Source organism: Moheibacter sediminis (genome assembly GCF_900176425.1).
Classification (GTDB): domain Bacteria; phylum Bacteroidota; class Bacteroidia; order Flavobacteriales; family Weeksellaceae; genus Moheibacter; species Moheibacter sediminis.
In genome coordinates, this window is sequence record NZ_FWXS01000004.1 from 230,686 (window position 1) to 288,356 (window position 57,671).

Annotated in this window: 50 protein-coding genes (2 of these 50 only partly in view); 33 read left to right on the top strand and 17 right to left on the bottom strand. The window is 34.9% G+C overall.

Annotated features, from left to right (window positions below; translation table 11 throughout):
* The 4 genes from B8977_RS07830 to acs form a co-directional block, all read left to right on the top strand.
* Nucleotides 1-1,646, top strand: the 3' portion of a protein-coding gene (locus B8977_RS07830) for an ATP-binding protein (RefSeq protein WP_084017138.1). The gene continues 1,051 nt to the left of window position 1, outside the view; only the last 1,646 of its 2,697 coding nucleotides appear in the window; its start codon lies off the left edge, out of view; it ends in the stop codon at nucleotides 1,644-1,646.
* Nucleotide 1,647: 1 nt separating this feature from the next.
* Complete coding sequence (locus tag B8977_RS07835; RefSeq protein ID WP_084017139.1) at nucleotides 1,648-2,010, top strand: response regulator transcription factor; 363 nt, start codon at nucleotides 1,648-1,650, stop codon at nucleotides 2,008-2,010.
* A gap of 15 nt (nucleotides 2,011-2,025) precedes the next feature.
* On the top strand, nucleotides 2,026-3,915 hold the full coding sequence (locus B8977_RS07840) for an acetate--CoA ligase (RefSeq protein WP_084017140.1): 1,890 nt from the start codon (nucleotides 2,026-2,028) through the stop codon (nucleotides 3,913-3,915).
* Nucleotides 3,916-4,043: 128 nt separating this feature from the next.
* Nucleotides 4,044-5,954, top strand: coding sequence for an acetate--CoA ligase (gene acs / locus B8977_RS07845; protein WP_084017141.1), 1,911 nt, complete (start codon nucleotides 4,044-4,046; stop codon nucleotides 5,952-5,954).
* Between the two features lie 128 nt (nucleotides 5,955-6,082).
* On the opposite strand, the gene B8977_RS07850 is transcribed toward acs, so the two are convergent.
* Nucleotides 6,083-6,952 (bottom strand): DMT family transporter, encoded by an 870-nt coding sequence (locus tag B8977_RS07850; RefSeq protein WP_084017142.1) that lies wholly within the window; start codon nucleotides 6,950-6,952, stop codon nucleotides 6,083-6,085.
* A gap of 98 nt (nucleotides 6,953-7,050) precedes the next feature.
* Here B8977_RS07850 and B8977_RS07855 point away from each other — a divergent pair, with 98 nt between their 5' ends.
* Nucleotides 7,051-7,890 carry a TerC family protein gene (locus tag B8977_RS07855; RefSeq protein ID WP_084017143.1) on the top strand — a complete coding sequence of 280 codons (840 nt, stop codon included), beginning with the start codon at nucleotides 7,051-7,053 and terminating at the stop codon, nucleotides 7,888-7,890.
* Nucleotides 7,891-7,963: 73 nt separating this feature from the next.
* Here B8977_RS07855 and B8977_RS07860 read toward each other — a convergent pair whose 3' ends face one another.
* The 4 genes from B8977_RS07860 to B8977_RS07880 all read right to left on the bottom strand — a co-directional run bounded on the left by B8977_RS07860 (nucleotide 7,964) and on the right by B8977_RS07880 (nucleotide 14,247).
* Nucleotides 7,964-9,298, bottom strand: a complete 1,335-nt coding sequence (locus tag B8977_RS07860; RefSeq protein ID WP_084017144.1) for a cellulase family glycosylhydrolase — start codon at nucleotides 9,296-9,298, stop codon at nucleotides 7,964-7,966.
* A 30-nt stretch (nucleotides 9,299-9,328) separates the two neighbouring features.
* Nucleotides 9,329-10,069: a LytR/AlgR family response regulator transcription factor gene (locus B8977_RS07865; protein ID WP_084017145.1), complete on the bottom strand. Its 741-nt coding sequence runs from the start codon at nucleotides 10,067-10,069 to the stop codon at nucleotides 9,329-9,331.
* Nucleotides 10,062-13,022: a sensor histidine kinase gene (locus B8977_RS07870; protein ID WP_084017146.1), complete on the bottom strand. Its 2,961-nt coding sequence runs from the start codon at nucleotides 13,020-13,022 to the stop codon at nucleotides 10,062-10,064. Before B8977_RS07870 ends, B8977_RS07865 begins: the two co-directional genes overlap by 8 nt.
* A gap of 154 nt (nucleotides 13,023-13,176) precedes the next feature.
* Nucleotides 13,177-14,247, bottom strand: a complete 1,071-nt coding sequence (locus B8977_RS07880; protein ID WP_084017148.1) for a branched-chain amino acid aminotransferase — start codon at nucleotides 14,245-14,247, stop codon at nucleotides 13,177-13,179.
* A 95-nt stretch (nucleotides 14,248-14,342) separates the two neighbouring features.
* On the opposite strand from B8977_RS07880, the gene mnmD reads away from it, so the two are divergent.
* A complete protein-coding gene (gene mnmD, locus B8977_RS07885; protein ID WP_084017149.1) occupies nucleotides 14,343-15,038 on the top strand; it encodes a tRNA (5-methylaminomethyl-2-thiouridine)(34)-methyltransferase MnmC2 in 696 nt (231 codons plus the stop codon).
* Nucleotides 15,039-15,070: 32 nt separating this feature from the next.
* Entirely contained in the window at nucleotides 15,071-15,481 is a 411-nt protein-coding gene (locus tag B8977_RS07890; protein WP_084017150.1) for an NUDIX domain-containing protein, read from the top strand.
* Between the two features lie 65 nt (nucleotides 15,482-15,546).
* Here the strand turns inward: B8977_RS07890 and B8977_RS07895 are convergent, their stop codons facing one another.
* A complete protein-coding gene (locus B8977_RS07895; RefSeq protein WP_084017151.1) occupies nucleotides 15,547-15,903 on the bottom strand; it encodes a hypothetical protein in 357 nt (118 codons plus the stop codon).
* Nucleotides 15,904-15,994: 91 nt separating this feature from the next.
* Here B8977_RS07895 and B8977_RS07900 point away from each other — a divergent pair, with 91 nt between their 5' ends.
* Nucleotides 15,995-18,682 (top strand): PD-(D/E)XK nuclease family protein, encoded by a 2,688-nt coding sequence (locus tag B8977_RS07900; protein WP_159447471.1) that lies wholly within the window; start codon nucleotides 15,995-15,997, stop codon nucleotides 18,680-18,682.
* 74 nt (nucleotides 18,683-18,756) lie between these two features.
* Entirely contained in the window at nucleotides 18,757-19,137 is a 381-nt protein-coding gene (locus B8977_RS07905) for a SpoIIAA family protein (protein ID WP_084017153.1), read from the top strand.
* Here B8977_RS07905 and B8977_RS07910 read toward each other — a convergent pair.
* Nucleotides 19,134-19,460 (bottom strand): MGMT family protein, encoded by a 327-nt coding sequence (locus tag B8977_RS07910; protein WP_084017154.1) that lies wholly within the window; start codon nucleotides 19,458-19,460, stop codon nucleotides 19,134-19,136. The genes B8977_RS07905 and B8977_RS07910 overlap by 4 nt on opposite strands.
* Before the next feature lie 47 nt (nucleotides 19,461-19,507).
* Here B8977_RS07910 and B8977_RS07915 point away from each other — a divergent pair, with 47 nt between their 5' ends.
* Nucleotides 19,508-20,035: a hypothetical protein gene (locus tag B8977_RS07915; protein ID WP_084017155.1), complete on the top strand. Its 528-nt coding sequence runs from the start codon at nucleotides 19,508-19,510 to the stop codon at nucleotides 20,033-20,035.
* A 5-nt stretch (nucleotides 20,036-20,040) separates the two neighbouring features.
* Here B8977_RS07915 and B8977_RS07920 read toward each other — a convergent pair whose 3' ends face one another.
* From B8977_RS07920 to B8977_RS07945, 6 genes are all read right to left on the bottom strand, one after another.
* Entirely contained in the window at nucleotides 20,041-21,468 is a 1,428-nt protein-coding gene (locus B8977_RS07920) for a hypothetical protein (RefSeq protein ID WP_084017156.1), read from the bottom strand.
* Nucleotides 21,465-22,025, bottom strand: a complete 561-nt coding sequence (locus B8977_RS07925; protein ID WP_084017157.1) for an RNA polymerase sigma factor — start codon at nucleotides 22,023-22,025, stop codon at nucleotides 21,465-21,467. The genes B8977_RS07920 and B8977_RS07925 overlap by 4 nt, the downstream gene beginning before the upstream one ends.
* A gap of 11 nt (nucleotides 22,026-22,036) precedes the next feature.
* On the bottom strand, nucleotides 22,037-22,453 hold the full coding sequence (locus tag B8977_RS07930) for a hypothetical protein (RefSeq protein WP_143736386.1): 417 nt from the start codon (nucleotides 22,451-22,453) through the stop codon (nucleotides 22,037-22,039).
* Nucleotides 22,454-22,565: 112 nt separating this feature from the next.
* On the bottom strand, nucleotides 22,566-23,240 hold the full coding sequence (trmD, locus tag B8977_RS07935; protein ID WP_084017159.1) for a tRNA (guanosine(37)-N1)-methyltransferase TrmD: 675 nt from the start codon (nucleotides 23,238-23,240) through the stop codon (nucleotides 22,566-22,568).
* A gap of 86 nt (nucleotides 23,241-23,326) precedes the next feature.
* Complete coding sequence (locus tag B8977_RS07940) at nucleotides 23,327-23,701, bottom strand: DUF779 domain-containing protein (RefSeq protein WP_084017160.1); 375 nt, start codon at nucleotides 23,699-23,701, stop codon at nucleotides 23,327-23,329.
* Nucleotides 23,702-23,779: 78 nt separating this feature from the next.
* The gene (locus B8977_RS07945; protein WP_084017161.1) at nucleotides 23,780-25,291 is read right to left on the bottom strand and encodes an aldehyde dehydrogenase family protein; all 1,512 of its coding nucleotides are present in this window, start codon (nucleotides 25,289-25,291) and stop codon (nucleotides 23,780-23,782) included.
* Nucleotides 25,292-25,421: 130 nt separating this feature from the next.
* Here B8977_RS07945 and B8977_RS07950 point away from each other — a divergent pair, with 130 nt between their 5' ends.
* From B8977_RS07950 to B8977_RS07965, 4 genes are all read left to right on the top strand, one after another.
* A complete protein-coding gene (locus B8977_RS07950) occupies nucleotides 25,422-26,324 on the top strand; it encodes an AraC family transcriptional regulator (RefSeq protein WP_084017162.1) in 903 nt (300 codons plus the stop codon).
* Between the two features lie 46 nt (nucleotides 26,325-26,370).
* Entirely contained in the window at nucleotides 26,371-27,360 is a 990-nt protein-coding gene (hemB, locus tag B8977_RS07955; RefSeq protein WP_084017163.1) for a porphobilinogen synthase, read from the top strand.
* Nucleotides 27,361-27,390: 30 nt separating this feature from the next.
* Complete coding sequence (locus B8977_RS07960) at nucleotides 27,391-27,936, top strand: RNA polymerase sigma factor (protein ID WP_084017164.1); 546 nt, start codon at nucleotides 27,391-27,393, stop codon at nucleotides 27,934-27,936.
* A gap of 158 nt (nucleotides 27,937-28,094) precedes the next feature.
* Complete coding sequence (locus B8977_RS07965) at nucleotides 28,095-28,628, top strand: C40 family peptidase (RefSeq protein ID WP_084017165.1); 534 nt, start codon at nucleotides 28,095-28,097, stop codon at nucleotides 28,626-28,628.
* A gap of 106 nt (nucleotides 28,629-28,734) precedes the next feature.
* Here B8977_RS07965 and menD read toward each other — a convergent pair whose 3' ends face one another.
* Entirely contained in the window at nucleotides 28,735-30,411 is a 1,677-nt protein-coding gene (gene menD, locus B8977_RS07970; protein WP_084017166.1) for a 2-succinyl-5-enolpyruvyl-6-hydroxy-3-cyclohexene-1-carboxylic-acid synthase, read from the bottom strand.
* 103 nt (nucleotides 30,412-30,514) lie between these two features.
* Between menD and B8977_RS07975 the strand changes: the two genes are divergently transcribed.
* Nucleotides 30,515-31,192: an NAD-dependent epimerase/dehydratase family protein gene (locus tag B8977_RS07975; protein WP_084017167.1), complete on the top strand. Its 678-nt coding sequence runs from the start codon at nucleotides 30,515-30,517 to the stop codon at nucleotides 31,190-31,192.
* On the opposite strand, the gene B8977_RS07980 is transcribed toward B8977_RS07975, so the two are convergent.
* Both B8977_RS07980 and B8977_RS07985 read right to left on the bottom strand, forming a co-directional pair.
* Nucleotides 31,189-32,196, bottom strand: a complete 1,008-nt coding sequence (locus tag B8977_RS07980) for a glycosyltransferase (protein WP_084017168.1) — start codon at nucleotides 32,194-32,196, stop codon at nucleotides 31,189-31,191. The genes B8977_RS07975 and B8977_RS07980 overlap by 4 nt on opposite strands.
* A 10-nt stretch (nucleotides 32,197-32,206) precedes the next feature.
* Entirely contained in the window at nucleotides 32,207-33,262 is a 1,056-nt protein-coding gene (locus tag B8977_RS07985; RefSeq protein WP_084017169.1) for an NAD-dependent epimerase, read from the bottom strand.
* A gap of 111 nt (nucleotides 33,263-33,373) precedes the next feature.
* Here B8977_RS07985 and B8977_RS07990 point away from each other — a divergent pair, with 111 nt between their 5' ends.
* From B8977_RS07990 to B8977_RS08075, 18 genes are all read left to right on the top strand, one after another.
* Nucleotides 33,374-34,213 carry a glycosyltransferase family 2 protein gene (locus B8977_RS07990; RefSeq protein ID WP_084017170.1) on the top strand — a complete coding sequence of 280 codons (840 nt, stop codon included), beginning with the start codon at nucleotides 33,374-33,376 and terminating at the stop codon, nucleotides 34,211-34,213.
* Between the two features lie 8 nt (nucleotides 34,214-34,221).
* Nucleotides 34,222-35,244 carry a glycosyltransferase gene (locus tag B8977_RS07995; RefSeq protein ID WP_084017171.1) on the top strand — a complete coding sequence of 341 codons (1,023 nt, stop codon included), beginning with the start codon at nucleotides 34,222-34,224 and terminating at the stop codon, nucleotides 35,242-35,244.
* Entirely contained in the window at nucleotides 35,241-36,338 is a 1,098-nt protein-coding gene (locus B8977_RS08000; protein ID WP_084017172.1) for an acyltransferase family protein, read from the top strand. The genes B8977_RS07995 and B8977_RS08000 overlap by 4 nt, the downstream gene beginning before the upstream one ends.
* A gap of 37 nt (nucleotides 36,339-36,375) precedes the next feature.
* Nucleotides 36,376-37,470, top strand: coding sequence for a glycosyltransferase (locus tag B8977_RS08005; RefSeq protein ID WP_084017209.1), 1,095 nt, complete (start codon nucleotides 36,376-36,378; stop codon nucleotides 37,468-37,470).
* A 12-nt stretch (nucleotides 37,471-37,482) separates the two neighbouring features.
* Entirely contained in the window at nucleotides 37,483-38,400 is a 918-nt protein-coding gene (locus B8977_RS08010) for a glycosyltransferase family 2 protein (protein ID WP_084017173.1), read from the top strand.
* Nucleotides 38,397-39,320, top strand: a complete 924-nt coding sequence (locus B8977_RS08015; protein WP_084017174.1) for a glycosyltransferase — start codon at nucleotides 38,397-38,399, stop codon at nucleotides 39,318-39,320. Before B8977_RS08010 ends, B8977_RS08015 begins: the two co-directional genes overlap by 4 nt.
* A gap of 23 nt (nucleotides 39,321-39,343) precedes the next feature.
* Nucleotides 39,344-40,306 carry a class I SAM-dependent methyltransferase gene (locus tag B8977_RS08020; protein WP_084017175.1) on the top strand — a complete coding sequence of 321 codons (963 nt, stop codon included), beginning with the start codon at nucleotides 39,344-39,346 and terminating at the stop codon, nucleotides 40,304-40,306.
* A complete protein-coding gene (locus B8977_RS08025) occupies nucleotides 40,306-41,451 on the top strand; it encodes a glycosyltransferase (protein ID WP_084017176.1) in 1,146 nt (381 codons plus the stop codon). The genes B8977_RS08020 and B8977_RS08025 overlap by 1 nt, the downstream gene beginning before the upstream one ends.
* 21 nt (nucleotides 41,452-41,472) lie before the next feature.
* On the top strand, nucleotides 41,473-42,546 hold the full coding sequence (locus tag B8977_RS08030) for a glycosyltransferase (protein WP_084017177.1): 1,074 nt from the start codon (nucleotides 41,473-41,475) through the stop codon (nucleotides 42,544-42,546).
* A complete protein-coding gene (locus B8977_RS08035) occupies nucleotides 42,543-43,523 on the top strand; it encodes a glycosyltransferase family 2 protein (protein WP_084017178.1) in 981 nt (326 codons plus the stop codon). Before B8977_RS08030 ends, B8977_RS08035 begins: the two co-directional genes overlap by 4 nt.
* Before the next feature lie 63 nt (nucleotides 43,524-43,586).
* The gene (locus B8977_RS08040) at nucleotides 43,587-44,654 is read left to right on the top strand and encodes an EpsG family protein (RefSeq protein WP_159447472.1); all 1,068 of its coding nucleotides are present in this window, start codon (nucleotides 43,587-43,589) and stop codon (nucleotides 44,652-44,654) included.
* 21 nt (nucleotides 44,655-44,675) lie between these two features.
* Nucleotides 44,676-45,890: a glycosyltransferase gene (locus tag B8977_RS08045; RefSeq protein WP_084017180.1), complete on the top strand. Its 1,215-nt coding sequence runs from the start codon at nucleotides 44,676-44,678 to the stop codon at nucleotides 45,888-45,890.
* Nucleotides 45,891-45,943: 53 nt separating this feature from the next.
* Entirely contained in the window at nucleotides 45,944-46,939 is a 996-nt protein-coding gene (locus B8977_RS08050) for an NAD-dependent epimerase/dehydratase family protein (protein ID WP_084017181.1), read from the top strand.
* Between the two features lie 220 nt (nucleotides 46,940-47,159).
* The gene (locus B8977_RS08055; protein ID WP_084017182.1) at nucleotides 47,160-51,545 is read left to right on the top strand and encodes a T9SS type A sorting domain-containing protein; all 4,386 of its coding nucleotides are present in this window, start codon (nucleotides 47,160-47,162) and stop codon (nucleotides 51,543-51,545) included.
* A 129-nt stretch (nucleotides 51,546-51,674) separates the two neighbouring features.
* Nucleotides 51,675-52,802, top strand: coding sequence for a glycosyltransferase family 4 protein (locus tag B8977_RS08060; RefSeq protein ID WP_084017183.1), 1,128 nt, complete (start codon nucleotides 51,675-51,677; stop codon nucleotides 52,800-52,802).
* Nucleotides 52,803-52,842: 40 nt separating this feature from the next.
* Nucleotides 52,843-53,622: a polysaccharide biosynthesis/export family protein gene (locus B8977_RS08065; RefSeq protein WP_245828491.1), complete on the top strand. Its 780-nt coding sequence runs from the start codon at nucleotides 52,843-52,845 to the stop codon at nucleotides 53,620-53,622.
* 22 nt (nucleotides 53,623-53,644) lie between these two features.
* Nucleotides 53,645-56,158 (top strand): exopolysaccharide transport family protein, encoded by a 2,514-nt coding sequence (locus B8977_RS08070; protein WP_084017184.1) that lies wholly within the window; start codon nucleotides 53,645-53,647, stop codon nucleotides 56,156-56,158.
* Nucleotides 56,158-56,736 (top strand): sugar transferase, encoded by a 579-nt coding sequence (locus B8977_RS08075; protein ID WP_084017185.1) that lies wholly within the window; start codon nucleotides 56,158-56,160, stop codon nucleotides 56,734-56,736. The genes B8977_RS08070 and B8977_RS08075 overlap by 1 nt, the downstream gene beginning before the upstream one ends.
* A 220-nt stretch (nucleotides 56,737-56,956) precedes the next feature.
* On the opposite strand, the gene B8977_RS08080 is transcribed toward B8977_RS08075, so the two are convergent.
* Nucleotides 56,957-57,671: the 3' portion of an acyl-CoA carboxylase subunit beta gene (locus B8977_RS08080; RefSeq protein ID WP_084017186.1), read on the bottom strand. It continues 914 nt past the right edge of the window; only the last 715 of its 1,629 coding nucleotides appear in the window; its start codon lies beyond the right edge, outside the window — the gene reads right to left on this strand; the stop codon is at nucleotides 56,957-56,959.

The window sequence follows — 57,671 nt, forward strand, 5'->3', positions numbered from 1 at the left end:
CTACGATGTTAAGTAATAATGTTTTGATACCTTATGGATTCATTGATACACTTCAGACAGGAGAATTAAAAGAAAATGAAAAACGAATTGTCAACATCCGGCGAATTGGAATTTTTTCCTTAATTATTCTTGCTTACTTGATTTACAGATTTTTAGTTTTGGAATATAATTTAGTATCGATCGGAATGATTGCATTTGTAATCATCGCGCAGCTTGCACCTGCATTTTTCGGTTCATTGCTTTGGAGAAGAGGTTCCAAAAAAGGAGCAATTACCGGAATCATTGTTGGATTTCTCATTTGTAGCTATACATTGTTGATTCCGAGTGCGATGGGTGCCTACAACGAAGATATTGATTTCATCGAAAATGGATTATTTGGGATTGAGTTGTTGAAACCTTTTCAATTATTGGGGGTTGATTATTTAGAACCGATTCCGCACGCTTTGTTTTGGAGTCTTTTTGGAAATTTATTTGCGTACATGGCGGTTTCAGTTAGTTTCAAAGGAAATTACCGCGAACGGAATTATGCTGAAATGTACGTCGATATCGAAAAATACAGCAAAAACCATGAGAACGCATTCGTGTGGAAAGGAACGGCTTACACGAGTGATATTGAGAAAATTTTGAAACGTTTTCTGGGTGAAAAAAGAACCAATCGCGCTTTGAATATTTTTCAGTTGAAATACAATGTGGACAAAAATCAGGAATTGGCAGATTCAAGATTGATTAAATTTTCTGAAAATTTATTGACCGGACATTTAGGAACGGCTTCTGCTAAGATTCTGATCTCAAGTGTAGTAAAAGAAGAAAAAATTACTTTGACTGAAGTTTTGGAAATTCTGGAAGAATCGAAAGAAAACATTATTATCAATAAAAAACTGACGGAAACTTCCAATCAATTACACAAAATTTCGGATCAGTTAAAAAATGCCAACGAAGAATTACTCAAAAAAGACCAACAAAAAGACGAATTTTTAGATACGGTTACGCATGAATTAAGAACGCCGATTACGGCGATTCGTGCAGCGAGTGAAATTCTTTTTGATGACGAAGAAATCCCTGATGAAATGCGCAGGCAATTTCTGCAAAACATCATTTCTGAATCGGACAGATTGAACCGCTTGATTGACAAAATTTTGGATTTAGAGAAATTTGAAACAGGAAAACAAAAAATTCATTTGTCTCAAAATTACATTTCCAAAACGATTCAGAAAGCTTTAAATCCTTTGCTTCAATTGATTAAAAATAAAAATATTCAGGTTGAATTCAATCCGAAATCTGATTTAAGTTTAATTAATTATGATGAAGAAAGAATTATTCAAGTGGTTAATAATCTAATTTCCAATTCGATAAAATTTACAGATGAAAACAACGGAATCATCAGAATTGAAACAAACCAAACCGATGAACAAATTCTGGTTTCCGTTTACAACAACGGCAAAAATATTTCTCCTGAAGATTTGAATGCGATTTTTGATAAATTTTTTCAATCTTACAATCAAACCATCCAAAAACCAATCGGAACAGGACTTGGTTTGGCTATCAGCAAACAGATTATAGAAGCACATAAAGGAAAAATTTGGGCAGACAATGCACCCGAAAAAGGAGTGATTTTTTATTTTACGATACCGACAAATTTAGAATGATATGAAGAAGATTTTAATCGTCGATGACGAACCAAACATAGTAATGGCACTGGAATATACGTTCAAAAAAAATGAATTTGAAGTCTTCATCGCGCGCGACGGAAAGGAAGCTTTAAACATTTTGAAAAAGGAAATTCCCGATGCGATTATTTTAGACATCATGATGCCTGAAGTCGATGGTTTTGCGACTTTAGATCAAATCAAAGCAGATGAACGTTTGCAAAATTGTAAAGTTGTTTTTCTTTCTGCCAAAAATAAAGAATCGGATATCGAAAAGGGTTTGGAAAAAGGAGCGCATGCTTATATCACCAAACCATTTTCAGTCAAAAAAATAGTTGAAAAAATCAATGAATTAATTTCCTGAAAATGTATTTGAAAAATGAATTACAAAGAATTTTATAAAAAAAGCATTGAAAATCCTGAGCAGTTTTGGGCGGAACAAGCCAACGAAATTGATTGGTACAAAAAGCCGGAAATTATTTTATCAAAAGATGAATTTGATTATCCGCTTTGGTTCAAAGATGGCGAATTAAATGCTTGTTATTTAGCTTTAGACAAACATGTGGAGGAAGGCTTTGGAGAGCAAATCGCATTGATTTATGATTCGCCCGTGACGCAAACCATCCGTAAAATTTCTTTCAATGAAGCCAAAACCGAAACAGCAAAACTTGCGGGTGGCCTTCAATCTTTGGGCGTTGAAAAGGGCGACAATGTGATTATTTATATGCCGATGATTCCACAAGCTTTTTTTGCGATGCTTGCTTGCGCACGGATTGGAGCGACACATTCGGTTGTGTATGGTGGATTTGCTCCTAATGAATTAGCCATCAGGATGGACGATTGCAAACCGAAGGTTATTATCACGGCTTCTTCCGGAATTGAAGTGGATAAATTGATTGCCTATAAACCATTGGTCGATGAGGCGATTGAATTGGCAAATCATAAACCTCAAAATGTAGTGGTTTTCAATCGGAAATTAGGTGCGAAAATTCCATTCAAAAAATATGATATTGATTACGATGCTTTGGTTTATGGATCTGAAGAAATTGATTGCGTTCCGGTAAAATCTACGCATCCGTTATATGTGCTTTATACTTCCGGCACCACTGGAAAACCCAAAGGAATCGTTCGCGATACTGGAGGTTATGCGGTTGCACTTAAATTTTCAATGAAATACGTTTACGATGTAAAGCCTGACGAAGTTTACTGGGCAGCATCAGATATTGGATGGGCGGTTGGGCACAGTTACAGCGTTTATGGTCCATTGATCAATCGAAATACAAGCATAATTTTCGAAGGAAAACCAATTAAAACTCCTGATGCAAGTACATTCTGGAGAATCATTTCCGAACACAAAGTGCAGACAATGTTTACGGCTCCGACGGCGATTCGCGCGATAAAAAAAGAAGATCCGAATGGAGAATTTATCAAAAAATATGAGTTGAGCTGTTTGAGAACGCAATTTTTGGCAGGAGAACGATGTGATATTGCGACTTTGGATTGGTACAAAAGCCACATTGATGTTCCTGTGATTGACCATTGGTGGCAGACAGAATCGGGTTGGCCGATGATTTCAATAATGATTGGCGTGGAAAAATTGCCTTACAAACCTGGTTCGTCCGGGAAAGCAGTTTCCGGTTATGATATTAGAATTTTGGACGAAAATGGTGAAGAATTAAACCCAAATGAAGAAGGTTATGTGGCGATTAAACTGCCTTTGCCGCCTGGTGCTTTGCTTACCGTTTTAAATAATCCGGAGCGTTTCAAAGCCGGATATTTAGAGAGATTTCCAGGCTGTTATTTCTCAGGAGACGGTGGCTATAAGGATGAGGAGGGCTATATTTTTATCACAGGAAGAGTAGATGATGTCATCAATGTTGCCGGCCATCGTCTTTCGACAGCAGATATGGAAGAGGTTGTGGCGGCGCATCAATCTGTTGCAGAATGTACTATTGTGGGAATCAATGATGAATTAAAAGGTCAAATTCCATTTGCTATGGTGGTTTTGAAATCGGGCGAAGAAATGGAACATTTCCAGTTGGAATATGAAGTGATTCAATTGGTTCGTGAAAAAATGGGAGCAGTTATTTCGCTTAAAAATGTGATGGTTGTTCAGCGTTTGCCTAAAACCCGTTCGGGAAAGATTTTGAGAAAATTATTGAGAAGCATCATTGACAAAGAACAATTTCAGATTCCGTCTACCATTGATGATGTATTGATTATTGATGAAATTAAATCAGCTCATGCCGAATACAGACATTTAAAATAATTAATCAAAATATTATTTCAAATTCATTCCAAACATATTTAAAACTAAACTTGAAAAATATATCAATTTAGCAAATATACTTTTTTTAAAAGATTGAAAATCTTTACTTTTAATTAAAATTAAATACAATGAATTATTACAAAATATCCAACTTAGAATCCTATTTCAAAGCATATAAAAAATCGGTAAAGGAACCTGAGAATTTTTGGGGAGAGATTGCAGATGAAAATTTTACGTGGTACCAAAAATGGGACAAAGTTTTGGATTACGACATGATCAATGCCGACATCAAGTGGTTTGTAAATGGAAAAGTAAACATAGTCAAAAACTGCATAGACAGACATTTAAACAAAAGAGGAAATAAAACAGCTATCATTTTTGAACCCAATAACCCTGACGAAGCGGCTCAGCATATTACTTATCTGGAACTGCATGAGCGCGTTTGCAGAATGGCAAATGTCCTCAAAGATAAAGGTATCAAAAAAGGAGACAGGGTTTGTATTTATTTACCGATGATTCCTGAATTGGCGGTTTCATTATTGGCTTGTGCGCGAATTGGAGCGATTCATTCGGTCGTGTTCGCAGGATTTTCTGCATCAGCAGTTGCTTCGCGAATTACCGATTCTGAATGTAAAATGGTGATCACTTCCGATGGCGCTTACAGAGGAAATAAATCTATCGATCTCAAAGGAATAGTGGATGAAGCTTTGGAAAAATGCCCTTCGGTAGAATCGGTTTTGGTAGTGAAAAGAACCAACACCGATGTTAGAATGAAAGAGGGAAGAGATCAATGGATCCAGCCTTTACTTGATGCTGCTGCAAAAGATAACGTAGCAGAAATCATGGATGCGGAAGATCCTTTGTTCATTTTATATACTTCAGGATCAACCGGAAAACCAAAAGGAATGGTACATACAACTGCTGGTTATATGGTTTACACGGCATTTACTTTTAAAAATATTTTCAATTACAAAGAGCACGATATTTATTGGTGTACCGCTGATATTGGTTGGATTACAGGACATTCCTACATCGTTTACGGGCCTTTGTTGAACGGTGCAACGACGGTAATTTTTGAAGGCGTTCCTTCTTATCCGGATTTCAGCCGTTTTTGGGATGTGATTGATAAACATAAAATCAATCAGTTTTATACCGCACCAACGGCAATCCGCGCATTGGCAAAAGAAAATTTAAGCTATGTAGAAAACCATGATTTGTCTTCCATAAAAGTTTTGGGTTCAGTGGGTGAACCTATTAACGAAGAAGCTTGGCATTGGTACAATAACCATGTTGGCAGGAAAACTTCGCCGATTACCGATACTTGGTGGCAGACCGAAACGGGTGGAATTATGATTGCGCCGCTGCCGTTTATTACCCCGACAAAACCGACTTATGCAACGCTTCCTTTGCCGGGAATTCAACCAGTTTTGATGGATGACCGCCGAAATGAAATCGAAGACAATCAAGTCGTAGGAAGTCTCTGTATCAAATACCCTTGGCCGGGAATTGCGCGAACCATTTGGGGTGACCATCAGCGGTTTATAGATACTTATTTTTCTGCTTTTCCGGGGAAATATTTCACTGGAGACGGTGCCTTGCGAGACGAAGTGGGCTATTACAGAATCACGGGTAGGGTAGATGATGTGGTAATTGTTTCTGGGCACAATCTGGGAACGGCTCCGATCGAAGACGCCATTAACGAACACCCAGCGGTTGCGGAATCGGCAATTGTAGGCTTTCCGCACGATGTCAAAGGAAATGCTTTGTATGGTTTCATTACGTTGAAAGAAGTGGGGGAATACCGTGATCGTGCGAATCTTACAAAGGAAATCAACGAACATATTTCAAGCCATATCGGACCGATTGCAAAGCTTGATAAAATCCAATTCGTGAGCGGATTGCCTAAAACACGTTCAGGAAAAATCATGCGCCGAATTTTGAGGAAAATTGCCGAAGGCGATTTCTCAAACTTCGGAGATACTTCTACACTTTTAAATCCTGAAATTGTAGATGAAATTAAAAATGAAAGAATAGATTAATTAATAATTTTTTTTGATTTAATTATTAAAACCCGGTAGAAATACAGGGTTTTTGTTTTGCATTTTCTAAATCTTTTAGAAGTATGCTGATTGGTAATTCCTTAAGTAATAAATAAAATTGGTAATCGCTAAGCTGCTTTAGACTTCTTTTTAAGCACCATATTTACAACAATGGCAAGCACCATGATGGATGTAGCTACATAGAATAGTGGGGTCATTTCCTCCGATTCTCCAAAAATCAACCATGCCAAGATGATTCCATATACAGGTTCCAAGTTTACATTTAAGAGTAAAGTAAAAGGACTTATGAATTTCATCAAACTTACTGATTCTATCATCGGATAGGCCGTAAATAAACTACCCAAAAGCAAAAGCAATCCTAAATCTTTCCATGAAACATTTATAATTGACTCCATACCGCCTACAAATGGGAGAAACATACAAACGACCATGAGCCCGCCGATCATTTCATAAAACATAATTTTCTGTGATGGGAATTTTGTATGGATTTTTCCATTTAAAACAGAAAAAAGTGCTGACAGGAAACTACAAATTATCCCTAAAACAATTCCAAGCCAGTATTCAGGTTTTGCATTGTAAATCAATAAAATACAACAGGAGACGACGATGGCTAAAATAATTTCAGATACGTTGATTTTTCGTTTGAAAAAGATGGGTTCCAGAAAGGCAGAAAACAAAGCACCGGTAGAAAGTGTGCTCAATGCCACCGCCACATTTGAAACTTTTATGGCTCCGAAAAAAGCCATCCAATGGAGTCCGATGACGACTCCGATGCCCAAGAGCATAAGCAAATCATTTAGGTTGATTTTTAAACTTATTTTTCTGATTTTAAGGATGATGAACAAAACAATAGATGCCACCAATACACGAAACCAAACTAATGGAATCGCATCGATGGTAATAAGTTTTCCTAAAACACCTGTGAATCCCCAAAGGAGAACGATGAACTGAAGACGGATTTGCGGTGAGAAAATCAAGGCTGAAAATTTAAGTTCAAAATTACTCCGATATTCTTGAATTAAATCTTATTTGACCAAGATTCTTTTTTTGTAATTTCGGTCAAAATTTAAAACAAATGGATTTCAGTATTTTTATGGAACCTGCCGCGTGGATGGCATTGCTCACGCTGACCTTTTTGGAAATCGTATTGGGAATTGACAACATTGTCTTTATCTCGATTCTTTCGGGAAAGCTTCCTCCAAAAGACCAACCCAAAGCACGGAATGTAGGTTTGATCCTCGCTATGTTTATGCGCATCGGATTGCTTTTTGCGGTAACCTGGCTGATGACTTTGACCAAACCCATAGATTGGCTTACGTTTGACCTTCCTTTTTTGAAAGGGGCATTGACGGGACAAAGCATCATCATACTTTTAGGAGGATTATTTCTTTTGTACAAAAGCGTAACTGAAATTCACCATAAACTCGACCACAATGAACAAAATACCACTGTAAGAGCCGTAAAAGCAAATCTTACAGCAGTGATTGTGCAGATATTGTTAATCGATATCGTATTCTCGCTTGATAGTGTTTTGACGGCAGTGGGGATGGTGACTCCGACAGATTTCGGAACGCATGAAGCGGCAATGGCAATCATGGTAACAGCGGTAGTGATAGCTGTTTTGGTGATGCTTTTATTTGCGGGACCTGTGAGCAGATTTGTAAATTCGCATCCGACGATTCAGATGCTGGCACTTTCGTTTTTGATTTTAATTGGGGTCATGTTATTGGCAGAAGGTGCACATTTGTCAAATCTGGAAATGTTCGGATCAGAAGTAGGAGCAATACCGAAGGGCTATATTTATTTTGCGATATTCTTTTCATTGACGGTAGAATTTCTCAATATGAAACTCAAAAAAACATCAAAACCTGTCAAACTCCACAATCCTACGATGGATGAAACAGAAGAAAAATAAATTTTAATACAAAATCAAAAGCCGGGCGAAATCAATTACCCGGCTTTTTTTGGTAGGTATAGTTAAACGAGCATTATCTTTTCATCAGTTTCGAAGAGTTTGTATTTCCTTTTTTATCTTTGACTTGAATCATGTAAATACCATTTGCCAGAAAAGAAATATTCATTTCCTGAAAGTCATTTTTGATGGTTTGAACTAATTTCCCTTTTATATCAAAGATTTTTATTTCTTCAATTTCATTAAAATTTTCAATTGAAATTTCTGTATGGGTAGGATTTGGATAAATTTTAAATTTAGAGTTCTCATTTGTAATTACATCTTCCGTACTTAACGGAGCTGCTGCACATTCGACTCCTGAAATCAAACCATAAACTGTGTTGTAAACCAAATCTTCACCATAAGTCGTCAAAGTATTGAACACCCCGTTGGTAGTCATCACACGCGCATTGCAATCTTGTGTATATGCCCAAGCTAACCAGCCTATGTTTCGTTCGCAAGACTTCGTCAATATAGTTGAATAGTCCAAAGCATGCGAACAAGAACCGCTCACGTCTTGGCGACTGGCCACTTCACCCAATAAAAACGGAACATTTTTAGCGGCGATTTCATCGAGTTTGGTTTCAATTGCAGCCGTGTTGGGTGCGTAAGCGTACCAATAAGTATGTGCTGAAAAGATAAGATTGTGTTCGGGGTCAGTATCTTGGATGCTTTCTGAAATGCTCAAAAGTTCAGTGGAGGACATTCCACAATCAGGTGCATCAATCATAATGGGAACTTCTACACCCAATTGTCTGATTTCATGAATCAAAGTAGAATAATTCGTTTCAAAAATGTTCATTGCCTGCGTAGAATTGTTCGTCCAATACGCATATCCGAATTCGTTGGCAAGATTGATAATGAGGTATTCTTTGTTTTCTTCAATTAAATTTAAAACTGCTTCGCTTTTCCACCAATTCTTTACTACAGTATTGAAATAATCCCAATTGTTGGAACAAGTAATTCTATATGCGATTACATTTCCATTGTTGTCATACAAATTGGGGTCATGTAATTCTAAAATGGGAATCATTCCTTTTTCATGAGAATACCTGAGGATTTCGCTCAGCGTACCGTCGTTCACATATCCGTCAACTGTGCCCGGCGTTATGTTATCCATCCAATGCACACCATTTGTGTACCAAGGAATGCGGATAGCATTTGCACCAGTTTTGGCGGCTTCATCGATTTTAAATTTGTAATCTGCAGGGTCATCCAATGTGTCCCAGCCTTCATCTATGATGGGATAATTGATTCCTCTGAGCGTAATTTTTTGTCCGTCGGAAGTATAAAGATCTTTTCCTTCCACATACATCGTTTGTGCGAAATTGAGCAGCGGAAGAAGCATAAAAAGTAGAAGTGATTTTTTCATTTTGTTTAAATTTTAAGTTTAATATTTAGATTAAATTTTCTTGAATAAATTCAGAAATTCCTGTTTTTTGTTTCTGCTTAATACGATTGATTTGTCGTTTTGCATAATCAGTTCTCCGCCTTCTCCACGGATGTATTGTTTGATGAAATTTAAATTGACAAGGTTGGATTTGTGGGAACGGAAAAATAATGGATTGTCCTGTAAAACTTCCTCGAAATTAGATAGAGATTTACTGACAAGATGCTGGTAGCCGTCATTCATAAATACGTGCGTATAAGAACCATCTGCCTCAAAATACATGATATCTTTGATTTTTATAAACACCAATCCCTTGTGCGTGGAAAGTGCAAGTGTCTCGGACATTTGGCTGATGTTGAATTGACTCAATTGTGCAATTTGTTCGCTCGAAGTAAAAATATCATTCGTTAAATATTTGTCAAGCGCATTGCGCAATTCATCGGAATCAATAGGTTTTAAAAGATAATCCAATGCATTTATTTTCAAAGCTTTGATAGCATATTGGTCATAAGCGGTGGTAAAAATAACTTTGAAGTGTAAATCTTCAAATTGCTGCAACAATTCAAATCCATTGAGAATAGGCATTTCGATATCGAGCAAAAGCAGGTCCGGTTTTTTCTCATCTATGATTGCCTTTGCTTTGGAACTGTCCTGAATCGTGTCGAGAATTTCTACATCTTCAAATTTCTGAAGCAAATGTTTCAATGTGATGATGGCGTGTTTTTCGTCATCGACTATTATAACTTTAATCATTTTCTTTGAGTTTTAGTGTTATGATAATTTGTGTGCCGGCAGAAGTTTCGTCTGCGTCGTATAAATCGTTGATTTCAACTGAATTATTTGGATCTAAAGTTTTCAAACGTTCAGTTGTGATTTCAATTCCATAGGATTTGTGCTGAGTTTGTTCCTTTTTTAATTTTCTGCTGGCTTCGCGCCCTATGCCGTTGTCCTGAACGATAATTTGCAAAGTTTCGTCATCGATTTCATTGACGATAACTTCCAGTAAACCTTTATCAGTTCTATTTCTCAAGCCGTGCCAGATCGCATTTTCTGTAAAGGGCTGAATGATCAGCGGCGGAATTTGCAGGTATTCGCTGTCAATGTTGGGATCGATTTTGAATTTATAATCAAATGAATGTTCCAATCGCGCAGATTCCAGTTCCAGATAGAGTTTCAGCGTCTGCATTTCTTTTTTGAGGGAAATCATTTCATGTTTGGAATTGTCCAAAATGTTGCGCATCAATTTAGAAAAAGTGGTGAGGTAAGCACTTGCTGTTTCAGATTCATTTTGAATGATGTAACTGTTTATTGAATTCAAAGTATTGAACAAAAAGTGAGGGTTCATCTGCGAACGAAGTGTCTGCATTTCAGCTTCTTTGATCCTTCTCAGGTATTTTTGTTCTTTCTCTTTTCTTTTCCATAAATATCTGTTGATCAAAAATATAATTGCAAATAAAGTCGTCAGTAAAAGCGCATAAAACAAATTGGATTTTGTAAATGGCGGATGCGCTAAAATGCTAATATTTAAATTTTTAGATTGAATGTTGCCTAAGTTGTCCCAAGCTTCAATCGTGATATCATAACTTCCCGGCTGGATGTGGTTGAGTGAGAGTTCAGGATTATTTCCCAGCTCATGCCAGTTTTTTTCATCTGAAAATTTATACCTGAAATTTACTTTTTCCGAATCTAAAAATGACAAATCACTGAAATTCAATATCAATTCTCTTTCATCTTTTTGCAATTCGATGTGGTGTGAATTGATACTTCTTGATTCGCCATTAACTTTGATTTGTACTAATTTGAGACGTTGGGTAAGTTGTGTTTTTAATAAATTTTCGGTCTCGATGATGACCATTCCGCCTTCAATTCCCAACGCGATTTTTCCGTCATTCAATTCATAAAATGAATGAAGCGTAAAATTGGAAGGCAAGCCGTCGATTTGTGTAATTCTGACCACTTTGTCGATGTCTTTTCGGTAAATGTGCAATCCTTCACTGGTTGCGAAATACACATTTCCTTTGCTGTCTTCAGCGATTCCGCGCAAGTGGGTGTCAGCAATTTCATAGCTGTGGATATCTACTTTCTGGATGATTTTTCCATTTCCATCGGTTCGGTTCCAACCGCCATAAGCTGTAAAAAGGAGTGAATTTTCATTTCCCAAACCTGTTTTGGTAAAGTAATCTCCGACAAATTTTCCTTTGTCCGGATTGATTTCTTTTTTAGAAACATCTATAAATTCATTGTTTGCCGGGTCGTAATAGCAAATACCATAACTTTTTGGCATCCAGCCGGCAAGCCAGATTCTGTTGGATTTATCAATCACAACGTCCTGCCATTGATTGTCAGCCCAAAATTCAGGTTTGTTGTTGATGGGCTCGTCTATTTTTTCTAAACTTGGCCAACGGTAACGCTGAATTTCATGGGAAAGAAAAACAATCCACAATTCATTTTGTGGTGTAATAATCGTTTTTACAATTTGACTTTGAATAGAAAGATCTTTCAGAGGTAAATTGATAAATACATTGTTTTTCAGTATTTTAATTTCTTTTGTTCCTGAAAGAAACAATTGATTTGCTGAAAAATTTAAACTTGAATACTCAAAATTTGCTGAAGGATTGAATGGCTGCAATCCGTTTTTGTTCAAAGTTCCCAACATTCCTTTGGCATCGATCATCCAGATTGTATTTTGATTGTCTTGTGCAATTGAAACAACCGGAGCATTTCTTTCATTAAAAGTATAAATTGAAATAGCTGGATTTACAGGCAAAAGTTTTATCAATCCTTTGGAAGTTGAAAGCCAAATGATATGCGTTTTCGGGTCATACGTCAGATGGTTAATCGTTTGATCTATTGACGAATAAATGAGATGATAAGTATTGTTTTTAGAAAGATAAACAGAATGAATTCCATGCAATGCCAAGCCCTCAGAAGTTTCTTCAAATCCGGTAATCATTTGATTATCAGGTAGTGACTTTAAATTAATTAATTCATTCGTTATGGGATTGATTTGAAATATTTTACCTTGAGAAGTGGAAAGCAGGACTTTTCCGTTGCTTAATTTTTTGATAGATTGAAACGAAGTATTTTTGAAATTAGAATACGGATAAGGTTTCAGTTCTTTTGCATTTTCTTTCCAAACCCAAAGTCCGTTTTTTGCGGCAATCCAAATTTCTCCATTTGCCGTTTCTATAATTCCTGTTTCCGGATCCAAATGTTTGTTTCCGGGAATTAATGAAAAAGAAATTACTTTCTTAGTTATTGGATCGTAGTATTTTACATTTTCAAAATCAGTTCCCCAAATCCTTTTTTTGGAATCTATAAAAAGATTATTGAACTGGTCATTGTTGGGATTACTGTCGGTGTAAATATTTTTAACCAGAATTTCAGGTATATCATTTATTTGGTGGATTTTACAAAGACCGTCTGTATTGAAATAAAAGAAAAAATTATCATTTTCAATAAAGCTTCCGATGATAGTTTGGACTGTCGCGTGGTTTTGAAATCGATAACCGTCATAAAGAGAAATTCCTCTTTGCGTCGATAAATAAAGTTCTCCGCTTTTTGAAATTGCTGTAGAAAGGATGTTGTCAGAATTTAATCCATTTTTGATGGAATAATTATAATCCATGTATTTTTTCTGCCCAGAAACCGAAATCAGAACAATCAAAAATGCCAGACAATAAATTACTTTTTGCAGAGAATACATTTAAAATTACTTACATACAAAACTACACAAGTAAGGTAAGTAATTTTATTCTATTTTATGAAATGCGGAATTTGATTCTTGAAATGCAATTTTATGCAAAAAAAAGACCGGAGCATTTCTCTGGTCTTTCTATTAAGTATAATTTTTTCTGAAATTAAGCTTCAACAAGATTTTCTTCAACTTTTAATCTCCAGCCGAATGGATCTTCGCTGATACCCATTTGTAAATCAACCAATTTCTTTTTAAGAATTTTACCATAGCTTTCAGTTTCCGGCAAATCTTCCAATTCCAAACGCTCGCTGGCATAACCAACTGCAACATAATTGTTTACCACAACTGCAGTTCCGACGCCAAAAACTTCTTTTAATTGTCCGTTTTTGTGAGCCGTATGCATTTCTTCAACAGTTACTTTTCTAACTTCTACATCGATTCCTTCAGCTTTTGCCAATTCGATCATGCTTCTTCTTGTAACGCCGTCCAAAATTCTTTCAGAAGTTGGCGCCGTGATTAATTTGTCGTTGATTCTCACAAAAACGTTCATCGTTCCTGCTTCTTCAATGAAAGTATGCGTTGCATCGTCCGTCCAGATTACCTGGTCATATCCTTCTTCACGTGCCAAATGTGTCGGATAAAAAGAACCTGCGTAGTTTCCTGCAGCTTTTGCAAATCCAACTCCACCGTTTGCTGCACGGCTGTAACGGTCTGCTACCTTTACAGAAAGCGGTTTGTTGTAATAATTAGGTGCAACGGCAGTCAAGATTGCAAATAAATATTCATTTGAAGAGCGTGCTGTAATTGCTTCTTCCGTAGCGAACATGACAGGTCTTAAATACAAAGACATTCCATAAGTAGATGGAACCCATTGTCTGTCCAAGTCAATCAATGCTTTCAAACCATCCATGAAAATTTCTTCAGGGATTTGAGGCATATCAAGACGTTCTGCTGATTTATTAAGTCTTTCTAAATTTTTATCAGGTCTGAAAAGATAAACGTCACCCGTTTCTCCTTTGTAAGCTTTCATTCCTTCGAAGATTCCTTGTCCGTAATGACCAACTGAGATAGCAGGTGTAAAGTCTAATTTTCCGTAAGGTTTTATGATAGGTTCGCTCCATTTTCCATCTTTGTACCACGATAAAAGCATGTGGTCTGCAAAAGCAGTTCCAAATGTTGTGATGTCAAAAACATCAGGAGTAAATCTTGATTCTTTGATTTTTTCAATAACCATAACTTTTGTTTATTTATGTGTTTGCGTTCGGCAAAGATACTCATAATAATTCAAGTCGGGCAATCAGCGAGTTTTAAATTGTCGTATTTTTGAACATGTTTTACCGGAAAATTATCCCCACGGACGATGGCTCATCCACGATTTTTATTCCCGAATGGAATGAATCTTATCATTCGCGACACGGTGCGATTCAAGAGGCTTATCATGTTTTTATAAAAAATGGATTGGATTTAATTCAGCATGAAAATGAGGTGTCCATTTTGGAGATCGGATTTGGAACCGGACTCAATTCTTTGATTACTTTGTGCGAATCGATTCGTAGAAATTTGAAAATAAATTATTCAGGAATTGAGAAATATCCGGTTTTGAAAGATGAATTTTCCATTTTGAATTATCCGAAATCTTTGAAAGAATTTAATGCTGAATTGAATTTTTCTGAAAATGAATTAATTCAGTTTTACAATGAATTGATGAAAGCTGATTGGGAAAAGGAAATTTCAATTTCACCAGAATTTAATTTAACCAAAATTCAGGCAGATTTTTTGGATTATGAATTTACGGAAAACCAGTTTGATTTGATTTATTTTGATGCATTCGGAGCAAGAGTTCAACCTGAATTGTGGACTGAAATTTTATTTGAAAAATTATTCAAATCATTAAAATCAGGCGGAGTTCTAACCACGTATTCAGCTAAAGGAAGCGTGAGAAGAGCTTTGATTGCAGTGGGATTCCAAGTCGAAAAAACGCCCGGCCCTCCAGGAAAACGCGAAATGTTAGTTGCAAGAAAATAAAAGCGAATTACGAACCTCGAACCTCGAAAAATATGAAACCATTCAATGTCAGAGTTTATGGATTGCTCATCCACGAAAATAAAATCCTCATCATCCGCGAACCTTTTGCGGGAACAATCATAGATAAATTTCCCGGTGGCGGACTCGAGTACGGAGAAGGTTTGATTGATTGTCTGAAGCGTGAATTCATGGAAGAACTAAACCTTGAAGTGGAGATAGAAAGTCATTTTTACACACAAGATTTCTTTTTGGCTTCGCGATTCGATGACGCTGAACAAATTATTATGATTTATTATAAAATCAAAGCAAATGACATGTCAAAATTGGTTGTAATTGACCAGGATATTCAGGAACTGATTTGGAAAGATTTGAGTGAATTATCGCCCGAAGATTTGACTTTACCAACCGATAAATTGGTTGTGGAAATGTTGTTGAATAAATAAACGTACGTCATTCAGCGTAAAGAAGAACCCTTAGATTTCCCCTTTTTCGAAATGACATTTATGAATTAGAAAAGCTCTCTATCCTCAAAATACTGAATGATAGCTTGTTTCATGAGCAAAGATTGTTCATTGGCTTTCAATTCAGGAAGCGGTTCAAGGAATTCAAACTGAGGCCAGCCGTCTTTGTCCAGACCATCAAAACGATAATATCCAAAAGGTTCCAAAATACGGCAAACGGCAATGTGCAAAAGATTCAATTTATCGTCTTTTTTGAAACGTTTTTTTCCTTTGCCTAATTCCTGTACGCCAATCAGGAAAAGCATTGTATCGATATCAGGCGTTTCGCCATCGGTAAAATTTTCTGCAAAAAACTGCTCTATCAGCTGCCATTTTTCTTTTGAAGTCAAAAGTGAATTGCTCATGCGGCAAAGTTACGACAAGAGTTTAAAGTTTAAAGTTCAATGTTCAAAGTTTTTTGAGAGCGCAAAATCTATTTTTTCTATTTTTACACACATGGCAAAATTCATAGAAAATGTAGTTTCGGAATTGATTGAATCCCGTGCAGATTTACTGCAAACGACGATTGTTTTACCCGGAAACCGTCCGATGCTTTTCTTTCGGCAGGCATTTCAAAATCAAGTGAAAAATTCAATTCTTCCTAAATTTTTGAGCATCGATGATTTTGTCAAAGAAATTTCAGGATTGCAAGATGTTTCCCAGATCCAGCTTTGGTTTTCGGCTTATAATTCCTACAAAAAAATAGTTGAAATGCCCGATGAATTTGAAAATTTCATCAAATGGATTCCGACTTTGCTGAAGGATTTTGACGACATCAATTCTTCTTTGGTCAGTCCAAGAGAAATTTTTGATTATTTGATTTCTGCCGAAAGAATTAAAAAATGGGGACAAGAAAACCTTGAAATCGGAAGCAATCAATTGATGTCGAAACATTTGAATTTCTGGAAAATGTCCGGAGAATTATTTCATCAATTGAACGAAGATTTATTAAACCAAAACAAAGCTTACCGCGGTTTGATTTACCGAAAAGCCGTTGAGAAATTGCCTGAATTTTTAGAAAAAACTAATGAAAATTTTGTGTTTGTAGGTTTGAATGCTTTGTCAAATGCTGAAAGGAAAATCATTTTTGAATTGAATAAAATTGGAAAAGCGAAGCTTTTTTGGGATTCGGATAAATACTACATGGATGATGAAAACCAGGAAGCAGGACATTTTCTCAGAAAATATAAAGAAGTTTTGTCCGATTGGAATTGGGAAGCGAATGAATTTTCAAAACCCAAGAAAATTCAAACAATAGAAATCGGAAAAAGAGTTGGACAAGCTAAATATTTACACAAAATTTTAAGTGAAATTCCTGCGGATAAAGTTTCGGAAACGGCGGTTGTTTTAGCAGATGAAACCTTGCTTCCGGCAGTTTTGAGCGCAATTCCACAGAATATTTCCAAAGTAAATATCACGATGGGTTTTCCTTTGGATAAATCTTCGATGGCTTATTTTTTTCGTTCTGTTTTTGAATTGCAAATGAACCGTGAAAAACTCGGAAATGGTAAAGTTTTTTATTATAAAAATGTTTTGGATATCATCAGTAACACGATTTTCCAAGAGAAAAATTTTGATGCAGGAAAATTGAATCGTAAAATCAGAAAAGAAAACCGGATTTTCAATACTTCTCAATTTATTCAGGAAGAATTAAAAGGAAGTATTTATTCTGAATTATTTGAAATTCATTCAGATACAAATTCATTTGTAACTCATTTGATGAAATGGATTGAAGGATTGATGCAAAATAAAGAAATCGAAATCAATGATTTAGATAAGGAATATGTATATCGTTTCAGCTTACTGATGAACCAATTGGCAGATGAATTGAAAGATTTTAATGCGATTCAAAATTTCAAAACTTTATATGTTTTGTACAACCGGCTTTTGACAAATGAAACGATTTCTTTTGTAGGTGAACCTTTGGAAGGACTGCAACTGGTTGGATTGTTGGAAACACGTTTGCTTGATTTTGAAAATGTAATCATGACCTCGGTAAATGACGGTGTAATTCCGCCGGGCAGAACTGAAAATTCATTTATTCCTTATGACATTCGGCGCGAAATGGGCATGAATACTTTCACTGAAAATGATGCTGTTTTTGCTTATCATTTTTACCGCTTGTTGCAAAGAGCTGAAAACATAAGTTTGCTTTACAATACTGAGGCAGACGGATTGGATTCTGGCGAGCGAAGCCGTTTTCTTGCACAAATGCAATATGAATCTAGCCACAAAATAGAAAATAAAATTGCCGTTCCGGAATTTACCGCGCAACTCCATCAACCTTTGGAAATAATGAAAACATCTGCAGTTATGGAAGCGTTGGAAAGATGGCTGGAAAAGGGAATCTCAGCATCTTCCTTAAGTAACTATCTCAGAAATCCCATTGATTTTTATCAACAGCAAGTTTTGGGCGTGCGTGATTTTGAAGATGCCGAAGAAACTGTCGGAGCACGGGTTCTGGGGAATATTGTGCATAATTCTTTGGAGGAATTATACAAACCGCTTTTGGGTAAAATTTTGGTTGAAAAAGACTTTGATTCGATTTTTGAAAATTCCGAAAAAGCATTGATTGAAGCGTTTCAAAATGAATATGGAAAAGGAGATTTCTTGCGTGGAAAAAACCATTTGGTTTATAAAATTGCGCATTCTTTCATTCAAAATGTAATTAAATCTGATCAAAATTTAGCGAAGCACAATGAATTTATCGTGCATGAATTGGAGACTCAACTGGAATCAGAATTGATTTTATCGAACGGTAAAAAAGTGAAGTTAAAAGGTTTTATTGACAGAATTGATGAACTCAACGGCATCAAACGAATCATTGATTTCAAAACGGGAAACGTGACTGAATCTACGCTCAACGTGGTCGAAAAGAAATTGGAAAATATCTTTTCTGATGCCAAGTTCGCGAAGTCCTTGCAGTTGATTTTTTATGCACATTTGTATTTCGGAAACCGCCAAGATTTGAACGTTCAGTTTGGAATTTATCCATTAAAAAATCCTAAAAAAGGTTTGATTCCTTTGAAATTTGATGGCGAAACTACATTTGATTCTGAAATTTTAAGGTTTACAAATAATCCTTTGAGCAATTTGATAGAAGAAATTTTGAATCCTGAAATTTCTTTTTTGGAGAAGCTTTAACAATAAATCATTTTTTTTGGTATTGTTTTGGTAATCAATATTAAACATAATTTGTTTAACCAAAAATTGAAATCATGATTACGATAATACAAGATGCTCCGGACAATGTGGCGGCTTTTCGGGCAACAGGGCAAGTGACCAAAGAGGATTTTGAAAACGTGGTTATGCCGCATGTAAAAGCCAAAGTAGAAGTTTATGATGAATTGAATTATTTATTTCATCTCGATACAAAGTTGGAGGAATTTACTATCGGCGCTTGGATGCAGGACGCCTGGCTGGGAATAAAAAATTTATCTAAATGGAACCGTTGTGCCATTATTTCAGACGAAGAAAGCGTTCATAAATTCACAGAAAACTTCAGCAAAGTGATGCCGGGAGAATTCAAAGCTTTCACTACGGCTCAATTGGGAATTGCTGCAAAATGGTGTGAAACAGGCGAGGAATTTGTTGTTTAGATTTCAGGCTTCCAAAAAACTTCTTTGAAATTTTGAATTTGGTCATCTTCGACTGTAATTCCTTCATTTTCCAATAACTGCTGCATCAATTCAGGTGGGGAAAAATGATGTCTTCCAGTGAGTAATCCGTTTCTGTTGACTACGCGGTGTGCAGGAACATCAGATTGGGAAGCTGCGGCGTTCATTGCCCAGCCTACCATGCGTGCAGAGATTTTCATGCCTATGAATTCGGCAATGGCGCCATACGAAGTGGCTCTTCCTTCGGGTATCTTGCGAACGACTTCGAATACTTTTTCAAAAAATGATTCATTTTTAGGACTCATCTAATCGATTTGTTTGTAAATTTAATCAATCCAAATCAGATTTCTTTATGAAAAACGAAATTGAAATCAATGCCATTCGCAGCCGCCCGCGTTTCAAAGTTGTTGCCAATATGACGGCTGATGAATTTTCGGACAAGTTGAAAGCTCATTTCAAAAATCATAATAAAACTTTGGGTGGATATGTCAATCGGGAGGTTGGAGTAATACGTTTAAGACAAGACCGGGAAAAATATTGGGCTCCACAACTTCAAATAAGGGTAGAACAAAATGATGAAAAACCAGGGACAATTTTGGTTCGTGGATTGTTTGGACCGCGGCCATCAATCTGGACTTTGTTTATGTTTTCTTATGGTCTGGGTGGTGCGATTATTTTAACAACGGGTTTATATGGCTGGATTGAATTGGCTTTAGAAATTGGAAACTTCTGGGTTTGGACAAATCTAATAGGGCTTCTATTGATGGTTGGACCTTATATTTCTGCAAAAATAGGTCAGCGAATCGCCAAAAGTCACATGAGTGTGCTTCGCATTTTTATTGAAACTGTTTTGGTGGAGGAAAAGATTATCAGTGAGTGAAATAATTATTTCAAAGAAACACTGATTCCTGCATTGACACCTACTGTATAAGGATTGTATTTTTCAATATTATTCACCGGATTTACTAAATATCTGAAATTAGGTTCAACATTTAATTTTATATTTTCAGTAAGATTCATATCAAATTTCAAACCTGCATTGGCACTGAAAGTTACATTGTTAAGATTGTTGGCTTCTCCTAATTCCTGTGTGTAATCGTCAGTATGTACATAGATTTTATTTTTGGAAAGTACCCATGTACTTCCTCCGCCTGTTGCACTGATACCAATAGAATTAGTTTGAAATAGACTCAATTCGGCTTCCAGAGGAATTTCTACATAGCTTGTTTGTTGCTGCATATTTCCGTAACCGGATTTTTGCTGTGTCAATTCAGTTCCCAATAGGGATGCAGCCATTGGATTATTGTCAATCCTTACATTTCCTCCGTAGTTGATATTATTGATTTTATCTACTGATAACAAAGAATTTGCTCCAGCTACTTGTACTTCAAGCGGAACATTTTTTGTTATTTGTTCTAGTCCGACCATGGAAACACCGGTTCTTATCTTTAGCGTAGGGCTAACTGAATAAGCAGCTTTTACTCCATAGGCAAGCGTCACATTATTTTCTGTGTTGTATTGACTCATTTCATCTGCCAGCATAGAGTTCCCTACGAAAGTATTGAAAGCCAAAGGAGATGCAAATGCAGAAATATGGAATCTGTCGTAGTCTATTTTTTTCTTTTTCTTCTTTTCTTCTTTTGGTTTGTCTTCCAAAACTAAAAGAAGCTCAGGGTTTTTATTCTTACTAAGATTTGCATCATTGATGTTAGGTAAAGTCAAAGATGTGATTGGATTTAAGTTTACATCTAAATTGTTCCAGGAATTATTCAAGGCTGATAAATTCTCAGCGATTAATTCACCGAATGTTTGTTGTGTATTTTGAACAAAAGAGTTGAAGTTTAAATCATGCGTTTCATTATTTGAATTATTATTGTGATTATTTTGAATGTAATTTTGGGAATAAACTTTATTTCTGTCAAAAATTGCTGGATGAATTTGTGATGAATTGTCGTTTGAATTCAAAACATTTCTTTCTGATTGAATATAATTTGGAACATTATTCTCAAAATTTTCTTGGTTTGAATTATTGATAGTTTGAGACTCAGAGGCTGTGGAATTATTCGAAGGATTAACCGCAATTCCTTGATTTAATTCTATATCTGAGGTATTATAAGTTCCCAGCCAATAGCCGAAACCGACCATAAGCAAAAGCACTGCAGCGATACCGGAAAGCCTCACCCAAAAAGGAATGATTCTTTTCTTTTCCTTTTCTTTCGGGATTCGGGTTTGTATAAATTCCCAAGCGTCCTGCGGCGGTTGCTGTGGAGAATTTAAATTTTGTTTGATGTATTTGTCAAGTTTATCTTTCATTTTGACAAGATTCTTATATTGTTATTTTTTTTTATTAATTCTTTTAATTTTTCACGTGCACGCGACAAATTAGATTTAGATGTCCCTACAGAAATGTCGAGCATTTCTGCAATTTCCTGGTGCGAACATTCCTCAATTACATACAAGTTAAAAACCTGACGGTAACGGTCAGGTAATTGTTGCACGAACGAAAGGATTTCTTCATATGAATGGTCTTCGTAAGAGTATTCTTCATTATCTGATTCTTCGTCAGGTTCATGAATCAACTCTTCATTTACAACATACAAATGCGTTTTGTTTCTATGTTTTTCAATACATGTATTTACCATGATTCTGCGCATCCATCCTTCAAAAGAACCTTCAAAACGATATTGATTGATTTTATTGAAAACGGTGATGAATCCTTCCTGAAAAGTATCCTGCGCATCTTCATAATTATTAGAATAACGAAGGCATACAGAGAACAGCTGTGCAGAGAATAGTTTATAGATCTCCCCCTGAGCAGATTTTTTATTTGCCTGGCATTCTTTGATTAATATGTGAATGTTATCATCCAAACAAATGTAATTTATTGAGGAACTACAATTTCCCTGATAATGAATGTATCCTGACCGTCTGCATCTTTCCCATTCCAGAATCTGAATGTATAAGTTCCGCTGGAAGCAGGGTTAAATTTTAGAACAAATGACTTAGACTCTGTAATTTCTGTACAGCCACCATCTTGTATTTCTGATGTGATTACGGAAACGGTTCGTTCATTTCCCAAAATTGTATAATCATAATCAAAAAATTGTTGACAACCGTTTGTAGTAGTAAAAAAAGTTTTGATTTCAGTTACTTGTCTTGCCGGGTAAATGCTATCAATTTGTATGCTGTCAATTGGTCGGTACTGATAAGTGACATTCATCACAGGTTCATCATCTAAACAGGACACCATACAAATCCCAATTAAGAATAAACCCACCAGCCATTTTAAATTTTTCATTTTCATATCTATTCTAAATTAATGTAAAGTTATATCAATTTTTATATAGACGAAAAAAAATAAAAAGGTTGCGTAGCTAATTACAGATTGAAAATCAATTTGGTAAATATTTTTAATCTAACAAATCAGGGCGTCTTTGCTGTGTTCGTTCAAGTGCATTGTTTTGACGCCATTTTTCTATTTTTGGGAAGTCACCGGATAGTAAAATGTCGGGAACTTTTAAGCCTTTGTATTCTGCGGGTCTTGTGTAAACTTCAGGTGCCAATAAATTGTCTTGAAAAGAGTCTGAAAGAGCAGAAGTCTCATCGTTCAAAACACCTGGAAGCAAACGTATAATACTGTCTGCTAAAACCGCAGCCGCTAATTCTCCCCCGCTCAAGACATAATCTCCGATAGAAATTTCTCTTGTGACAAACATATCACGTACGCGCTGGTCAACACCTTTGTAATGCCCGCAAAGCATCATTATGTTACCTTTAAGAGAGAGTTCGTTGGCAATGTTTTGGTTTAAAGTGATTCCGTCAGGTGTGAGATAGATTATTTCGTCGTAATCTCTTTGTGATTGCAGATTTGAAATACATTTGTCGATGGGTTCTATCATCATGACCATCCCTGCGCCGCCGCCATATTGGTAATCATCAATCTGGTTGTATTTACCTTTGGAGAAATCACGTAAATTATGCAGATGGACTTCTACTAATCCTTTGTCCTGAGCTCGTTTCAGGATGGATGCTTCGAAAGGGCTTCTGAGTAATTCTGGTAAAATGGTGATGATGTCTATGCGCATAATGGCGCAAAAATAAGGAAAATGTTTGGAGTTGATTATTAGAACTAATTTTTACAGATTAGGAATAAATATTTTGATTAATAAGTTTAATCCATCAATTTAACTTCTTCCAGATTCTCCAGTTCTTCTGGAGTGAAAAGTCTGTAATGGATTTTAAAGGTTTTGCCAAGTGGTGTTTCGAGTGAAAATCCGCCTACGCCGAATCCTTCCAAAACATCTAAAGTGAAATGACTGTATTTCCAGTATTCGAATAAATCTTTGTCCACCCAAAATTCGCAGTTTTCGATTTCTCCAAGCATTACATCGTTCATTCTTGGGTAATATCCGCCCTTTTCGAAACATTGCGGCTGTGTGCCTTCACAGCATCCGCCGGCTTGGTAAAACATGAGCTCGCCGTGTGTTTCCTTTAGTTGTTTGATTAATTCTTTTGCTGTGTCTGTTATGTCAATTCTTTTTATCATGATTGAATTTGTTTAAAATTAAGGAAAAAAGGGTAATCTAAAAACCAGACTACCCCTTCATAAATAACCTAAATCAACTTAGAAAAATCCTAATTTATTTTTATCGTATGAAATCAGCATATTTTTAGTTTGACGGTAATGCCCAAGCATCATTTTGTGGTTTTCACGCCCGATTCCCGACTGTTTGTATCCGCCAAACGGTGCTCCTGCAGGATAAGCATGGTATTGATTTACCCAAACACGACCCGCCTGAATGGCTCTTGGAACCTGGTACAATTCATGTGCATCACGCGTCCAAACTCCGGCTCCTAAACCGTAAAGCGTATCGTTTGCGATTTCGATTGCTTCTTCAACTGTTTTGAAAGTAGTAACTGCGAGAACAGGTCCGAAAATTTCTTCCTGGAAAATTCTCATTTTGTTGTGCCCTTTGAAAAGCGTCGGTTTGATGTAATATCCGTTTTCCAGATCGCCTTCCAACTTATTCACTTCGCCACCCGTCAAAACTTCAGCACCTTCCTCTTTACCTAATTTGATATAATTTTCAATTTTATCGTATTGGATCTTCGATGCCTGCGCACCCATCATCACCGTAGAATCCAAAGGATCGCCAACTTTGATGGCCTCAACTCTTGCGATTACTTTTTCGATGAATTTGTCATAAATGTCTTCCTGAATCAATAGTCTGGAAGGACAAGTACAAATTTCCCCTTGGTTAAATGCAAATAATACCGCACCTTCAACCGCTTTATCCAAGAATGCATCATCTTCATCCATCACGGAATTGAAGAAAATATTTGGAGATTTTCCACCTAATTCCAAAGTAACCGGAATGATGTTTTCAGTTGCATACTGCATCACCAAACGACCTGTAGGCGTAGAACCTGTAAATGCAGCTTTGGAAACTTTAGGATTGGTAACCAATGCGCGTCCTAATTCTGCTCCGAAGCCGTTTACGATATTGATCACACCCGCAGGCAATAAATCACCAATCAATTCCATCATTACCAAAATAGAAGTCGGCGTGCTTTCGGCCGGTTTCAGGATAACACAGTTACCTGCAGCCAAGGCTGGTGCGAGTTTCCAAACCGCCATCAAAATTGGGAAGTTCCAAGGGATAATCTGCGCCACGACACCTATTGGTTCATGAACAATTAATGAAACTGTATTTTGATCTAATTCCACATGGGAGCCTTCTTCTGCACGGATGACGCCTGCGAAATAACGGAAATGGTCAATAGCCAAAGGAATATCAGCATTCAAAGTTTCACGCACTGCTTTTCCATTGTCGATGGTTTCAACAATTGCAAGGTATTCCAGGTTTTCTTCGATGCGGCCCGCAATTTTATTTAAAATGATGCTTCTTTCCGTTGCAGAAGTTTTGCCCCAGGTTTTAAAAGCTTCACGCGCAACATTTACTGCTAATTCCAAATCTTCTTTGGAAGAATGTGCAGCTTTTGTATAAACTTTTCCGTTTACAGGAGAGATGTTATCAAAATATTTCCCCAAGACGGGCGGCGTAAATTTCCCGTCGATATAATTGTCATAATGGCTTTTAAATTCCGGCCATTTTTTTACATTTTCGTTGCTCATAATTTTATCATTTTTATTTTAAAAAATTAATTTAGTCCAAGTTAGACCTAATAAATTTCAAAAAATCAGTCGATTTGTGTCAAAAAATATTAAATTAGTGTCATCGATACACTTTTAAAAAATTAGGAAAATGAATTCATCCGTCAGGAAGATATATGAAGAGGGAAAAGTGATCACTCCGATCGAAAATCAAATCAGTTTTCATACCAATGAATTGGACTTGCATCTTTTTGAAACCAAGGCGAGCACTTACGGTTTTGAACTGGCATTTGATGAAATGTCATTGATTACGATGCTTTCCGGTAAAAAAGTAATGCATTTTAAAGACAATCATTCGTTTGAGTTTTTACCGGAAGAATCTTTGGTTTTGGACAAGAGCCAGGCGATGAACATTGATTTTCCGGAAGCAGATGACGAGAATCCTACTCGTTGTATGGCATTGATTATTTCTCCAGATGAGGTTCGCGATACGCTTTTGATGGTGAATGAAACAACTCCGAAAATAGAAAATGGTGAATGGTCACTGGATATTTCGACCATTAAATTTGAAAATGACCAAATTTTAAGTAAAAATATTGAACGTATCATTTTATTGGCTTCGTCCAATAATCAATACCGTGAAGCTTTGGGGAAATTGATGACGAAAGAATTAATAATCAATCTTTTACAATCCAAAGCACGGAATTTACTTTTGAAAGAAACGAACTCACTGGCATCCAATAATCAGCTTGCATTTGCCATCAATTACATAAGAGATAACCAGCACAAATCTTTGACGGTTGATGAGGTTGCAGACAAAGCCTATATGAGCAAATCTACATTTCACAGGCATTTCAAGCGTGAAATCGGCATCACTCCGAACGAGTTTATTTTATCTGAAAAAATTAAAAAAGCCAAATATTTACTGAGAAGCACGAAACAATCCGTTTCTGAAATCGCTTATTCGTTAGCATTTGCATCACCGAGTCAATTCATTAAACATTTCAAAAGTTTCACGGGACTGACGCCATTAAAATTCAAACAAAAGTCTTGATTTTGGTTTGTGTAGTGTAACTTTGCCCGTTTAAATAAAGAAAAATATGTTTCCATATAACCGTCACAGAAGACTGAGAAAAAATGAAGCTGTTAGAAGTTTGGTACGCGAAACGAGCCTGACACCGAATGATTTTGTGCTGCCGATTTTTGTGGCAGAAGGAAAAGATGTGAAAGAAGAAATCAAATCCATGCCGGGGATTTACCGTCATTCATTGGATTTGACTGTGAATGAAGTAAAAGAAATCTGGAATCTGGGAATCAAAGCGGTAAACGTTTATGTGAAAGTAAATGCTGATTTGAAAGACAATACCGGCAAAGAAGCCTGGAATGCTGACGGACTGATGCAGCAAACCATCAAAGCCATCAAAGATGCCGTTCCGGAAATGATCATAATGCCTGATGTGGCTTTGGATCCTTATTCGATTTATGGTCATGACGGGATTATTGGCAACGGAAAGATTTTGAATGATGAAACCAACGAAGCATTGGTGAAAATGAGCATTTCCCATGCGGAAGCAGGAGCGGACATTATCGCGCCGAGTGATATGATGGATGGTCGGGTAGGGGCAATCCGAGAAGCATTGGAAGAAAACGGATTTCCCGATGTGGGAATTATCTCTTATGCGGCAAAATATGCGAGTTCATTTTATGGTCCATTCCGTGATGCGTTGGATTCTGCACCTGTTGATATAGAAAATATTCCAAGAGATAAAAAGACTTATCAGATGGATTATCACAATGCTTTGGAGGCACTTCGTGAAGTCGAAGCCGACATTATGGAAGGTGCTGATATCGTGATGGTAAAGCCGGGAATGGCTTATCTGGACATTGTTCGTTTGGTGAAAGACAATTACAATATTCCGGTTTCTGTTTTTCAGGTAAGCGGTGAATATGCCATGATCAAAGCAGCGTCAGCAAATGGCTGGCTCGACCATGACAAAGTGATGCTGGAAAGCTTGACAGCATTCAAACGTGCAGGTGCGGATATGATCTTTACATATTTTTCGAAGGAAGCGGCGAGGTTATTGAGTTAATTTTATATATTTAAATTAATTCTTTCAAATTTGAAATCAGCAAAACTTCAAAATACAATTTCAGAAGCCCGAAAGGGAAAAAGACAAGCGCAAAATGTCTTGATGGATTTATTTTGGATGAATGTATATAATTACGTCAACTCCAAAATCCAAAATGAGGACGAAGCAGAAGATATTGCCATCGAAACTTTTACCAAAGTTTTTGCGAAGCTGAAATTGTACAATTCAGACTTTGATTTCAAGACTTGGGTAGTTTCCATCGCTCACAATACGATGATTGACCACATCAGAAAATCGCCAGAATTGCAGATTTCGCTCGATGATGAAAATTATTTCATTGAAATTCAGGAAGATTTACCTACACCCGAGGAATCATTGATACAAAAACAAGCCAACGATGCTTTCGACCAAAACATCCAAAAGTTAAAGCCGGAATACCGCAGAATCATTGAACTTCGTTATTTGGAAGATAAAACTTATAAAGAAATTGCTGACGAATTGCAGCTTTCTATGGCAAATGTAAAAGTAAGACTTCTGCGCGCGCGACAATTGTTGCAGGAAATATTAAAGGGATAGTTTTGAGTTTTTTTATTTAACTATTTTGTATTGATTTTGAATAAGATATGATTTGTCAAATATTTTAACTGTTGATAACTTTGTTAATTATTTGTTGATATCTGTACTAATTTTTAAATTTATACGTTTTAATTTTATAAAATTGAAAGTTAGGGAATATGAAATCAGGAAAATTTTACATTATTTTTATTATTTTAATTTCAATAACTGCTTGTAATTCAGGTAAAAGTGTTTCTTATAAATCTTCTGAATATAAAAGGAAAAAAGAAGTCAAGCCTCCAAAACCTTCTCGCGAAGACAATCATAAAATAGCCAAAGAAGCCAACTCTGTACTTAAAGAAGCGTACAAATTTTTAGGAACGCCTTATAAATATGGAGGTACAACAAGTTCAGGTTTAGATTGTTCAGGGTTGGTAATCAATTCATTTCAAGCAATTGGATTTCAAATGCCGAGAATTTCCCGAGACCAAGCAGACCAAGGAAAAGAGATAAAATTGAGAGACGCAAAAGAAGGAGATTTGGTTTTCTTTTCTACATCAGGTTCGCGAATCAACCATGTAGGAATTGTTGAAAATGTAAAAAACGGAGAAGTATTTTTCATTCATTCATCTACTTCCAAAGGCGTGATTGTTAGCTCAATCGAAGAAACTTATTGGAACAAACGTTTTGTGAAAGCAACCCGGGTCTTGTAAATTTAAACTTGTGTCATTCTAAATGACTTTTAATGAAATAAAGAATAAAATCCTAGACTTCGTTTCCCCTCTTAAGCTCAAATCTTCTTTGTCGGAATAACAAAAATTATAATTTCAAAAAATTAAAATAATCTCTTTGAATTTGTGCATTTTCGATGATCGAAGTGTTGATTTCCAGTATTTTTGGTTTTTCTGATTGGAGATAAAATTCTTCCAAAGAAAGCTTTAAATCTTCCAGATTATTTACATTTTCATATTCAAACCCAAACATTTTTGCCAAGTTTTCAGCGGTTAAATGATGACGTGTTTCAAAAACAGATTCCACAACACCTGAATTTTCAGGTCCCGGAATGATTTTGAAAATATTTCCTCCGCCATTATTTATTATAATTATTCTGAAATTTTTAGGAATGTAATTGTTCCACAACGCATTGCTGTCGTAGAAAAAACTGATATCACCCGTTACCATAACCGTCGGTTTTTGGCTTGCAATTGCTGCTCCGATGGAAGTGGATGTACTGCCGTCAATTCCGCTTGTGCCACGGTTACAAAAAATTTCGTTAGAAGAATTGTGGTCAAAAAGCTGCGCATAACGGATTCCTGATGAGTTTCCATAATGAATCTGCCAGTTTTCAGGATAAGTTTTGATCAGTTCTTCGAAAACAGTCAAATCTGAAAATGCTGTTTTTTGGAGAAATTCATCGTGTTTAGTTTGATGTGAATTTCTGATTTCATTCCAAATTTTGTAATAATTGCTTTCTTTTTTCTGAACTTTTAGATTAAATTCTTCGATAAATTTTACCGGATTGATTTTTATTTCATTTGTTAAACATTGGTAAGTATCTGGCTGCCAAAATTCATCTAAATGCCAATGAAACTGCGGCTTATGCGTTCTTATGAAAGATTTTATCTTTTTGGAAATTACATTTTGTCCGATGGTAATTAACAAATCAGGACGAAGTTTTTCCAAATCTGTTTCATTTAAAGGAAAAATTACCTGATCAATTTTATTGAAAAATCTTTGTGAATATAAATTGGAAGTAGTTTCTGTCAAAACAACAACAGAATCATCATCCGCCAATTCACTTAATAGTCGATTTAATTTGTCATCCGGAAACTGCATTCCAACGAGAATTAGTTTCTTTTCAACTGAATTCCAAATCGTTGAAAATTCATTGAAATCAAATTCTATATTCTGTTTTTCAGGGATTTCAAATTTATCAAATTGGATGTCAATTGTGTTTTGAAATTCATACAAAGGTTCGGAAAACGGCATATTAATGTGCACCGGACCGAAATCATGCATACAAGATTTAATCGTTTTTTTTATCAATCCTAGGTTATCCGTAAGGATTTCAGTAGATTCATCTTCAGATAATTGAGTGTTATGGTAGGAGTGAAGCTCAAACAGATTTTTCTGACGAATGGTTTGTCCGTCGAAATTATCGACCAAATGTTCCGGACGGTCAGCTGTCAAAACAATCAAGGGAATATTTTGGTAAAAAGCCTCTGTCACGGCCGGATAATAATTGGCTGCAGCAGAGCCTGAAGTACAGCAAAGTACCACCGGTTTTCTGATTTGCTGTGCCATTCCCAAAGCTACAAATCCAGCCGAGCGTTCGTCAACAATGCTATACGTTTTGAAGTGAGGGTGGTGCGTGAAATGCGTTGAGAGCGCGCCGTTTCGCGAGCCTGGAGAAAGCACGATATGTTCAATTCCAAAAGCTAGCAAAGTTTCTGCGAGCAATTGTACGTTGAGTTTTTTAGAAAATTTTTGAGCCAAAACTGAAATTCTTATTGAATAGCAAATGTACTTTGAATTTTATAAATTAATAATTTGGAATTTGTATTTTAGCAATCATTAAAAACAACTCACACTTGACGAAATGATTATAGGAAACGGACTCGTAGCCAATGCTTTTAGAGAACATGATAGAGAAAATGTAGTGTTTTTCGCGTCCGGTGTTTCTAACTCTTTAGAAAAAGACGAAGCCCAATTTCAGCGTGAGGAAGATTTAATTCGAAAAACCATTTCAGAAAATCCTGATGTGTTGTTTGTTTATTTCAGCTCATGCAGCATCTATGATTCTTCCAAAATTGACAGTCATTATGTAAACCATAAATTAAATATGGAACACCTTATTGCGACAGAAAATGATAAATATTTGATAGCAAGAGTCAGTAATGCCGTAGGAAAAGGAGGTAATCAGAATACTTTGATTAACTATTTGATCAATTCAATTCAAAATCAAGTTGAAATTAAAGTCCATATAGATGCAACACGCAATCAGATTGATGTTTATGATGTGACGCAAATTATTTTAGGTTTAATTGACTCTAATAAATTGAATAAAATTGTCAACGTTGCGTATGTAAACAATTATCCGATCTTGGAAATTATAACAATTGTGGAGGAATTTTTGGGTAAGAAAGGAAATTTAATTCTCGAGAAAAAAGGACAGGGTTATTCTATAGATATTCCCGATGCGATGGGATATTTCAAACAAAATAATCTACTTGACAGGGAGAAATACCTTCAGGGAATTTTACAAAAATATTATTAGAATTTTCTTTCGTAGCGCCATTTGTAAACCTTAAAGCCTATTTCGACGGGGAGATTTTGGAAAAGATTTGTTTTTTTTAACTTGGTTGTGAATTCGTCTGAAAAGTAATCAGAAACAGAAAGTTGGGGAGATTTCTTGAGTCGGTTGTAATTTTGTTTCCAATAAGTTTCGTCATTTCTCATTGATTTCCACTGCATTCGCAAAGTAGTGTCTTTGAAGCTAATCAATTTCTTTTTGATTAATTGTTTGCGTTTGGCATTAGATTTCTGATATTCTTTTGTAAACCATTCTGCAATGGTTTGATGATTTTCGAAATTCTTTTTTGTGCGGTTGAATATGACAGAGTCACCATGCAGATAATATAAATAGGTAATTTCCTCTGTAATTGCAATCGTTTCTACTTGCAGCATTAGGTGGAAAAACCACAATTCATCCTGAGCATACAGACCTGGGATAAAATAAATTTTATTTTCTTTTATGAAGTCAGCTTTAAAGAGCTTATTCCAGGATGGTACCGGGAATTCATCGTTACAGTAAGCTTCGAAAATCTCTTCATTTCCTGAATAATACTTCTTTTTAGCGTTGGTAGGAAATCCAAAATCTTTGATAGAATTATCAAAAGTATTGATCCACCTATTTTGCGCAATAATTAACTGAGCATCTGTTTCAGTTGCTGTGTTGACTAATACTTCAATGCAGTTTTCTGTGATTTCATCATCGCTATCCAGGAAAAAAATGTATTTTCCTTGAGAATTATCTATTCCGGTATTTCTGACAACTGATAACCCTTGGTTTTCAGAATGATGAATTAATTTGATATTTAACTCAAGATTTTCTTGTATAAATTTTTCAGTTATTTGTACACTTTCATCAGGTGTACAATCATTTACAAGAATGATTTCTAAATTTTTATATGTTTGATTTTTAACTGATTCCAAACAACGTAAAATGTATTTTTCACATTTAAAAACAGGAATATTGATCGAAACTAAAGGTAGATTCATTCTTTCAAAACTAATTAACCTTAAAGAAATCTTTGTACCAATCGACAAACTGATCAATTCCGTCCTGAATGGAAGTCTGAGGTTTGTAGTCTAAATCGCGAATCAGATCTGAAACATCGGCATACGTACTTGGTACATCTCCTGCTTGAATAGGCAGCATATTTTTCTCGGCAGTTTTTCCGATTTTTTGCTCCAAAGCTGTGATGAAATCCATCAATTTTACAGGATTATTATTTCCGATATTGTAAATTTTATAGGGAGCGGAAGAAACTGAGGCATCGTCTGAATTTGGATTCCAATCAGGATTTTCCTTTGGTGGATTGTCATTTACACGGACAATTCCTTCAACAATATCATCAACATAAGTAAAATCACGCTGCATTTCACCATGGTTGAAAACATCAATTGGTTTATTTTCAAAAATTGCTTTTGTGAATAAAAATAGTGCCATATCAGGTCTTCCCCAGGGACCATAAACGGTAAAGAAACGCAATCCTGTAGTAGGGATTTTGAACAAATGACTGTAGGTATGCGCCATCAATTCATTGGCTTTTTTACTAGCAGCGTATAAGCTGATTGGATGATCCACATTGTCTTTCGTAGAAAAAGGCTGAGATTCATTTAAGCCATAAACACTTGAACTGCTTGCGTAAGTAAGGTGTTTTATATTATGATGACGGCAACATTCTAAAATATTTAGAAAACCAGTTATGTTTGAATCCATATAAACCTGTGGATTGGTCAGAGAATATCGTACTCCGGCTTGCGCAGCCAGGTTTATAACCTTGTCAAATTTTTGTTCAGCAAATAATTTTTCTAATCCTTCTCTATCTTCTAGATTTAATTGTATAAATTGATAATTAGAATCCGTTTTACTTTGGATTAATTTGCCATATTTAATCTCATCTTTATCGATTCCAGTCATTTCCACACGACCATATTTTACACGGATGTCATAATAGTCATTAATGGAATCAAGTCCAAAAATTTGCTCTCCGCGCTTTAGTAATTTGTTTGCAAGATGGAATCCGATAAATCCGGCGGTTCCGGTGATGAGTATCTTCATATTTAAGATTTTGATGCAAATATATACATCTCTGCTGATAGTTTAATTATCTATTCCGCAACCAAGAAATAACTGTATATTTGTACCGACCTTTTGATTAATTCATAACCTATGAATGAAAACCTACCACTTTTCTCAATTTTAATTGCTCATTATAACAATTGGGATTACTTTCAAGATTGTTATAAAAGCATATTATCACAGACTTATAAAAATTACGAAATAGTAATAGTAGATGATTTCTCTACTGACGATTCTTACAATCAATTAGTGGGTTTAGCCCAGAAAGATTCTAAAATAACTTTGGTAAGGAATCATGTGAATAAAGGAGTTGGATTTACTAAAAAAAAGTGCATCGACCTTTCAAAAGGAGAAATTTGTGGTTTTTTAGATCCTGATGATGCACTTATTCCTACAGCATTGGAAGAAGTAATGAATATGTACAAGCTACATGATAAAAATGGAGTGGTGTATTCGAAAATGATGCTTTGTGATAAAAATTTAAACCCCGACAAACCATTTTCCAGAGCAAAAAAAATTACCAACGGAGACAAATGGTTTTTTAATATAGACACTAATGTAGCACATTTTTTTACATTTAAAAAAGCTGAGTATTATAAAACTTTAGGGATTGATGAAGCATTGAGGTCAGCAGAAGATCAGGATTTGTATCTCAAATTATATGAAGTAACGAATTTCTATTTCATAGATAAATGTTTGTATTTGTATAGATTACATTCAGATGGTATTTCTCAGGCAAGTCAAAAACTGGCTGCGAAGGACTATTTCAAACAAGTGTTGAGAGATGCCTTTGAAAGAAGAAATATAACTGTATTAAATGGGCATTATGTTGCAGAATTAGACAATGCTCAACTATACAGTGCAGTGGTAATTAACCACAATAAATTATCGTCTAAACTGCTAAGGAAAATCAGAACTTTTTTATCCTAAGTTTTCATATGCTAAACATATTTATAAAATCATACAACCGTGCGTATTATTTGGATAGATGTATAAATAGCATTTTCCAAAATGTTTCAGGAAATTATACTGTGATAATTTTAGATGATGGGACACCCAAAAAATATTTAGAAAAAATACAACAAATTTATCCTTCAGTTAAAGTTATTTGCTCTGGAAACTATGAAGCAAAATCCATTTCTGTAGAGCAGAATATCTCTAATGGAAAACCTATAGACAGCATGAAGATCCCTACTGATATGTGGATGGAGCAGGTGAAAAAATCAGATGATTATATATTGATGACCGAAGATGATGTCTGGTTTACTAAAAAAATAGATATAGATGAAGTTATATCTAGCATGGAGAGTCATAAAATCCAGTTGGTCAGGCTTGGCTGGCTTGGAAATTTTAAAGACGATTATAACTTAAAAATCGAAAAGATCTCTAATTTATTAGATAGGACTGTCCCTAAAAAATTGTTTACATCAAATCACTTTGTGATGGACGTATATATGTACAATAAGTACAAAGCATTCTCGATTCTTAAAAAACTTAAACTTGCAAACAAGAGCACAAAGCTCCAGTACTGGGCGATAAATTCAATTTTGATGGGATTATATCACAAAGATTATTGGTTGTATATATGGAAAGACGCTTACGGAAAAGTGGATGAAAAACAACAATTACGCAATGCAGCAGTTTGGTTTCATAAATATAAAAAGAATAAAAATTTGATTGCCAGAACGCATCAGGAATATATGAAAACCACATTCAAATCTTCTTCTACAAACTCATATCATCAATATGGATTTGAGTTTGATGTAAATTATTTTAATTACACAATGAATGAAGCATGGCTTCACGGCAAATTTGATTCTATTCAAAATTATCCGCAAGACTTTTCTACAGATTATTTTGAACGGTTTTTTGATGAAAAACTAAATAAGGATGAATTTAGAAAATGGATAGAAAAATTTAAATTACAATATAAGAATAACGGAGCAAATGTAGAAGAATGAATTCGGACAAGGTCAATACTGCATTTTTTCCTGCTTTGACCGGATTTCGGGCAATTGCAGCATGGATGATTTTTGTCTATCATTTCTTTCCATTTAAAAACGAAAGTCTGCCTCAGATATACAAGATTTTGGCCGACGGGTTTCATATTGGAGTCGATATGTTTTTTGTACTGAGCGGTTTTCTGATTACCTACAGATATTATGAGAAAATCAATATAGATTTCAATCAATACATGCTAAACAGATTTGCGAGAATCTATCCCATGTTTTTTATTATTACAACTCTTGTTTACATCAATACATTATTTATAAGGCAAGATATCCCCGACAATTTAAGCACCGAATTGTTCTTGAACTACACACTTACCAAAACAATATTTTTTGACTATCATTTGACGGGCGTTAAGCAAGCATGGACGCTTACATTGGAAGAAATGTTTTACGTAATAGCTCCATTTTTATTTATTTTAATAAAGAAAAATACAATGTGGCTTATAATTATTTTGTCTGTCATAGTTTTTGGAGGAACTGTTCTGCATGAAAATTTTAAAAATATAGGAGGAACGGGAGGATTTTTACATCAAAACATATTCTTGTATTTCATTGAATTTTTCGCAGGAGTAACGCTGGCTTTGATGCTTCGAAAATTTAAAACCAACACAAAATTATTTTTTACAACATTTGGGTCGGTAATGATATTATTTTTTTTATTGACACATAGGTATTTAGATAGATTAGAGTTAGATGATTCATTAGAATCCTTTATCAAAATGATTTTTTTGACACTATTTGGAATTATGCCACTATTTTGGGGATTGATAAATGAAAAAAACCGGATAAAAGATATCCTATCCACAAAGTTATTTGTGTTACTGGGAAAGAGCTCCTATATTTTTTATCTCATTCATAAAGGTTTTATTGCTAATTACATTAAAGAAGATATCTGGGATAATATTTTATTTTTATTTATTGTATTAAATTTATTTTCTATCCTATTATTTCTTTACGTAGAAGAACCTCTGAATCATAAAATCCGCCGAAAATTTAGAAAAAAAAGACAAACAATTTTACTCACCGATGAAAAACCAGCATAAAAAAATAAAAATATTATTCAGACTTCGTTCACTTGAAATGGGGGGTGTGCAAAAAGTTATTCTTGACTTTTTAGAAAACCTGCCCCAAGATAAATTTGACATAACTTTTTTAGTTAATTTAAAACAGGGAATACTTATAAACAGTATCCCAAAACATGTAAGATTTCTTCATTTGACTGAAGGAAGAGAGAGTTTTAGTGATAATAAAATCATTAAATTCATTCAATTGGTTTTGAGGAATCTCAAATTGAGATATTATAAAAAATATCCTAAAACCTTTTATGACAAATTTGGGTTAAATGATATAGATGTCGAAATTGCATCCAGCTACACAGAATTGGAAGACATTTTAAATTCACCCAATAAAAAATCAAAGAAAGTAGGCTGGTTTCATACAGACATCAGATTTGTAGAAAAGAATTTAGCATTAAAGTTCATTTCCTGGATGAAGCAATATGATGTTATGATTTTTGGCTCTAAGCAAACCCGAAATGTTATTAAAGAATTCTATGATATAGATTTTCCAAAAGGAAAAGTAATTTACAATGTAATTGATGGAGACCTTGTCAATAAAAAATCATTAGAATTTACCGTTGAGAGAAATCATCAAATACCACAATTTATATCGGTAGCACGATTGCAAAAAAGAAAAAATTTCGATGATCTCGCAAAAGTTCACAAAAGAATTTTGGACGAAGGACTACAACATGAAATCATTGTAATCGGAGATGGAGATTTCAGACCTGAAGTGGAAGCTCTCATCAAAGATTTAAAAATTCATGATTCTTTTAAACTTCTGGGAACTCAAAAGAACCCTTACCCGTACATCAAAGCAGCAGATTATTTTATTCTTCCTTCAAAAACTGAATCGTATCCCTTGATTATTGGTGAAACTTTGTGCCTGGCAAAGCCAATTATAAGTACTGACGTGGGCGGTATAAATGAAATGATTGATAATGATATAGATGGAATGCTTATACACCCCACTGAACAAGAAATCTATGAGGCTATGAAGAAATTTCTTACAGATGAAGAATATGTAAGTAAGCTCCAAGTGGGGGCACAAAAAGCTTATCTTAAATTTCAAAAAGAATTGATATACAACCAGGTAATAGAAATCTTGGAATCATAAATTAAACTACCAATGAATAAACAAGTTACCATCATCACTCCGGCCTTCAATCGAGCAGATAAGTTACCCCGATTATATGATTCACTCGTAAACCAAACTTTTAAAGATTTTGTATGGCTGGTCATGGATGATGGTTCTACTGACAACACAAAAGAAGTCATAGAAGGTTTTAAGCAGGAAGGTAAAATAGATATTGAATACCATTGGCATGAAAACGTTCATAAAGTGATTACTATGTTCAGGGCGTTTAATTTGGTGAAAACTGACTATCATTTTAGAGTAGATTCTGATGACACAATTCCTCCCAGATCAATTGAGATTTTGTATAACCACATGATGGAAATAAAAGATGATCCCACGATGTGTGCAGTTATAGGGAGACTCAAGTATGATAATGGAAAAATAAATGGTTCTGATTTCCCTAAAAATCCATTGGATACTACAGCTTTTTTAATGAAAAATCATGACAAAGTAAAAGGAGTCCATGCAGGTATGCAAAAAAATGCTGCTGTAAGAAGTTTGGGCTTGAATATGGAACAGTACAGGGGAAGAGGGTATCTTCCCGATTTTTGGAACTATGTGTTAGATTCCAAATTCAAAACCCGTTTTGTAAATGATATTGTTTACACGTATCATTTTGATGAAATTGATCAAGCCTCAAATACCAATGCAAGAAAGCTGAAAAAATATGCTTTTGGATTGATGGTCAATCATTTGAATTTCCTGGAAAGTTATTACGAACAATATTTTACAACCCATCCTATTCCTATTCTGAAACAACTATTCAAATACCTTTATTACGGACTCAACGTTAAAGATTCCTCATTTAAAAGCTTAATAGCCAATTTAAAGAAAATTAATTTAAAAATATTAGCTCTAATCATGATTCCATGTGTATTTGTGTATAATAAATTATATCCTTTGTCATGAATCTATACTCAACCAAAACCGCTATAATTATAGTAACTTATAATGCAAAAAAATGGGTAGATATTTGTTTACCTCCGTTGTATGATATTGAGAATTTCACAATTATAGTCATCGACAATGCTTCCAGAGATGAAACTTGTTCTATTATAAAGAAAAAATATCCAAATGTACACTTGATCGAATCCAAAGAAAATCTCGGATTTGGAAAAGCGAATAATTTAGGTATGAGGATAGCGATAGATGAAGATTTTGACTACGTTTTTCTCCAAAATCAAGATGCTGCGATAGATGAAAAAAACTTAAAAAAACTAATTAAAGCAGCACAGTCAAATTCAGAATTTGGAATAATAAGTCCTGTACATTTCAAAAATGATAACGAGATAGAAAATTTATTTACAGGCTACATTAAAAATACACCTTTTAAGCACTTTGATGCACAATCAGAGCGACTAATCAATGCTGATTTTATAAATGCAGCACTATGGCTTTTACCTATAAAAACCATCCGGGAAATTGGTGGTTTCAACCCATTGTTCTCTCATTATGGTGAAGATGTAGACTATGTAAAACGTGTGAACTATTTTGACTATAAACTTGGGTTTGTAGAAGGAGCAAAAGCATTTCATTATAGAGATTATGACATGGAGAAAATCCGAAAAGAATCTTCACAAAAAAGACATTTCGGACCTTGGCATACCAAATATTACAGCCTCTTGACTGATGTCAACAAATCATCTTTCTCAGTCTTCTGGCATGTAAGCTATTTGTTTTTGACTAGTTTGGCAAAACATATCGTTCAATTCAATTTTAATAGTGTAAAATGGGATTTAAAAATCTTCTCAGATGTCATATTGAAAATGCCTTACATTTATAAAATCAATAGAAAACAAATAACTCAAAAAGGAGAATTATTTTTATAAAATCAAATCCCAAACTTAAATATATGAAACAATGCAGAATATGTGGTAATGAAAAGAATCTACACCCTTACAATGTTCGGGAAATGATGTTTGGGATGAGAGATGAGTTTTTGTATTTTCAATGTCCCGAATGTGAATGCCTCCAGATAGAGGAGATTCCCAATAATTTATCTGATTATTATCCTCAAAACTATTATAGTTTCAATGTAAAAACTGCACAATCAGGGAAACAAAATCTAAAAGAAGCCCTTACTCATAAACGCAATGAATATGCTGTATTTAAAAATAGCTTATGGGGATACTTTTTAAATAAAATTTACCCTACCGATATATTCAAACCATTAAATATAGCAGCTTTAAATAAAAATATGTCTATTCTCGATATTGGTTGTGGAAACGGTAAACTATTATTTTCATTAAAAGAAATGGGATGTAAAAACCTGACAGGTATAGACCCTTACCTTAAAGATGATATAATCACTCCTAACGTAAAAATATACAAAAAAAACATCGAAGAATTAACGGGTAAATGGGATTTTATAATGCTCAATCATTCTTTTGAACACATGGAAAATCCATTGACAGTTTTTAAAAAAATAAATGATATTTTAAATGATAATGGTACCTGTATGATTAGAATTCCTACATCATCCTCTGATGCATGGGAAAAATACAGAGAAAATTGGGTTCAGCTGGATGCTCCAAGACACATATTTTTACACTCCAGGAAAAGTATGGAATTACTTTCCAAACAAGCAGGACTTGAAATTTTCAATGTTTTCTACGATTCAGGAGCGTTTCAGTTTTGGGGTAGTGAGCAATACCAAAAAAACATACCATTGGTCAGCGATGATTCTTATAGCTTCAAAAAAGATGAGTCAGTTTTTACAATTCAACAAATTAAAAATTTTAACCAAAAATCTATCGAATTAAATAAAACTGAAAGAGGAGACATGTGTGCTTTTTACCTAAGGAAATCCAAGTAATGAAAAAAAAAATACTCATACGCATTGGTTCACTCCGACACGGAGGCGCTGAAAAAGTGTTGACGATATTACTGCAAAATTTATCTTCAGACAAATATGAAGTTGATTTATTGCTCAACAACAGATATGGTAAGTATTTACCCGAAATCCCGGATTGGGTGAACATTAAACATATCATAAATGCCGGCTCCATCTCGACCAATAAACCGCACGAAATTCCGATAAAAGCATTTAGAGTACTTTATTTTAAATTATTGGAAACTTTTCCCGCAATTATTTACAATCAAATACTGAAAGGTAAAAAGTATGATGTAGAAATTGCAGCAAACCATAATTTGTTGGAAGAAATGCTTAAAAGCCCTCATAAAAATTCCAGGAAAATTATTTGGATACATAATGACCTTTCGAGCCTGAAAAACTTCCCGCCGCAACGGATTCAAAAGTTTTTTGGTTATGATAAAATCATGGTCATTTCCGACAAAATCAAACAAACCTTTGAAGATCTAGCAAAAAATGAAACCCAGCGAAAAAAAATAATAAGGATTTACAACCCGTTAGATACAAGTGAATTTTCTCGAAAATCTCTCCTATCTGCTGAAAAATATAAATTTGATGATTCGACATACACGTTTGTGGGAATTGGAACAGTTGATTCTCAAAAAGGTTTTGATCGTTTGATCAAAGTTCATAAAAAATTAATTGATGAAGGGTTGCACCATAAAATTCTCATCATCGGAGACGGTCCCGATTTTGACAAAACACAAAAAATTGCAGAAGATTTGGGTGTTTCACAAACTTTTACCATGATTGGATTTGTTGACAATCCTTATCCTTACATCAAAAATGCAGATGCATTCATTTTATCTTCCAGATATGAAGGATTCCCGACAGTTCTTTATGAAGCCATCACACTTCAAAAAACAATTGTTTCGACAGATGTTTCGGGCGCAGCAGATATGCTTGATAATGGTAATTTAGGATTAATTATAGAAAACTCGGAAGAAGGAATTTACAAAGGAATGAAAGAAGTTTTGACTCAACCAGAATTAGGGAAATCTTATCAAAACAAAATTGCTAATTTTGTACAGCCTTTTACATTGGAAAACTCTGTCAGGAAAATTGAAGAAATAATAGATGTAACTTAACCCTATGAACCATTTAACAAGATGCTTTCAAAAACGAAAACGATAGTTTTTATTTTACCGGATTTGGGACAGGGTGGTGCAGAGCGTGTCATCACTACTATCATAAATCATTTGGATAGAAATAAATACACTCCTAAGTTAATTCTATTTGAAAAAAAAGGATTCTACTTGAATGATCTTGCAAAAGATGTTGAAATCATAGAATTAAATGTTTCAAGAATTAGATATTCAATTTTTAAAATCATCCCAACACTAAAAAAAATAAAACCCGATTTTGTATTTATAGGCTGGGGTGAAATATCAGCATTCATATCGCCATTGATACCATTTTTTAGAAAAACAAAATTTATAGCAAGAGAAACTAATGTAGTTTCACAACACGTAAAAAGAAAAGAAATTCGTTTTTTTTATAGATTTTACAATAATTTCCATAAAATAATCGCTCAATCAGATGATATGAAAAATGATCTGGTTAAAAATATTGGAATAAAATCAGAAAAAATCGTCAAGATCAATAATCCCGTAGATTTTGAATTAATTGAATCCAGATTAAATTCAAAAGAAAAGCATTATTCAGGTGAATTTAAAAATGTTGTTGCAATTGGTAATTTGTCAGAACGCAAAGGCTTTGATCTTCTGTTAAAAGTATTTGACAAACTGAAAGAAACCAATATCAAATTACATATTTTAGGGGATGGTTTACAAAAAGAGGAACTGTTAAAACAAAAAGAAAATTCCAATCTAAAAAATGTTGAATTTCTGGGGATAAAAGAGAATCCATTTCCTTATTTGCAGCAAGCAGATTTGTTTATTTTGTCATCCCGTTATGAAGGTTTTCCCAATGTATTGCTAGAAGCAGGAGCCTGTGGCACGTATGCGCTTGCAAATGATTGCCCGGGTGGCATCGGAGAAATTATACAGAATGAAGTCAATGGAGAAATCTGTGATATAAATGATTCTGAAAGATTTTCATTAAAGATTTCAGAATTGGTAAACCAAACGCATCCTCAAGAAATAATTAAAGAATCAATCCGCTCCAGGTTCGCTAAAGGTGTAATACTTGATAAATATAATAAGATTTTTGAAGATTTATGAAGAAAGTTTCTGTCATAGTTCCGGTTTACAATACTGAGAAATACTTGAAAAAATGTTTGGATTCATTAGTAAATCAGACTTTACAAGACATTGAGATCATAATTGTCAATGATGGTTCAAAAGATAATTCTCAAAAAATTATAGATGATTATTTGTCAAAATATAGTCAAATCAGAAATTTCCAGAAAGAAAATGGAGGTCTGAGCGATGCAAGGAATTTTGGTATAGACAGAGCAGAGGGCGATTACATAGGATTTGTAGACAGTGATGACTTTGTAGATAAGCAGATGTTTGAAAAAATGTATCTGCTTTCTCAAAAACACAATGCAGAAATGGTCATTTGTGATTTGGAGAAAGTGAATGAAAATGGAACTTCATTTCGTAAAATGACTCAGTCGCCGCAGCTTCCGGAAAAGATGAGTTTGAAAGATGATTGTACTTTTTTTGGAGAAATGGAATGCTTTGCCTGCAATAAAATTTTTAAGAAAGAATTATTTGAAAATCATAGATTTAAAAAAGGAATTCATTTTGAAGATATAGAACTCATTCCTCAACTTATTTTGAAATCTAAGGTATTGGCAAAAATAAATGAACCGTTTTATAAATATTTCGAAAGACAAGATTCCATTACCAAAACCCATACAAAAAAAGGACTTGATATATACATAGCAATTGATAATGTAAAAGATTCTTTTTCAGAAAGTAATTACAGTAATTTTGAAAATGAAATGAGACGTTTTGTAATCTTTCAGGGATTTTATTGTTATTTGGCATATGTCGCTTATGTGAAAGACAAACAATTAAAATCTGAAATGCTGGATGTTCTATGGAACAAAATGAATGAATTTGACATAAAAAAAACTGAAATTCTATTCTATAAAAGATTTAATAAAAATTATTTATTTTCTTTGCCATTTAAAAAGAAAGTTTTTTATCTATTGGCGCTAATAAATAAAAAACTGATAGCTGTTTTGTAATCACTCATGAGTTTTATATATCTCCTCATATTTGTACTTATACTTTTTTCTACTCTCTACGAAATGTATGGGAATCAGGAAGTAAGCAAACCTTGGTATTATACCATTGTGACAATTATGATCTTAACGGCTGGTCTGGCTTGGGGTATCAGTCCTGACTGGATTTCTTATTGGAATACATTTGAAGGAGCGGCAATCGTTAGTTTTGGAGCTTTATCCGATTTGTCAGAAAAACTAGATATGGAAGTTGGATATCTTTACATTAATAAGATAATCAGTAGCATAGGTCTGGGGTATGGAAGTTTTGTGCTCATTTTAGCCATAGTATCAATTTATTTAAAAACTTCCACCATTTTTAAATACAGTGGATATGTATTTTTAGGATTGCTGATGTATATGGTTTCCATTTACTTTTATGAAGATCAGATTCAAGTCCGGCAAGGACTGGCAAATGCTATAACCATATTTTCTGTCCGTTATATAATCGACAGGAAGCTTTATCCGTTTTTAATCTGCATGGTACTAGCATTTCTTATGCATAAATCATCCATCGTATTTGTTTTTGCATATTGGATTGTTTTGATCAAATTCAACAGAAATTGGGTTATCATCACTATAAGTCTAGCAATAATTGCAAGTTTAACAGGTGTTAGTTTATTGATAGATGGACTATTACAACTTCTACCTTTCGGTATAGGGGATAAATATGATGCTTATAATACTCAGGGGCTTCAAAGTGCAGAAAGTAGTTTACTGGGAGTAATTGTTAAAGTTTTGACCGTATTGGCAGTAGTGCTTTTTGATAAGCAGGCATCAGAAAATGACGTTTACTATCCTTATTTCCGAAACCTTTACATATTTGGAGTTGCCATGTATTTCTTTTTTGGCGGTGGTATTTTTGCATTAAGGCTTCCAAATTTCTATCTTATTTTTATAGCCTTCATGGTTCCGAGAATGATTTTTGCATTGAAAGAAAATGCGGCTCTCAAAAATTTCATCTACATAACTTTTCTGGCATACAACATGGCATTGTTTGTACATGTGAATAACAATACCAAGGACAAAGCAGGGTTTTCTTACTATAGAACTATTTTTGACGACCGAGCGACCTACTCTTTTTTTCTTGATTAATGCATCTAGAATCCCAAACCTATGATATCTGAAATACAAAAAAAAAAATGCGTTTTACTTCTTAGCAGAACTCCAGCTCCACCGATAAGCGGCTATAAAATAAAGACATATAATTTGGTGAAAATCCTATCTGAACTTTATGATTTAACTGTCATCATTGTAACAGATGAGCCTGAGAATAATGAAAATATAGAATTCTTAAAAAAGCACTCAAAGCACTATTTATATTTTACTTTTCCAAAATGGAGATTTTATTGGAATACGCTGAAAGGTTTGCTGTTTAGTTCAAATCCTCTTCAGGTCTCTTATTATAAATTTAATTCAGTTCATAAAAAACTTGCGTCAATAATCAGAGAAGCAGATATAATTGTCCCAAGCCTTACCCGTACAACGGAATATGTTTTAAATCAGCCAAGAAAATCAAATTCAGTAATTATTTTCGATACAGTAGACTCTTATGCATTGGGTTATGCCCGTGCAATAAGTAAAACAAAATCATTTTTGTGGAAAAATATTTATTCCATAGAATCGCATAGATTACACAAATATGAAAAAGAAATTATTTCTCAGGCCAATGCTTCTTTATTAGTAAATAAAGAAGAAACAGAATATTGGAAAAAATATGGAAATTCTTTACTAATGCCCAATGGTGTAAAGGAAGAATTGTATAATTATGATTTGGTAAATACGCCTGAAAACGCCATAGCATTTTTTGGTAAAATGGATTATCCACCCAATATCGATGCGGTAAAATGGTATGCTAAAAACGTACTTCCTTTTTTACCTGCTGAGGTGAAATTTTACATAGTCGGAGGTTCACCCGGTAAAAGCATCCTGAAGCTTGAAAATCAATATAAAAATATAGAAGTTACTGGATATTTGGACAATCCTTACGATTTATTGAGCAAATGTTTAGCAGTTGTTGCACCGATGCAAACAGGCGGAGGAATTCAAAACAAAGTTCTTGAAACTATGGCTTTAGGGCAAGTCAACATCCTTTCCTCACTGGCGGCGAATCCTATTGGAGGTGTCGATAAGAAAGATTTTCTGATTGCAGAAACAGCTGAAGAACATATTGAATTTGTCAAACTCATGTACTCCAATCCATTGCTTCGAAATGAAATAGGCAATAATGCGAGAAATCTTATTAAACAAAATTTCTCTTGGGAAAAAAACAAAAAGAGTCTAAAAGAAATTGTTGAAGAACAATTTGCAAATCAAAACACGAAAAATTGATTGTATGATTCTCTATAATTTACCAAATATTCAAATACTAATTCTTTAAACTCATGAAAATAACAATCATCGGAGGATCAGGTTTTGTAGGTTCAAGGCTCATAGAAGAACTTAAAAAATCAGAAAATAACATCCTTACAAATATAGACAAGCAAAAAAGCCCCTTCTACAATAACATAACAACTATTGCCAATGTTTTGGACAAAGAAGCAATTTCTCAAAAATTAGCCGGACAAGACTTAGTTGTTCTTTTGGCTGCAGAGCATCGTGATGATGTTACTCCAAAAACTTTGTATTATGATGTCAACGTACAAGGTATGAAAAATGTATTGGAAGCGATGGATGACAATAACATAAGGCGAATTGTATTTACAAGTTCAGTAGCGGTTTATGGATTAAATAAAAAAAATCCTGATGAAAACCATACTGTCGATCCTTTTAATGAATATGGGATTACCAAATGGCAAGCCGAACAGGTTTTAGAAGAATGGCATAAAAATGATAGCTCCAAAAATGTAAATATTCTCAGACCGACGGTGATTTTTGGTGAGCGAAATCGTGGTAATGTTTACAATTTATTGAAGCAGATCAGTTCCGGAAAGTTTATGATGATCGGCAATGGAAACAATCAAAAATCGATGGCTTACGTAGGGAATATTGTAAGTTTTATGAAATTTCTAATTGAAAATAAATCTGTAGGTTATAATGTCTTTAATTATATCGACAAACCTGATTTTACCATGAATGAATTGGTATTGCACATCAGTAAAGTGTTGGATAAAAAAATACCCACTACAAAAATTCCATTAGCGCTAGGAATGCTTGGAGGATATGGCTTTGATATATTAGCAAAAATTTCAGGAAAGAAGCTAAGTGTCAGCAGCGTACGTGTAAAAAAGTTTTGTGCTACCACTCAGTTCGATGCAGGTAAAGTTTCAAAGACAGGATTTGTCCCTCCCTTTACACTTGGTGAAGGTTTAGAGAGAACTTTAACTTATGAATTTGTAGAAAAACGAACTGATGCCGATATTACTTTTATCACAGAGTAATTTATAATCCTTACTTATAATGTTTTGATTTTTTTGTGAATTATTCATTTAACTTCTATAATTTAAATGAATTGATTAAAGTTCAATAAACTATTATTTAATGTTTTAACTAAAATTTAATTTGTTACTTTTGTAATTGAAACAAACCTCAAGCCTGTTGTAAGTTTCTCACTATCACACTTATCTGATGATTTTGTATTAATGCCTCTTAACAGGTTATATGAGGGTTATCAGAGTTTTATTCTTAGTCATTTTCTTGATGACTGTCAGTTCGCAAGGGCAGTCCGTAGATTACACACGCGCGCCAAATAGTTACATTTTTGATATAAATTTTGCCCAACAAAATGGGAAAGGAGGCTTGATGATACCTGTAAAAAAGGCCTATGAAGTCTGGGCATCTAATGAGTATTTAACCCAAGATGGCATAAATATCCCAATTCCGCAAGGACAAGGATCAGCATCACTCTATTGGGAAGATGTCCCAGGTTTGATCCGTTCTGTAGAATTGGTAGGTGCGGGAGAAGCTTCCAAAATCAAAGTAATGATTGATCAGGCCAAGGGAAAAGGAAATGCTTTGGTAGCCTTCAAAATCGAAGGAGAAGTTTACTGGAGCTGGCATATTTGGATAACCGACGACCCTTCGGATGGAGTTGTTTATTCACAAGAATTTGAAACAGATATTGATCTCGTGCGGTTTGATCCAAAGTATATGGATAGAAATCTAGGGGCATTGAACAACCAATTTTTAGGAGACGACTGGCACAAATCAGCTGGACTTATGTACCAATGGGGTAGAAAAGATCCCTTTCCGACAATGGTTTATAAAGATTTTTCCTTTTATGAATTAAATGGAGAAGATATAGGCACTATGAGACACAAAGATGCAATCGACACTCCTACTTCTACGAAATTCAAAGATGATTTCCTAAGACCTTATGATGAAATTGAAAAAAATATCAGTTTTTCAGTCAGAAATCCTCTTACTTACATAAGCAATACAGATGATGATCCTTACACAGAGCCCAATGGAACAAACGGAACCTGGTTCTCTAAACAACAATACCGAAACGCCACTACAGCATGGGATTTGTGGGGAGATAATTACAGAGGAGATATGAGCAACGCGAGCAGTTCCAATACCACACTTGCAAATGACAGTAAGTCCTACGAACTCAAATCCCCTTATGATCCTTGTCCAAATGGCTGGAGAATTCCATCATTTTATGGGAGGATAACCTCTAATAATAACCATAGTCCGTGGGGAAGAAAAAATAGCGGAGGTAACGATGCGGCCAACCCTTTACACTCGTTTTTATATCCAAATACCTATAATCCGGTTTTAAATGGTGTAAAAGTATACATAGGATTGGGTATGGATTTTACAGAGGTTCCAAATAGAAATCTCGGAATCATGCCCATTGCCGGAAATATGGAATACTATCCCAATATAGTTTCTCCGACTTCTATTCCTCATACTGAATATCAAGATGAGGCAGCAGACGGAGCATTATGGTCAGCTACTTATGGACAGGGAGGAGCCAAAATGTATAAAATGATTGCTGATTTGTATAAAGATCCATTTAATGAAAATTCCCCTGCCAATGCCGTTTTTGCAACATCTTCTACGCGTCCGAAAGAAGGAAATGCTCTGCGTTGTATGCAAGATCCCAATATGCATAAAATAGGTTCTTTTGAAACGGAATATGTTGATGGTGATGTTGTTAATTATACCGAAGGAATTGATAATCCCAACAGTTACATTATCTCTTTAGGGCAATTAATTCAAACAATCCCCGTAAATAAAGCATTTGCTGTTTATAATCAATACTTGACAGATCATGAAATGCTGTCTGACAATGATTTGAAAGCAAATGTTTATTGGACAACTAATTCACAGTTAGTCAGTAAAGTATATTTGATACCCGATGATTCAGATCCTTCAGATATGAAAAAATCAAGCATTGTAGTAGAACTCAATCCGGAACAAACCGGAAATGCAGTTATTTCTTTACACAATGGCGACATTACCAATCCTGTAAATTGGAGCTGGCACATTTGGGTGCCACAAAGTCAAATTAATAAAATTACTTACACTACGGAAGAAATAATTCCCGCAAATTACAATTTTGTAAATTTAACCAATAGCAGAAACCCTCCGCTCACTACTACTTTTATGGATAGGAATTTAGGAGCAATTGAAGCTTTTCCTCACTCGGATGATCCAGACTTAGAAAGTAAGGCAGAAAGGTCAGGAGGTTTTTACTATCAGTGGGGACGAAAAGATCCTATACCAACATTTACAAATCCCGGAGCTGCTGTATATAATATATTCAAAGGTACAAGTGTGAATGCTCAGGGAGAAGTAACTTATGATGAATTAAATTTAGATTCCTATAATTCAGAATATACCTCAGATTATACAAATTACAGTTCCGTGGCAGGAGTTTCTGAAAGCGACAGAAAGTCAATCAAAATCAGTAAGATAATGAAGTTTTCATCTCAAAACCCAATGACCTATTTGTACCAGAATGGAGAAGGAATTAAAGATTGGTTGTCTGATGAATTGGGATATGGGCAGGAAAGGTGGGGCCATGGAACATCTAAATCTCCATTTGATCCTTGTCCGGCAGGTTGGCGTGTTCCAGACATGACTTTTGTTTTTACAGAATACAGAGGAAGCTCACCTTGGTTCAATGGGAAAAAATTAAGTTCTCAACAAGCAAATCCACACTTTTTAGGAAGTCATTATGGAGGCTCACCTGTAACTAACGGAAACATTACTTTAGGATGGATTTTTAATGATCCTTTGTACAATGTAGGAAACTATCCCGCAACCGGAATCCGTTCGGATGGAAATACCATCCAGGGAATTGGTTTCCAGACAGGAATTTGGACTGCATCAGTTTCCATGAGGCAGCAATCTAATGCATTTGCATTTAGAATTAGAAGAGAAACAAATGGAGATTATCGTGTAACCTCAGCTGGAAGTTTTTCTCCACAGAATGGGATGAATGTACGTTGTTCTGTTGATGAACCAAGATATACAGGGGAGCAAATTTGCCCTGGTACAACTTGGAATGGGTCAAACTGGAGCAATGGAATTCCGGATTTAAATAAGAAAGCAATCATCAATGGAACCCTTATTCTTTCATCGGATTTAGAAGCCTGTGAACTGGAAGTTATGAATAATGGTAATTTATTAATCCCCTCAGGATTTACATTTACAGTAAAAGGAATTGTAATTAACAATGCTTCTGCAGAAAGTTTCATTGTTTCCAGCGGAGCAAATTTAATTCAACAAGAAAATATTGAAAACATCGGACCGATTACAGTTCGACGTGACAACCAGCCATTCAAAAGATTAGATTATACTATGTGGTCTTCTCCGGTCTCCGGACAGCAACTGCAGGCTTTCTCTCCTATGACTTTGCCCAATCGCATAACAACTTATGAGGGTATTCTTTCTTATGTGGCAGTTCCTGATGTAACTGTAAATTTTTTAAAAGGAAAAGGATATATGTTCAGAGCCCCCAATAACTGGAGTGCTACTCCGGAGATATATTCAGGAGAGTTTAAAGGAGTTCCTTTTAATGGAGACATTATACTTCCAACACATCCTGAAAATCATACCTCAATCGGAAACCCTTACCCTTCCAATATAAGTGCTGATGCGCTTATGCTGGAAAATCCCGGAATATCTACTCTTTATTTTTGGACCAATGTCAATCCTGTTACAGGAGGAACTTACGCAGGAAATAATTATGCTACTTACACATTTTTAGGAGGCACTTCCTCTGGTGGAAATGTGATAGCGCCTAATGGGATAATCTCTGTAGGGCAAGGATTTTTAGTAGGAAGTTATTCTGCTGAAGTTATTTTTAGAAACCCAATGCGGGTTGATAATCAATCCATATTTTATAGAAACGAAGAACTTGAAAAACATAGGATGTGGCTGGATTTGAAAAATGAGGAAGAGTTTTATAACCAGATTATAATTGGTTATATGGACGGTGCCACCAATGGAATAGATAATCAGATAGACGGAAAGCATTTTGGATATCAAGGGTCGGCATTGTACAACCTAATCGGTGAAGAAAAATTTACGATACAAGGACGTGCTTTACCTTTTCAGATATCAGATGTGGTGAAATTAGGTTTTAAAGCAGTGGAGGCTGGCAGATTCACTATTTTACTTTCCAATTTTGACGGATTGTTTACCGAAGGAGAATTTATGATTTATGTGAAAGACAATGATTTAAATCTAATTCATAATCTGATGGAATCTTCTTACACTTTTGAATCTCCATCGGGTGAATTCACAGAAAGGTTTGAAATAGTTTATCAGGAAGAATCAACTATGGCAGCAGAAGATATTATGAATGGATATGTACAGATTTATACAAATAATAAAGATATAATCGTTGAGTCCAAAAATGAAAAAATAGTTTCTGTGGAATTATACGATTTGAATGGAAGGAAAATTAATTCAAATCAAAATTTAAATACAAATTTTCATGAAATTAAATCCAATTCAAACGGAATTTGGGTGGTGAAAGTTCAAACACAGAATTCAGAAATGATAGTGAAAAAAATAATAATTAAATAAAACTACCATTTCTCTAAATATAAAATCCATATAAATTTATTTGTTGTTTTTAAACAAATTTTTAACAATCTGATTTAATATGACAGAATGAATTATATTTGCTTTTAATCAACCATAGCCATACCAACGATGAAAAGTTTTAACTTAGAGTCAATAGCTAATTTATTGGGATTTTCTTCTTTGTACCTGAAAGTAGTGATTTCTTTCTTGGTAGCTTTTATTTTGGTTTATTCTGCAATACCTAAAATTATCCGTGTTTCTTACCGAAAACAATTAATGGATGTACCGGGAAGCCGAAGCTCACATTCTAAAAAAGTACCTACATTGGGAGGCGTTGCTATCTATTTCGCAATTACTGTGGTTACAGCCATTTTCTCAGCAGAGATGCTTCATAAAGATATTTTTTTCTCAGCAGCATTGGTAATGCTCTTTTTCATAGGGTTGATGGACGATTTGCTGATTGTAGCACCCAGAAAAAAACTTTATGCACAAGCCATAAGTGCTGTGATGATAATTGTAGGCTCAAACGTACGGATTCAGAGTCTTTTTGGATTAATGGGAATTTATGAACTTCCTTATCTGGTAAGCGTAATTTTGACGACGATCGTCTTCATTATAATGATTAATTCATACAATCTGATTGATGGAATTGACGGGTTGGCAGGAGGAGTAGGCGTTTTGATTTCGCTTTGTTTTGTATTTATATTTTTTCGATTATATGATTATTCAACAGGTTTTCTGGCAATCGCCATGCTAGGTTCACTACTCGCTTTTTTGAAATTTAACCTGTCTGACCAATATAAGATTTTTATGGGTGATACGGGCTCTATGGTCGTCGGATACCTGATTTCTTTCATGGCAATTAAATTTATCAATATATCTTCTGCAGAATGGATTTCAATCAGCAATGCACCCATCATAGCAGTAGCGATATTGATAGTTCCTATAATTGATACCATAAGTGTAATTATTATAAGAATTTCCCAAAAAAAATCTCCTTTTTCGGCAGATAAAAACCACATACACCACAGAGTTTTGAAGCTCGGTTTTTCACATATGGGAACTTCAGTAATAATATGTTTGTCTAATGTTTTAATTATAATTTTTGCCTATTTACTCAGACATTTAAATATAAATTTAATGTTGTTTTTGGTAATTGCAGCAGCACTCATTTTATCATACCTGCCTCTTGTATTGGTAGAACGTATGAGCAAACAGAAAGAAAATAAAGCCTTAATTAACAATTCAAACAAATAATCAAAAACACTATATTTGCCATTTAAAAAAATACAAAAACTTGAAACCTATCAAAATTTTAATTTACTTTTTATTCTTTAGTTCATTGGCTGTTTCCTGTATTCCATTAAAGGATGTCAAGTACATCCAGCCCGATTCAAGACTGAAACTCAATGAACATGGGATGATTGTTGAAAATCGCCCGCAATATCATCTCCAAAAAAATGACCAGATAAGCATTCGTATTTCTACCAGAAATCCAGAAATGTTAAGTATGTTTCAAGGATATACTTCCCAAGGGGGTGGAGCTGTTCAACAATCAGGCGGAATTAGAATACAGGAAGATGGAGCCATAGAGCTGCCTCGTTTGGGTAAAATTCATGTGGAAGGATTGATGTTGGAAGAGGCAAGAGAAAAAATTCAGACAGAATTTTATAAAATATTTAATCAAGAAGCAGCATATATTGAAGTAGTTATGCCCGGCATAAATTTTACAATAGTAGGAGAAGCTGCATCAGGAAACTATTTTATACCTCGATACGATTTTAACTTACTTGAAGCATTTGCAATGGCCGGGAATTTGTCAGATGTAGCAGACCGCAAAAACATACAAATCTTACGAACTACACCTGAAGGGTCTCATAGAGTACAGGTTGACATCACCCAAGAGTCGATTATGAACTCGGAATATTTTTGGCTGCAACCAAATGATGTAATCATTATAAATCCTAAAAGACAGAAACAGTGGGGTATTGGTCTAAACCCTATTCAAACCATTGCAACTGTATTTGGGGCTTTGACTACTGTTATAGGTATGTATTTCTTTTTCAAGAATTTATAATTAAACTGCTAAAAAAATAATTATGCAGGAGAATATTTCCCACGCCAAAACCAATAAGGAAAGTAGAAAAAAAAGTGCTTCCATTTTTGAAATAGATAGGTTTATACCTAGAATCATACGAAATTGGCTCCTTTATATATGTAGCCTTGTGATAGCAATCTTTTTTGCTATTTATTTAAACAATTGGCATTTAGACAAAGTTTACTCGGCAACGGCAAGCTTCCATGTTTCCAGTAATTCCGGATCCAATTCAAATTTCGGAACCAATAATTCAATCAACTTCATTTGGGGAGGAGCATCCAATAAAATAGATGTCCTCACCAACGTTCTACAATCCAGAACCCACTCATACGATGTAGCACAAGTTACCGGGGCATATGTAGCTTACGTAGAAGAAGGAACTATAAAAAAATCTAATTCCTATAGATTAAACTCTCCTTTTCAAATAGTTATTGATACAACACACAATCAGGTGATAAATGTTGAAATCGAGATAAAAGAGATAAATGATAATTCATTAGAGATAATCCCGATAAGTAATACTTCATATAATAATATATATAATTATTCGAAAGACTCTGTAATAGCAAAAAACAAAACCATAAAATTTCCTAAAAAAGCAAAATATGGTGAGTGGATTGAATCTGAAGATTACAGATTTAAAGTAGTAGAAGGCTTTAGGATGTTTTCCGAAGGAACTAAATACTCATTCCTATTAACAAACTTAGATGCAGCAACTAACAGAGTTAGAAGTGGTATAGTATTAAATCCTTCCACAAGAGGAAGTTCAATCATCAACATATCGAAAATATCATATACACAAAGTGAAGCAGTAGATATTGTTAACGCATCTCTCCTAATCTTGCAAAAACGAGAATTAAACGAAAAAAATCAAATCGCTTACAATACCCGCAATTATATAAAAAAACAGATGGGAATTGTGAAAGAAAAAGTAGACAGTTCTTATACAGATTATCAAAATCTTCAAAAAAGGGAGAATACGTATGATATGCCCGCTGATAAAGGAAATGTATTATCAAACATCCTTGATTTAGAAAAAGAAAAAGTAGGTTATCAAGAAAGAATTTCTGCTCTTAACTCTGTTAGTAATAATGTGAGGCAATCCGGAACAGATGGAATGATTTCTTTGGAAATTGCAGGACTCAATGAAGGTAATTTCGTAACCGAAGTAGGAGAATTAAAATCATTAGAAGAACAAAGAAAAGAAATGGTTCTCTTATACCAGCCCTCGGCAAGAGAAGTAAAAGAGCTAGACCAAAAGATTGGGGAGGCAAAAAATAGAATTCAAAATGCAATTAATTCAAACAGAGCCAAAATTGACAGAGAATTAGCCGACATCAATAGTAAATTATCACAATACGAAGGAGAAGCTTATAATCTACCCGAAAAGGAAAAAAAATTCTTAGATGCATCCAGAGGATATATAATAAATGATGCTTTATATGCTGAATTATTAGCAAAACTAAGTCAGGCTGAGTTATCAATAGCTTCAAATATTTCAGACATTACCGTTATTGACAATGCAAAAAATTTAGGACAAGGTCCTGTAGCACCTGATACTCGTTTTAATTACGTCGTAGCAATAGTTGTTGCACTCATCTTACCAACCGTTTATTTATTGGCAAGAGAATTATTTGACACAAAAATTAAAGGTGTTCCAGACATTGTAAGAAGAACCTCCATCCCATTAGTTGGAGCAATAGGTAATAACTCTGACTCAACCAATCCATTGGTAGTATTAGAAAGACCTAAATCGGGGATTTCTGAAGCATTCAGAGCAATACGAAGTAATCTTGCATTTCTTTATAAAAGAGGTAACACTTCACCAAATAAAACAATTGTTATTACATCATCGGTAGGTGGAGAAGGAAAAACATTCATGTCCATGAACATATCATCTGTCTTGGCATTGAGCGGAAAGAAAACTCTTCTGATTGGCACGGATATGCGCAAGCCAAAGATATTTGATGAATTTGGATTAGAGAATAAAAAAGGGCTCTCCAATTATTTATCAGGTAATGCTACCCTGGAAGAAGTTATTCAGAAAACACGTTTAGACTCTTTAGATGTTATTACGGGTGGCCCGATTCCGCCCAATCCATCTGAATTATTATTACAAGATACAATGGGCAAGATGCTGCAGGATTTAAAAAATGAGTACGATTTTATAATTCTTGACACACCTCCGGTAGCTTTGGTTTCAGATGCTTATGATTTGATGAGGTATGCCGATGCGACTCTTTACATCGCACGATTCGATTATACATACAGAGGACTTATCAAAAACATTTCCGATAAATATGACGAAGGAGAAGTTTCCAATATCGGTATCGTCCTAAACGACTTCCAAACCAAAGGAGGTTATGGATACGGCTACGGTTATGGTTATGGATACGGCTATGGCTATGGATACGGCTATGGATACGGTTATTTTGAAGAAGATGCAAATTATGACCCGAGCATCATAGGTAGAATTAAAAGAATAATCGATATCAGGAGATACCTCAAAAGGTAATGAGAATAACCAAATTTTTATTTGATTACTTAATTGCTATCCTAATTTTCCCATTGGTATTTCCGGTAATTATTTTATTAATTATCATTTCGACTATAGATACAGGTGAATTTGGATTATTTACTCAAAAAAGAGTAGGCAAGGAAGGAAAACTATTTTCCATCTATAAAATCCGTTCCATGAAAGGTACTTATGAATCTGACATAACTACGCTCACTTCTCACAAAATCACAACATTTGGAAAAATCATCCGAAACTATAAGCTCGACGAATTGCCCCAAATCTTAAATATTCTCCTCAATCAAATGAGCTTCGTAGGTCCACGGCCAGACGTTGTCGGTTACGCAGATGAATTAAAAGGCGAGGATAGAATTATCCTCACGCTAAAACCCGGGATCACAGGTCCTGCCCAACTCGCTTATAGAAACGAAGAGATTCTCCTTTCTGAGCAAGAAAATCCCATCCAGTACAATGACGAAACCATCTGGCCGGATAAAGTCAGAATCAACCTTGAATATATTTCAAGCTGGACTTTCAGAGGTGACCTTAAATATATTTGGAAAACCATTAAATTCTGAATTATATGGGTGCGTCCCCCGTCCGCCCTTTGGGCAGGCGTCCGGCGGTCGGGCTTTTCAGGGCTCCGCTTCGCTTCGGTGCTCCATCGCCTTACGCACCACTCCTTTCAGTCGCACCCTTACAATCCCTCGCACAAAAAAAGAGACAGCTATAAAACCAGTCTCTTATATTTAAAATTTATTGTTATCCCGAGCTTGTAGAGGGATCTAATTTAACCAATCAAGTCTGTATCACCCCCAAATTAAAAGGCTTCTCAATCGGTGCATGATTTGCAGCCTCGATTCCCATCGAAATCCATTTACGCGTATCCAATGGATTGATCACAGCATCTGTCCACAACCTTGAAGCAGCGTAATAAGGACTCGTCTGCTCATTGTATTTTTGCGTTATTTCATCCAATAGCTCAGCCTTTTTCTGCTCATCAATTTCTTCACCTTTCGCTTTCATCGAAGCTTCCTGTATCTGAAGCAAAACCTTAGCAGCCTGTTCGCCGCCCATTACCGCCAATTGTGCAGATGGCCAGGCAAAAATCAACCTTGGATCATAAGCCTTTCCGCACATCGCATAATTCCCTGCGCCATAACTATTTCCAACCACAACCGTAAACTTCGGAACGACAGAATTCGCAACTGCATTCACCATTTTCGCCCCATCTTTGATGATTCCACCATGTTCAGATTTCGAACCCACCATAAATCCCGTAACATCTTGTAAGAAAACCAATGGAATTTTTTTCTGATTACAATTCGCAATAAATCGTGTTGCTTTATCAGCCGAGTCCGAATAAATAACTCCTCCGAACTGCATCCCATCCTTTTTAGACTTCACGATTTTTCTTTGATTGGCCACAATTCCAACCGCCCAGCCGTCAATTCTCGCATAACAGCAAATCAACGTTTTACCATAATCTCCTTTGTACTCATCAAATTCAGAA

Excerpts from the sequence above, each read along its gene's own strand:
- B8977_RS07835 (WP_084017139.1), top strand. The coding sequence starts at position 1,648 with ATGAAGAAGATTTTAATCGTCGATGACGAACCAAACATAGTAATGGCA.
- B8977_RS07840 (WP_084017140.1), top strand. The coding sequence starts at position 2,026 with ATGAATTACAAAGAATTTTATAAAAAAAGCATTGAAAATCCTGAGCAG.
- acs (WP_084017141.1), top strand. The coding sequence starts at position 4,044 with ATGAATTATTACAAAATATCCAACTTAGAATCCTATTTCAAAGCATAT.
- B8977_RS07855 (WP_084017143.1), top strand. The coding sequence starts at position 7,051 with ATGGATTTCAGTATTTTTATGGAACCTGCCGCGTGGATGGCATTGCTC.
- B8977_RS07860 (WP_084017144.1), bottom strand. The coding sequence starts at position 9,298 with ATGAAAAAATCACTTCTACTTTTTATGCTTCTTCCGCTGCTCAATTTC.
- B8977_RS07865 (WP_084017145.1), bottom strand. The coding sequence starts at position 10,069 with ATGATTAAAGTTATAATAGTCGATGACGAAAAACACGCCATCATCACA.
- B8977_RS07870 (WP_084017146.1), bottom strand. The coding sequence starts at position 13,022 with ATGTATTCTCTGCAAAAAGTAATTTATTGTCTGGCATTTTTGATTGTT.
- B8977_RS07880 (WP_084017148.1), bottom strand. The coding sequence starts at position 14,247 with ATGGTTATTGAAAAAATCAAAGAATCAAGATTTACTCCTGATGTTTTT.
- mnmD (WP_084017149.1), top strand. The coding sequence starts at position 14,343 with ATGTTTTACCGGAAAATTATCCCCACGGACGATGGCTCATCCACGATT.
- B8977_RS07890 (WP_084017150.1), top strand. The coding sequence starts at position 15,071 with ATGAAACCATTCAATGTCAGAGTTTATGGATTGCTCATCCACGAAAAT.
- B8977_RS07895 (WP_084017151.1), bottom strand. The coding sequence starts at position 15,903 with ATGAGCAATTCACTTTTGACTTCAAAAGAAAAATGGCAGCTGATAGAG.
- B8977_RS07900 (WP_159447471.1), top strand. The coding sequence starts at position 15,995 with ATGGCAAAATTCATAGAAAATGTAGTTTCGGAATTGATTGAATCCCGT.
- B8977_RS07905 (WP_084017153.1), top strand. The coding sequence starts at position 18,757 with ATGATTACGATAATACAAGATGCTCCGGACAATGTGGCGGCTTTTCGG.
- B8977_RS07910 (WP_084017154.1), bottom strand. The coding sequence starts at position 19,460 with ATGAGTCCTAAAAATGAATCATTTTTTGAAAAAGTATTCGAAGTCGTT.
- B8977_RS07915 (WP_084017155.1), top strand. The coding sequence starts at position 19,508 with ATGAAAAACGAAATTGAAATCAATGCCATTCGCAGCCGCCCGCGTTTC.
- B8977_RS07920 (WP_084017156.1), bottom strand. The coding sequence starts at position 21,468 with ATGAAAGATAAACTTGACAAATACATCAAACAAAATTTAAATTCTCCA.
- B8977_RS07930 (WP_143736386.1), bottom strand. The coding sequence starts at position 22,453 with ATGAAAAATTTAAAATGGCTGGTGGGTTTATTCTTAATTGGGATTTGT.
- trmD (WP_084017159.1), bottom strand. The coding sequence starts at position 23,240 with ATGCGCATAGACATCATCACCATTTTACCAGAATTACTCAGAAGCCCT.
- B8977_RS07940 (WP_084017160.1), bottom strand. The coding sequence starts at position 23,701 with ATGATAAAAAGAATTGACATAACAGACACAGCAAAAGAATTAATCAAA.
- B8977_RS07945 (WP_084017161.1), bottom strand. The coding sequence starts at position 25,291 with ATGAGCAACGAAAATGTAAAAAAATGGCCGGAATTTAAAAGCCATTAT.
- B8977_RS07950 (WP_084017162.1), top strand. The coding sequence starts at position 25,422 with ATGAATTCATCCGTCAGGAAGATATATGAAGAGGGAAAAGTGATCACT.
- hemB (WP_084017163.1), top strand. The coding sequence starts at position 26,371 with ATGTTTCCATATAACCGTCACAGAAGACTGAGAAAAAATGAAGCTGTT.
- B8977_RS07965 (WP_084017165.1), top strand. The coding sequence starts at position 28,095 with ATGAAATCAGGAAAATTTTACATTATTTTTATTATTTTAATTTCAATA.
- B8977_RS07975 (WP_084017167.1), top strand. The coding sequence starts at position 30,515 with ATGATTATAGGAAACGGACTCGTAGCCAATGCTTTTAGAGAACATGAT.
- B8977_RS07980 (WP_084017168.1), bottom strand. The coding sequence starts at position 32,196 with ATGAATCTACCTTTAGTTTCGATCAATATTCCTGTTTTTAAATGTGAA.
- B8977_RS07985 (WP_084017169.1), bottom strand. The coding sequence starts at position 33,262 with ATGAAGATACTCATCACCGGAACCGCCGGATTTATCGGATTCCATCTT.
- B8977_RS07990 (WP_084017170.1), top strand. The coding sequence starts at position 33,374 with ATGAATGAAAACCTACCACTTTTCTCAATTTTAATTGCTCATTATAAC.
- B8977_RS07995 (WP_084017171.1), top strand. The coding sequence starts at position 34,222 with ATGCTAAACATATTTATAAAATCATACAACCGTGCGTATTATTTGGAT.
- B8977_RS08000 (WP_084017172.1), top strand. The coding sequence starts at position 35,241 with ATGAATTCGGACAAGGTCAATACTGCATTTTTTCCTGCTTTGACCGGA.
- B8977_RS08005 (WP_084017209.1), top strand. The coding sequence starts at position 36,376 with ATGGGGGGTGTGCAAAAAGTTATTCTTGACTTTTTAGAAAACCTGCCC.
- B8977_RS08010 (WP_084017173.1), top strand. The coding sequence starts at position 37,483 with ATGAATAAACAAGTTACCATCATCACTCCGGCCTTCAATCGAGCAGAT.
- B8977_RS08015 (WP_084017174.1), top strand. The coding sequence starts at position 38,397 with ATGAATCTATACTCAACCAAAACCGCTATAATTATAGTAACTTATAAT.
- B8977_RS08020 (WP_084017175.1), top strand. The coding sequence starts at position 39,344 with ATGAAACAATGCAGAATATGTGGTAATGAAAAGAATCTACACCCTTAC.
- B8977_RS08025 (WP_084017176.1), top strand. The coding sequence starts at position 40,306 with ATGAAAAAAAAAATACTCATACGCATTGGTTCACTCCGACACGGAGGC.
- B8977_RS08030 (WP_084017177.1), top strand. The coding sequence starts at position 41,473 with ATGCTTTCAAAAACGAAAACGATAGTTTTTATTTTACCGGATTTGGGA.
- B8977_RS08035 (WP_084017178.1), top strand. The coding sequence starts at position 42,543 with ATGAAGAAAGTTTCTGTCATAGTTCCGGTTTACAATACTGAGAAATAC.
- B8977_RS08040 (WP_159447472.1), top strand. The coding sequence starts at position 43,587 with ATGTATGGGAATCAGGAAGTAAGCAAACCTTGGTATTATACCATTGTG.
- B8977_RS08045 (WP_084017180.1), top strand. The coding sequence starts at position 44,676 with ATGATATCTGAAATACAAAAAAAAAAATGCGTTTTACTTCTTAGCAGA.
- B8977_RS08050 (WP_084017181.1), top strand. The coding sequence starts at position 45,944 with ATGAAAATAACAATCATCGGAGGATCAGGTTTTGTAGGTTCAAGGCTC.
- B8977_RS08055 (WP_084017182.1), top strand. The coding sequence starts at position 47,160 with ATGAGGGTTATCAGAGTTTTATTCTTAGTCATTTTCTTGATGACTGTC.
- B8977_RS08060 (WP_084017183.1), top strand. The coding sequence starts at position 51,675 with ATGAAAAGTTTTAACTTAGAGTCAATAGCTAATTTATTGGGATTTTCT.
- B8977_RS08070 (WP_084017184.1), top strand. The coding sequence starts at position 53,645 with ATGCAGGAGAATATTTCCCACGCCAAAACCAATAAGGAAAGTAGAAAA.
- B8977_RS08075 (WP_084017185.1), top strand. The coding sequence starts at position 56,158 with ATGAGAATAACCAAATTTTTATTTGATTACTTAATTGCTATCCTAATT.